We start from the raw sequence: 57,671 nt of genomic DNA on the forward strand, positions 1-57,671 counted from the left end.
CCGCGAAGACGCCGCTGGCCCTGGTCTGCCACGCACCCGGCGTGCTGCGCCACGCCAAGGCGCCGGGCGGCGAGCCGCTGGTGAAGGGCCGCAAGGTGACGGGCTTCACCAACAGCGAGGAAGAGGGAGTGCAGCTCACGCAGGTGGTGCCGTTCCTGGTGGAGGACATGCTCAAGGCGAACGGCGGACTGTACGGGAAGGGTGCGGACTGGGCGCCGTTCGTGCTGGAGGACGGGCAGTTGGTGACGGGGCAGAATCCGGCGTCATCGGAGCCGGCGGCGAAGGCGCTGCTGCAGTTGCTGGGGTGAGCCCCACCATGGGGTGAACTGGTGGCGGGATACATGGCCTCACGGTCGCGGCAGCCCTTAGTGAAGGCGGTCAGACCGGTGTAGTGCCTTGAATTCTTTTGCCGCGGGATGACCGGGGTCATGGCCGTCGGTGCGCCTGATGGCAGGCCTGCTGTTCGCGGACGCCAGCAACGCTTCGCGCCGACCTCAATACCGAGGCTGAGAGGCCCAGTAGCTGTTGCTGCCGTTGTAGACGGCCCAGCCGGTATTGGAGTTACTGGGCTTGGGGTAAGCCTCGAGAAAGTAGTTGTAGCCGAAAGCCAACAAGGACGCATCAGGCAGCGTGGTTTTCAGCTGCGCCTCTCGGTAGTCCGGTTGCATGAACAGGTTGTAGAAACCGTATACGCGACGCGATGCGAACAGCGTGGCAAGGCGGTTGTAAGCGTTGCTGGTTAGCGCGACGATGCCATCACCCGTGCCTATACCGAGATACTGCATGGGGCCGATCCCGAGCGCTGCATTGGTAAGCGCGTCCAGCAAGACGACATTAGGCGAGCCCGAAGTGCTGTCCACGAGCAATGTGAAGGCGTGAACCGACGCGAAGACTGCATTTGCGTGCGGCGAGGTGTAGTTAAGCGAGACGCCTGCAGGCACAATCGGAAGGCCCCACGCCACGCCGAGAACGCGCATCAGTTCACGATACTCGCTGCAATCTCCCACCGTCAGGCTGAGCATGGCGCGGAGTTCGTCGGAAAGTGTGAGCTGGTTGGTCAGAAGCAGACCCCCGGTTTCCACGAGCTTTTCAAAATAACGGCTCGTCCCATAGATGTAATACGCATGCGCGAGGTTTTGAAGCATCAGGCCTTTGTAAGCCGCGTCGCTAAGTCCCGGATAGGCCGAAGCCAAGGCGGGCCGGACCCCTTTGTATAAGGTGTCCAGTTGCGATGTCACAGCGGTCAGGAAAGCCTGACCGGTTAGGCCTTGAGCAGTCCAGGTTTGCGCCCAGCCTCGCAGGACACCGTTGAAGTTGTTCTGGAAAAAAGTCTGTTGTGCTTGGGTATTGAATGACACAGCATTTGCCTGCTGCGATCCTCCCAGGTCATCGAAGATGACCTTCTTGTTCGCGTCGGGATCCCACTTGATACCGGTCGCGGCAAATGCTGATGACGGCGTCCAGGGGGCGTTGTACTGATCGAGCAATGGATCAGCGTGAGCCGAAATCAGGAACATTCCAGGAATCAATGCGGCAAGGATGGTCTTTTTCATATCTTGATCAAAAGTACGACCGAATAGTTGTATTTGGATCAAATTTAGCAGAGTTATCCCGCCTGTTGTTGAGATATGGTTTGCGGACGAGTTCAAGCGGTACGCCGTGATGCTGGTAGAGCGGCGTGGAGTGCTGGTCACGCACATTGCGGGGGGCCCCGGCATTAGTCACAGCGTGCTGCTGCTGCGGCCCAGGCCCGCAGCGTGGACGACGGTCTTCGCCCCAAGCGTCTTGAACACGGCCGGCAATCGCCAAGTCAGCGAGTAATGGTAGGAGTGTTGCCTCCGCGTGGGTGTTGTCCAGGAGTCCGTGAATCCGTGCGAGACGCCTGCGCAAGAAATGTGGCTGGGAGCCGGTCCCGGTCCAGCAGGCGTTGGCCACCCTCAGTGACGCCGCCCCGGCCGCCATTCACTCACGAGCACTGCCAGCACCACCAGCATCCCGCCAAACCATGCCAATGCAGGAAGCCGCTCGCCGACGAGCCGTCCGATGGCGGCGCCCCATATCGGTTCACAGGCGTAAATGAGCGTGGCCCTGGTGGGCGAGACTTCGCGCTGCGCCCAGTTCATAACCAGTTGGATGAGCACGCTGGTAACGCCCAGGCCGCCCACGCAAGCCAGCCCAACCCACGAGAACGTCGGAATCTCCTCGTTCGCCGCGGGCATCGCCGCGAAAGCCAGCACGCTTGCGGAGATCAGCTGGACCACGGTCACCCGCCTGAGATCGACGCGCCCGGCGTACCTGCCGATGAGCACGATCTCTGCAGCGATGGCCAGCGCCCCCAGGAATGTGAGCAGCTCACCCATCCCCGGCGCCAGGGTGTCCAGCGGATCCACGCCGCTCAGCAGGAGCAAGCCGGACAGGGCCAGGGCCACGCCGATCCACGCCATGGGATGGGGGGCGTTGCGCATCAACAGCCACTGGAACAACGGGACCGCCGGCACATACAGCGCGGTGATGAACGCCGACTGGCTGATGGTGATGAACTTCAACCCGCAGGTCTGCAGGCTGTAGCCCAGGAAGATGGTCATGCCAATGGCGCATCCGCCCTTCATTTCAAGCCAGGTCAGCTGCCGCATGCATCCTCGAAAGACCAGCAGGCTGATGGCCCCCGCCACGGCGAAACGCAGCCCGACAAAGAACATCGGGCCGCTGTGCGCCAGCCCGATGTGGATGACGAGAAACGCTGCGCCCCACACCATGGTGATGAGCAGCAAGGCCACTTCCTGGCGCCGCAGGGAGCATCGATGAGACAATGTGTGCAACATACTGCACATCATCATATGAGCAATATATTGCACAGTCAAACGACTGACGGGAACGTACTCGCCTTCGTGAGCGAGAACCTGCGCCGCCTGAGAGCGGAGGCGGGCTTGAGCCAATTGGCACTCGCTGAAGCGGCGGGATTGAGCCGCCGGATGATTTCCAGCCTGGAGGCCGGGGATACGAACATCAGCCTGGCCAGCCTGGATCGTCTGGCTGCGGCACTCGGCGTCGGGTTCGTCGCGCTGGTCAGTGATCCCTCGGCCAGGAGCCAGCGGGTCGATGCCCTGGCCTGGAAGGGGAAAAGCAAGGACAGCCGCGGTGTGCTCCTGGGCTATGTCCCCGCAACCCAGGAGGCCCAGCTGTGGTCATGGGCCCTTGCGCCTGGAGAGACCTACCACGGACAGGCCGACCCCGCCGGATGGCACGAGATGGTCTTCGTGGTGGTGGGCACGCTGACACTCCGGTTCGAACACGAGGTGGTCACGGTGGCTGCCGGGGACTATTGCATCTACAGCAGCGCCCAGGACTATGTGTGCGAGAACGCCGGGGCTGAAACGCTGCGGTTCGTGAAGAACGTGGTTTGCTGACTGGCGTCGCCGGAGCTCAAGAGGCCGCATCGGGTCAGGCCACGACGCTGGCCACCGCTGCATAGTGGCTCGCCGTTCCACCCAGCACGAACAGGTGCCAGACCCCATGCGCATGGCGATAGCCGGCGCGATTGGCGTAGAAGACCGTGCCCACCGTGTAGAGGGCTGCGCCGGTGAGCAGCCACCGCAGCCCGCCGGCGTCGATCCGGGCCAGCAGCGGTAGGGCAGCGACCACCATGGCCCAGCCCATGGCAACGTAGAGCGGCAGGGGCGGTGCCGGAGACGCGACGCCCAGTTCGCGCACCATGCCCAGCAAGGCGATGCTCCACACCGCCCCCAGGACGGCCCAGTCCCAGGCACCTCGCGCCGCGACCAGGGCGAAGGGCGTGTAGCTGCCGGCAATGAGCAGGTAGATGGCGCAGTGGTCCGCCCGCCGCCACCACAGCTTCGCCTGCCCCTGCGCGCTGTGGAAGAAGGTGGATGCGGCATACAGCGCAACGCAGGACAGCGCGAAAACCAGCCCCCCTGCGATCTTGCCCGCGTCCCCGGTGGGCAGGCTGACGATGAGCATGAGGGGAACGCCTGGAACAGCCAGCGCGAACCCCAGCAGGTGGGTGCAGGTGTTGAATCGTTCGCCGGGGCGCATTCCGATGGAGCAGCGGTGAATGGGCACCAGTGGATCAGCCGGGCGTGACATGGGCGTGAAGAAAAGGGGCTAGCCCGAGCGGTATCCGCTTGGCAGGATTGGCGCGCCAGGACCGACCTACCCCGGCGGCAACGCCCGCTGTGGTACTTGGCCAAGGACGCGCAATCCATCGCGCTGATCGAGAGGACCTTCGCCGCGAAGAAGCCGCTGGCCCTGGTCTGCCACGCACCTGGCGTGCTGCGCTATGCCAAGGCCCCGGGCGGCGAGCCGCTGGTGACGGGGCAGGATCCGGCGTCGTCGGAGCCTGCGGCGAAGGCATTGCTGGGGTTGCTGAAGTAAAACTGCCGCTGAGTTGTGTTCTAAGCGAGCAACAGCGCTTCAGGGAGCGCGCTGTTGCTGTTATTGGATCGCAATGCGTAACGCTTCCGACTTTGGAGAGGCCGAACCAGCCCTCGAGGGCGTGGCGGCCGGGCCATTGAGGGCTGGTCTTAATCCTGCTGTTCATTCCTGTGGAGGTCGCGTTTGCAGCGGGTGCGGCCGGTCGATGGCCGAAGATCAGGGACAGCTTTGCGACCCATCGCCGACTCTTGACCTCCCCCTGCCGCGCGGAGCACCAGCGATTCCTTGGGCAAAATAGAGCACTTCGGGTGCTTACCTGCCCCGGTTCTCTAGCCCATGGCCATCAAGAAATCCGACCTTTATTCCTCTCTGTGGGCATCGTGTGATGCGCTGCGCGGTGGCATGGATGCCAGCCAGTACAAGGACTATGTCCTGTTCATGCTGTTCATCAAGTACGTTTCAGACAAGTACGCCGACAGCCAAGACCTCCGCCCCGCCATCGCCATCCCGCAAGGCGCCAGCTTCAAAGACATGGTGGCGCTCAAGGGCAAGAGTGACATCGGCGACCGGATCAACACCGACATCATCCAGCCGCTGGTCGACGCCAACACCCGCCTGGCCCGTACCGACTTCCCCGACTTCAACGACCCCAACAAGCTCGGCGAAGGCAAGGACATGGTGGACACGTTGTCCAACCTGATCGGCATCTTCCAGAAGCCTGAACTCGACTTCTCGAACAACCGCGCCGAGCACGACGACATCCTCGGTGATGCCTACGAGTTCCTGATGCGGCACTTCGCCACCGAGTCTGGCAAGTCGAAAGGGCAGTTCTATACCCCATCGGAGGTGAGCCGCGTCATCGCGCAGGTGATCGGCATCTCGCCCGAGAACGCGAAAGCCTCGACGACTGCGTACGACCCGACATGCGGCTCGGGATCGCTGCTTCTGAAGGTGGCCGCCCAGGCGGGCAAGCGCATCACGCTCGAAGGGCAGGAGAAGGACGTGACCACCGCGGGTCTCGCCCGCATGAACATGATCCTGCACGACTTTCCCACGGCCAACATTCTGTCGGGCAACACCCTGGCTGCGCCGAAGTTCAAAGACGGCGAACAACTGCGCACCTACGACTACGTGGTGGCCAACCCGCCGTTTTCCGACAAGGCCTGGAGCACCGGCCTGGTGACGCCGCTCAAAGAGAACGACCCCTACAAGCGCTTCAGTTGGGGCGACCCACCGGCCAAGCAGGGCGACTATGCTTATCTGCTGCACATCGTCCGGTCGATGAAGAGCACAGGCAAAGGCGCCTGCATCCTGCCCCACGGGGTGCTTTTCCGCGGCAACGCCGAAGCGGTGATTCGTGAGCAGCTGGTTCGCTCCGGCATCCTCAAAGGCATCATTGGCCTGCCGGCGAACCTGTTCTACGGCACCGGCATTCCGGCCTGCATCGTGGTGCTCGACAAGCAGAACGCCTCGGCCCGCAAGGGCGTGTTCATGATCGATGCCTCCAAGGGCTACATCAAGGACGGCAACAAGAACCGCCTGCGTGAGCAAGACATCCATCGCATCGTCGACACCTTCACTCGGCAGGTGGACACGCCCCGCTACGCCCGCATGGTGCCGCTGGCCGAGATTGCCGACCCGAAGAACGACTTCAACCTCAACCTCCCGCGCTACATTGACAGCAGCGAACCCGAAGACCTGCAAGACATCGACGGCCACCTGCGTGGGGGCATCCCCGAGCGAGACCTCGATGCCTTCGCTGCCGATTGGCATGTGCTGCCCGGTGTGCGGCAAGCCTTGTTCGAGTCTGCCGGCCGCCCTGGCTACGCCCGCCTGAAGCTGCCGCTGACCGAAGTGAAGTCTACCGTGCTCGGCCATCCGGAGTTCGCCGCGTTCACGAGGAAAGTGAACACCTTGTTGGACAAATGGCATCAGGCGATCACGCCGCGCCTGATGGGTTTTGACGAGGGCGACCACCCCAAGGCCCTGATCGACACCGTGTCCGAAACCCTGCTCGCCGCCTTTCAGGCCGCCCCGCTGCTGGACGCGTATGACGTGTACCAGCATCTGATGGACTACTGGGCCGAAACCATGCAGGACGACGCCTACCTCGTGGCCGCCGACGGCTGGGTGAAGGGCGCGCAGCCGCGCGAGATCGTCAAGGTGCCCAACAAGGACAACAAGCTCGTCTGGCCCGAAGCGCACGACTACCTGCAGGGAAAGCGGCGCTTCAAGTCCGACCTGATCCCCAAGGCCTTGCTCGTGGCGCGCTATTTCGCCAAGGAGCAGACCGCCATCGACGCCACCCGCGCCGAACTGGAAGCACTGCAAGCGCAGCTCACCGAGCTGGAAGAAGAGCACAGCGGCGAGGACGCTGTGTTCTCCGGCTTCGACAGCATCACCGCCGCGGCAGTGAAAGACCGCATCCGCGAACTGGGCGAGAGCGGCGATGGTGACGACGCCGACGAGTTGGCGGTTCTGAAGCAATGGCAGCGCCTCGCCGACACGGTGGCTGCGCTGAAGAAGCAGCTGCGCGAGGCCGAGGCAGCGCTCGACACGCTGGCCTTCCAGCAGTACCCCAAGCTGAATGAGTCCGAGGTCAAGGCCCTGGTGATCGACGACAAGTGGCTGGCCCGCCTGCACGCCGACGTGCAGGACGAGCTGGATCGCATCTCCCAAACGCTGACCGGCCGCATTCGCGAACTGGCCGAGCGCTACGCCACCCCGCTGCCGCAACTCACCGACGAGGTCGAAGCCCTGGCCCGCCGCGTTGACGAGCACCTGAAGAAGATGGGCTTCGCATGGCACTGATCACCAAACCGAGCGCCCCCCTGAACGCCAGCGACGGCTACCGCCAGCTGGTGCAGCAGATTTCCGACACCTACACCCAGGGCCGGGTGCAGGCGGTACAAGCCGTCAACGCCCAGCTCGTGCAGACCTACTGGCAGGTGGGGCGCCACATCGTCGAGTTCGAGCAGGCCGGCCAGGTGCGCGCCGAGTACGGCAAGGCCCTCATCGACACCCTGGCGGCCGACCTGGGCCTGCGCCACGGCAAGGGTTTCAGCCGCAGCAACCTCATCCGCTTCCGCCAGTTTTACCTGGCCTACCCCGGCTTGGCCGAGAAAGGTGCGACGCTGTCGCACCAATTGACCTGGTCGCACATCGTTGAGCTGCTGAAGATCGACGACCCGCTGGAACGCGGCTTCTACGAGCAGCAGGCGCTGCGTGAGCGCTGGTCGGTGCGCGAGCTGGTGCGCCAGAAAGACAGTGCGCTGTTCCTGCGCCTGGCCGCCAGCCAGGACAAGGCCGGCATCCTGCAACTCGCCGCCCAAGGCCAGGTGGTCGAGCAACCGGCCGACCTGCTGCGCGAGCCCTACGTCTTCGAGTTTTTGAAGATCCCCGAGCCCTACCAGGTGTCGGAAACCCAGCTTGAAACCCTGCTGTGCGACCACCTGCAGCCCTTCCTGCTGGAGCTGGGCAAGGGCTTTACCTTCGTCGGCCGGCAATACCGCGTCACGATCAACGGCACGCACCATCGGGTGGACCTGGTCTTCTACCACCGCATCCTGCGCTGCTTCGTGCTCATCGACCTGAAACTCGGCGAGGTGCAGCACCACGACATCGGGCAGATGAACCTGTACCTGGGCTACTTCGCCAACGAAGAGAACGTGGAAGGCGACAACCCGCCGATCGGCATCATCCTCAGCCGGCAGAAGGACGAACTGCTGGTGGAGTACGCGACCTATGGCATGAGCAGCCAGCTCTTCGTGCAGAAGTACCAGCTGTATCTGCCGGATCGGGAGGCGTTGCGTCGGGAGTTGGAAATGACGTTGCGGGAGGCGGGGCAGTGATGGGGCGGGACGCAACACTGACCGGTTGGGCCGTAGAGCAATTGGGATCAGTGACTCGAACCTCTTCAGGCACCACGCCTGCTCGTGCATTGAGCGACCGCTACTACCGGGGTGGCTCTGTCGCGTGGGTCAAGACCATGGATCTTGCTAACACGGAGATCCATGAAACATCAGAGCGGGTGACGGATCTCGCATTGAAAGAAACCAGTCTGACCGTCTATCCGGCAGGCACTGTGCTCGTCGCAATGTACGGAGGCTTTCAACAGATTGGCCGAACAGGGATTTTGCGTACGCCTGCGGCGGTCAATCAGGCCATAACGGCGATCCAGTCGAACGCAGACCGGCTCACGCCGGAGTATTTGCTCGCAACGTTGAACTACCGAGTCGACTACTGGCGATCTGTTGCCAGCAGTAGCCGGAAAGACCCGAACATCACTGGCAATGATGTGCGTGCGTTTCCCATCGCCCTCCCCACGGTAGAAGAACAGCAAAAGATTGGGCTGGCGCTGAGCGATGTAGACGCCCTACTGGCCGGGCTGGATCGGCTCATCGCCAAAAAGCGCGACCTCAAACAGGCTGCCATGCAGCAACTCCTCACCGGCCAAACCAGACTGCCGGGCTTTGAGAGTGAATGGGCAGAAGTGCGCTTGGGAAGTCTCGGCACGGTGTACGGCGGACTCACTGGAAAGACGAAGGCTGACTTTGGGTCCGGCATCGATCGGTACGTCACCTTCGTCAATGTGATGAGCAATGTGACGGTTGACCACGGCCTGTTTGAGCAGGTGCGAGTCGGGCCGATGGAATCGCAGAATCTGGTGAAGTCTGGCGACTTGCTTTTTAACGGTTCATCCGAGACGCCGGAAGACGTGGCGATGTGCTCTTTGGTGAGCGGTGAGATTCAGGGGCGGCTATTTCTCAACAGCTTCTGTTTCGGTTTTCGGCTTCACAGCGGCGCTGAAACAGACGCGTTATTCCTGACTTACTATTTGCGTAGCCGCGAAGGTCGAGAAATCATGAAGTCGCTGGCCCAGGGTTCAACGCGCTACAACCTATCCAAAGGCGCTCTGCTCGACTCCGTTCTGCACCTGCCGAGTAAGGCGGAACAGACCGCCATTGCCGTTGTTCTTGGTGAAATGGACGCGGAACTCTTGGCTCTTGGAGCTCAGCTCCGAAAGACACGGATCTTGAAGGATGCCATGATGCAAGAGTTGCTCACGGGTCGAGTTCGACTGATCTGAACGACCCAGCACTGAACAACAAGCCCAGGGAGAAGCGTGATGCCCACCGTACCGCCTCCATCGCCGCGTTCCGAACGCCGCACGCAGAACCGCGTGGTGGCGCTGTTCACCGATCCGGCACGACCTGACGGCCTCGGCTACCGCCACCTCGGCGACTGGAGCAAGCGCCCCGACGCCACCACCCGCAACCGCCCCATCGAAGCGGCGCTGCTGCGCGACAACCTCACGGCCCGCGGCTACTCGCCTGCTCACATCGCCGCCGCGCTGCAGAAGCTGGAAACCGCCGCCGACAGCACCGGCATCACGCTCTACCAGGCCAACCTGCGCACCTATCAGTTGCTGCGCTACGGCGTGCCAGTGCAGGTGGCGCCCGGCAAACCGAACGAGACGGTGCACCTGATCGATTGGGAGTACCCCGAGCGCAACGACTTCGCGCTGGCCGAAGAGGTGACGCTGAAGGGCGGCCACGAGCGCCGGCCCGACATCGTGCTCTACCTCAACGGCTTGGCCGTCGTGGTGATCGAGCTGAAGCGCAGCTCGGTGGAGGTGGCCGACGGCGTGCGCCAGCTCATCACCAACCAGGAAGAGATCTTCAACAAGGGCTTCTTCAGCACCGTGCAACTGGTGCTGGCGGGCAGCGACTCGCAAGGGCTGCGCTACGGCACCACCGGCACGCCGGAGCAGTTCTTTGTGGAGTGGAAGGACGAGGCGCCCGCCGAAGCCGGCGCCCCCGCGGAGGAAGGCGCGTTGCTCGACCGGCCCTTGGCCCAGTTGTGCAACAAGGCGCGGCTGCTCGACCTGATGCGCCACTTCGTGATCTTCGATGGCGGGCAGAAGAAGGTGCCACGCCAGCACCAGTACTTCGGCGTGAAGGCCGCCCAGTTGCGCGTTGCACAGCAGGAAGGCGGCGTGATCTGGCACACCCAGGGCAGCGGCAAGAGCATTCTGATGGTGCTGCTGGCCAAGTGGCTGCTGGAGCACGATGCGCAGGCGCGCATCCTCGTCGTCACCGACCGCGACGAGCTGGACAAGCAGATCGAAGGCGTGATGAAGAACGCCGGCGTGATCGGCACCGACGCGCCCTCGCCCCGCATCAGCTCGCGGGCCGACTTCGTGCAGAAGCTGGGCGCGGCCAACCCGCGCCTGTTGTGCGCGCTGATCCACAAGTTCGACGCGGCCGATCTGAAGGGCGAGCCCCCCGCCGTGCAGGGCCGCTTCTACGTGTTCGTGGACGAATGCCACCGCACCCAGGGCGGCGACATGAACAAGCAGATGAAGCGCTGGCTGGCCAATGCCATCTTCATCGGCTTCACCGGCACGCCGCTGCTGCGCAAAGACAAGCTGATGACGCGCGACGTGTTCGGCACCTATATCCACACCTACAAGTTCCACCAGGCAGTGGCCGACAAGGTGGTGCTCGACCTGAAGTACGAGGCCCGCGACGTGCCGCAGCGGCTGACCTCGCAGCGCGCCATCGACCAGTGGTTCGAGCAGAAGACGCGGGGGCTCAACAACTTCCAGAAATCGGTGCTGCGTCGGCGGTGGGCCACGATGGAAGAGCTGATGAGCGCCGAGGAGCGCAAGGCGCGCATCGCGGCCAGCGTCATCCACGACTTCGCCGTGAAGCCGCGGCTGAACAACGACCGCGGCACGGCCATCCTGGTGGCCGCGAGCATCTACGACGCCTGCCACTACTACCGCATCTTCCAGACCAAGCCCTTCGGCCAGTACTGCGGCATCGTCACTTCCTACGAGCCGAACCACAACGCCATCTCGCGTGAGCCGAAAGACAGCGACGAACGCTACAAGTTCGACACCTACACCAAGCACGTGCTGGGCAAGAACCAGACGACGAAGCAGTACGAAGACGAGGTAAAGCGCCGCTTCAAGGAGGAACCGGCCAACCTGAAACTGCTGATCGTGGTGAGCAAGCTGCTCACCGGCTTCGACGCACCGAGTTGCAGCTACATCTACCTCGACAACGAACTGCGCGATCACAACCTGTTCCAGGCCATCTGCCGCACCAACCGGCTGGATGGCGATGACAAGGACTACGGCCACATCGTCGACTTCAAGGAGCTGTTCGGTGACGTGCAGCAGGCCATCTCGGTCTACAGCTCCGACGAGCTGGACATCGACGAGGGCAGCGGCGGCGAGAACAACGTGCACCTGAAGGACTGGCTGGCTGAAGGGCGCCACCAGCTCGACCAGGCCCGCGAGGCGCTGCACTACCTGTGCGAGCCGGTGCCGCTGCCGCGCGAAGTGGAGCAGTTCCTGCACTATTTCTGCGGCGATGCGGCCGAGCCCGATGCCTTGCTCAAGACCGAGGCGCTACGCATCTCGTTCTACAAGGCGGTGGCGATCTTCGTGCGTGCCTTTGGCGCGCTGGCGCAGCATCTGGGCGAAGCGGGTTACTCGGAAGCCGAAGCGGCCACGCTGCAGCGCGAGCTGGACTTCTACACCTTCACGCGCGCGAGCATCAAACGCCACTCAGGCGAAGAGCTGGACATCAAGCCCTACGAGGCGGACATGCGCCACCTCATCAACACCTACATCCAGGCCGATGCGGCCGAAGACCTGGGTGAGCTGGGCGAGATGTCGCTCACCGAGCTGATCATCGAGACGGGCATCCATGATGCGATCGCGAGAAAGCTCAACGCGAAGGGCAAGCTGTCGAGGAACGCGATTGCCGAAGGCATCATCAACAACGTCCGCAAGACGATCATCCGCGACCAACTGACCGACCCGCGCTTCTACGAGCAGATGTCGAAGCTGCTGGACGATCTGATCCGGCAGAGCCGGGCCGATGCGGCCGCCTACGAAGAGTTTCTGCGCAAGGCCGAGGCCCTGGTGCGGCAGCTCGGCGCGAAGCGCGGAGAAGACGGCGTGCCGGCGGCTTTGCACGGCCGGCATGAAGCGGCGGTGATCTACAACAACCTCGGCTCGCTGCCATCGGCCACCTTCAAGTACCCGACGGCCGACGACGACAAGGCAGCATTGGCGCTCCGGATCGACCTGACCGTGCGCGAGAACGCCCCGGCGGGTTGGTATGGCGACGACGCCCGCGAGGCGCAGGTGGTGAATGCACTGTTCCCCATCCTGGAGCGCGACCGCACGGCCACCGAGGCGGTATTCGAGATCGTCAAGAACCAGCCGGGCTACCAATGACCGAGACCATCCGCCTGGGCGAGGTGTCGATCCGGGTGACCCGCAAGGACGTCAAGAACGTCCACCTGACGGTGCATCCGCCGGATGGGCAAGTGACGCTCACGGCACCCACCGCCACGCGGCTCGAAGTGGCCCGGGCCTATGCGATCTCGAAGCTGGGTTGGATACGGGCCCAGCAGTCGACGCTCAAGGCGCAGGCACGGGAGGCGCCTCGGCGTTTTGTCGGGCGCGAGAGCCACTACCTATGGGGGCGCCGCTACCTGCTGAGCGTCGACTTCCAAGACGCCAAGCCCGCCGTGACGTTGGACCACAAGCGCATTCGTTTGGCTGTTCGCCCGGGCCACGAGGAGAGTCAGCGCGTGGCGGTGATGCACGAGTGGCACAAGTCACTGCTGCACCAGTCCGTGCCACCGCTGCTGCGCAAGTGGGAAAAGCGGCTCGGCGTCAAGGTCGAGCGCTACTTCCTCCAGAAAATGAGGACCAAGTGGGGCAGTTGCAACCCTGCGGCGGGGCACATCCGGCTCAATACTGAACTGGTCAAGAAGCCAAAGGACTTGCTCGAGTACGTGATCGTCCACGAGATGGTTCACCTGCTGGAGGCAAGCCACAACGATCGCTTCGTGGCGATCCTGTCTGAGCATTGGCCGCAGTGGCGAGAAGCTCGGCAGGAACTCAACGAACTGCCGCTGGCCTCCGAGAAGTGGGGGCGATGACGCTCGCTTCTTGCAGGGCATTCGATGTCCGCCAATGCTGTCAGCAGTCATTCGAAGGAGTTCGATTAAGCTTCCCCTTTCAGCCTAAAGCCGTCTCTCCAAGGTGGTTCTTCAGAGATTGCTGCCAGCTGCGGACGAGGTTCCGATGACGGCTACGTTATCAAGTATTGCCCCAAGCTCGCGTGCAGCGTCGCGGCCAGAGCGACACCGCTGAAGGCAAAAGAAAGCCGCTCGGCTACCACCGCTCTGCCCTGCAAGCCAGTGCGTATCAGTGCGACTGCCCTGCCGGAATCGGCATGATGAGTTCCATCCGATCCCGCCCCTTGCGCTTCGACGCATACAGCGCCTCATCCGCCCGCTTGAGCCAGTGCGACAACTCGGCATCGGGCTGGTCGAACAAGGTCGCCCCGATGCTGAGGGACACGGGCTCCGGCGTTGCGAACATCGTGCCCGCCTGCTGGGCGAACGCCTCGCGCAATTCCCGGCCCAGGGCCTGCGCGGCGGAGGCCGACGCGTCGCGCAGCAGGATCACGAATTCGTCCCCGCCCAGGCGTGCGGCCAGGGCGCCGCTGGGCAGCGTGCTGCGGATCAGGTCGCTGAGCGTGATGAGCAGGCGGTCGCCGGCATCGTGGCCGTGCAGGTCGTTGACCTGCTTGAAGTTGTCGATGTCCATCAGCAGCAGGGCGCACGTGCTGGCCGGCGAGGCCTGCCGCAGCAGCGCCGGGGCGCGCAGGTAGAGCGCGCGGCGGTTGTCCAGGGCGGTGAGCGGGTCGCGGGCGGCGATCTGGGCCATGCGTTCCTCGCGGCGGTGGCGCTCGGTGCCGGTCATGGACATGGCGAGCAGCATGATCGCCATCACGCCTTCCACCAGCGATACCTGAATGACCACGCCCCGGAAGCCGGCCAGGTTGATGAAGGCGTCGAGCGCCACCGCCGAAGCAGCCTTGGCCAGGTAGAACAGGCCGTGCGCCCACAGGATGAAGCGCAGCTGCGCCGCGCCCACGCTTACAGCGGCGCCGCCCTGCGGGCGCAGCAGCAGGCCGGCGCGCAGGGTGACGGCGGCTACGAGCAGCGACTGCACGCCCAGCATCGTCTTGGACCACCACGGCCCTTCGGGCAGCCACAGCATCGCCAGCCAGATGGCGGCCAGCAGCCACCACCCGGCGCGCGGCAGCCGGGCGCGCCTGAACGCGGCAACGCCGGCCAGGAACAGCGCGTGGGCGATGATCAGCAAACCGTTGGAGAACCAGATGCCCACGAACATGAAGCCGCTGGAGCGCAGCAGGGCGAGCGCGCTGCCGACGGCGATGACGGCGAAGCCCGCGCTCCAAAGGAGCAGCGAACGCTCGCGTACGCTGCTCCACTCCGAAGCCAGGTACAGCGCAGAGGCGGCAGCCAGGGCGGCGGTGATGACGAGCAGGGTGAAGGGATCGAGAACCATGGACGATGAACGGGTGGAGGGGGTATCCGCACCGGCAGGCCGGAAGTGCCGGGACCGGTCCTGATCGGCGTGTTTCCCCAGAAAGTTGGATGCGCTCCACATTTATTATTTTTATCATTATCCAACAGAGTTCAAACCCCGTGCAGGCGATTGCCTTTTGGGCTGAGGAGGGCAGCTCCACCCGCACGCAGGCGCGTGGCACGAAGCCGTGTCCCAGGCCCGGGGCCTGGGCGGCTACCTTGATCTGCATGTTGGGTACGGTGATGCGCCGCAGGCCTGCAAGCAGGCCGGCGGTACGGTCGGCCAGTTGCCGCGCGCCGTCTCTTGCCACGATGGCGGTGTGCTCCAGCAAGTCGGCGCGGGTGAGCGGGCGCTCCAGCTGCGCCAGCGGATGGGTGGCGGCCCACCGGTTCCGGCAACGGCGCCGGAAGGGCTCTGCAAGCCGATGTCAGCCGTAGAGCAGGCGCGCAGGCCAGATGACCAGCGCAGGAAACGCCACCATCAGGAACATCATCGCGAACTCCGCCAGCATGAACGGCCACACGCCGCGGATCACGTCGTCCATGCGGATGCGCGCCACGCCGGCCACGACGTTCAGCACGGTGCCCACCGGCGGCGTGACGAGGCCGATGGAGTTGTTGATGATGAACAGCACGCCGAAATAGATCGGGTCGATGCCCGCGGCCTTTACCACGGGCATGAGCACGGGTGTCAGGATCAGGATGGTGGGCGTCATGTCCATGGCGGTGCCGACGACGATCACCAGCAGCATGATCATCACCATCAGCAGCATGGGGCTGCCGATGAAGGGCTCCAGCAGGGTGACGACCTTGCCTGGCAGGTCGGCCACGGTGATGAGCCAGGCCGAAACCAGGGCCGCGGCCACGAGGAACATCACCACGCCGGTGGTGCGCGCGGCGGTGACGAACACGCCGTAGATCTGCGAGGGCTTGAGTTCGCGGTAGATGACCACGGCGACGAAGAGCGAATACACCGCCGCGACCACGGCCGCCTCGGTGGGCGTGAAGACGCCGAAGCGCAGGCCCACCAGGATGATGAGCGGCAGCATCAGCGCCCAGCCGGCCTGGCGGAATGCGAGCCAGACTTCCTTGCGCGAGCGGCGCGGCGGCGGCACGATGTGTTCCCTGCGCACCAGCCACCACCACGTGGCCCAGAGGGACCCGGCGATGAGGATGCCGGGAAAGATGCCGGCCAGGAAGAGCTTGCTGATCGACAGGTTGGCGGCCACGCCGAAGATCACGAAGCCGATGGAGGGCGGGATGATGGGGCCGATCACGCCGGCCGCGGCGATGAGGCCGCCGGAGCGTGCCTTGTCGTGGCCGGCGGCCACCATCATGGGGATCAGCAGGGCCGAGAGCGCCGCCGCATCGGCCACCGCCGAGCCCGAGAGCGCCGAGAGCACGCAGGCCGCGACGATGGCGACATAGCCCAGCCCACCGCGCACGTGGCCGACGAGGGTGAGCGCCAGATCGACGATGCGTTTGGAGAGGCCGCCGGTGTTCATGATTTCGCCGGCCAGCATGAAGAAGGGCACGGCCAGCAGCGGGAAGCTGTCGGCACCGTTGATCAGGTTCTGCGCGAGGATCTGTGCGTCGAACATGTCCAGATGCCACATGAGCGCCACGCCGCACAGCAGCAGCGAGAACGCGATCGGGATGCCGATCGCCATGGCGCCCAGCAGCGAGAGGAGGAAGACGGCGATGGTCATGTGCGGGGCTCCTCAGCCGTTGTCTTTCTTGTTCGACGGGCCGGAGGCAGGGGATCCGGCCTGGGCGGCGGCGAGCCGGTCTTCCTCGGCCAGGCGTGCCTGCAGGGCGTCGAATTCCGCCGTCTCTTCCGAGTCCTTGACCATGACCAGCGCGTCGCCGCGCAGCTGGCCGCTCAGCACGCGCCAGAGGTCGTAGAGCAGGAAGACCGCGGCGGACACGGCGAAGACCACGCCCACGAAGTAGAAGTACCCCATGGACCAGCCGGTGGTGGGCGCGGTGACGTCCATGTTCAGTTGGGCCTGCGTCCAGCTGCCCGAGAAAACCAGCCAGCAGACGCCGAGCATCAGCACCTGGCCGGTGACCACGCAGGCCTTCTTGCCCGCGTCGGGCAGGCGGCTCACGAGCATGTCCACGCCCAGGTGGCCGTGGTCCTTCATGGCGACCACGGCGCCCAGGAAGGTGAGCCAGACGAAGAGCCAGCGAGACACCTCTTCCGACACGGTGATGCCGGTGTTGAAGGCGTAGCGCAGCACGACGTTGCCGAACACCATCACCACCATCACCGCCAGGGCGCCGGCCATGAGGAAGTCCAGCATCCGGCAATAGCGATCCATCCAACGCTTCATGGTCTTGTCTCCTGATCGACGGTCGTCGATGGCGTGTCAGAGGCTGCGGCCGTCCAGCAGGCCGCGCGCGGCCAGGTGGTTGATGAAGGCGCGCAGGCCGAACTGCCAGGGCGGCGCGGTCTCGCTGTGGGTGACGCGGTTGCACAGGGCGCCCAGCCGGGCGCTGCGGATGGTGACCTCGTCGCCCAGCTTGTGGGTGAAGCCGGCGCCGGGTTCGCCCCGGTCTTCGATGGGCGCGAAGAGCGTGCCCAGGAACAGCATGAAGCCGTCCGGGTACTGGTGCGCGGCCAGGGTCTGCGCGACGATGTCCGCCGGGTCGCGGCTGATGCTGGCCATGGTGTTGATGCCGCGCAACGCGTAACCGTCGGTGCCGCGCACCTCCAGGTGCACGGTTTCGCGGCGCACGTCGTCCATGCCGAAGCTGGCGTCGAACAGCCGGATGAACGGGCCGATGGCGCAGGAGGCGTTGTTGTCCTTGGCCTTGCCGAGCAGCAGGGCGCTGCGGCCTTCGATGTCGCGCAGGTTGACGTCGTTGCCCAGCGTGGCACCCACGATGTCGCCGCGGCCGTTCACGGCCAGCACCACCTCCGGCTCGGGGTTGTTCCAGGCCGAATCGGCGCGGATGCCGATCTCCTGGCCGGTGCCGACGGAGGCCAGCACGGGCGCCTTGGTGAAGACCTCGGCGTCGGGGCCGATGCCGACTTCCAGGTACTGGGACCACAAGCCTTGCTGCTGCAGCAGGGCTTTCAGCGCCATCGCCTTGTCGGAGCCGGGGCGGATGTCCGCGAGGTTCCCGCCGATCAGCGCCTGCACCTTGCCGCGCAGTTCCTGGGCGCGCGATGCGTCGCCGTGCGCCTGTTCCTCGATCACGCGCTCGACCATGCTGGCCGCGAAGGTCACGCCGGCGGCCTTGACCACCTGCAGGTCGCAGGGCGCGAGCAGGAAGGGAAGGACGGCGTCGCGGGTGCCGAGCCGGCTGTTGTGCAGCAGTTCATCCACCGCGCACAGGCGCTCTCCGGCAGCCTGGCGCGCGGCCTCGGCGGGCCGGTCGGCATCGAGCAGGGTGCTCATGGTGGGGAAGGCGCGGCTGATGTCGAACACGCCTTCGGGGCGCAGCGCCACCACCGCCGGGCCGCCCTGCGGGCCGGGCGTCCAGGCCCGGGCCACCAGCGTGCCGGCCAGGCCGTCTTCGGGCAGCAGGTGGTTCTTGTCTTCGTCGTTCATGCTTCTCGTCCTCGAATGGGGATGCATCGGGGCTCAGCGGCCCCGGTACTCAATGGTTGTGGCGTGGCGTCTGCTCGGCGATGCGGCGGAACTCGAGCGCGAAATCCAGCGTGGCGCCGTCGGCCAGCTGGCCGGTTTTTTCGCGGTAGAGCGCTTCCCAGGGCGAGCGGCTGGCGGGCACGGGCGGCGGCGGCAGTTCGCGGCGGCGGCGGGCGATTTCTTCGGGCGGCACCAGCGCGTCGCAGCGGCCCTGCTTCAGGTCGATCAGGATCAGGTCGCCGGTCTGCAGCCAGGCGAGGCCCCCGCCTGCGGCGCTCTCGGGCGAGGCATTGAGGATGGAGGGGCTGTCGGCGGTGCCGGACTGCCGGCCGTCGCCCAGCGTGGGCAGGGCCCGGATGCCGCGCTGGATCAGCGCATCCGGCGGCTGCATGTTGACCACCTCGGCCGAGCCGGGCCAGCCCAGCGGGCCGGCGCCGCGCATCACCAGGATGCAGTCCTCGTCGATGCCGAGCGCGGGGTCGTTGATGCGCGCGTGGTAGTCCTCGGCGCCGTCGAAGACGATGGCCCGGGCCGTGAACACGTCTTCGTGGCCCGGCCGGCAGAGGTAGCGCGCGCGGAAGGCCTCGGAGATCACCGAGGTTTTCATGATGCCGAAGTCGAACAGGTTGCCCGAGAGCACCAGGAAGCCGGCCTTGTCCATCAGCGGATCGGCGAAGGGGCGGATGACCTCGCGGTCCGTCGCTTCGCGGCCCTGCAGGTTCTCGGCGATGCTGCGGCCGGTGACGCTGGCGCAGCCGCCGTGCAGGCGGCCGGCCTGCAGCAGTTCCCACATCACCGCGGGCACGCCGCCGGCGCGGAAGAAGCGCTCGCCCAGGTACTTGCCGGCGGGCTGCATGTTGACCAGCAGCGGCAGGTCGTAGGCGTGGTCCGTCCAGTCGCGCGGCTGCAGTTCGACGCCGGCATGGCGCGCCATGGCCTGGATGTGCACCTGCGCGTTGCTGGAGCCGCCCGCGCAGCTGACCACCGCCAGCGCGTTGAGGAAGCTCTCGCGGGTGAGCACGCGCGAGGGGCGCAGGTCTTCGTGCGCCATCTCGACGATGCGGCGGCCGGTGGCATAGGCCATCTGGCCGCGCTCGCGGTAGGGCGCGGGAATGGCTGCGCAGCCGGGCAGCGAGAGGCCCAGCGCCTCGGCCACCGCGTTCATGGTGGAGGCCGTGCCCATGGTGTTGCAGTGGCCGGCCGACGGGGCGCTGTCGCAGGCGCGCTGCAGGAATTCTTCCTCGTCGATCTCGCCGGCGGCCAGCATGCGGCGGCTGCGCCAGATCACGGTGCCCGAGCCGACCAGTTCGTTGTCGTGCCAGCCGTCGAGCATGGGCCCGCCCGAGAGCACGATGGCGGGGATATCGACGGTGGAGGCGGCCATGATGCCGGCCGGCGTGGTCTTGTCGCAGCCGGTGGTCAGCACCACCGCGTCGATGGGGTAGCCGTAGAGGATCTCGACGAGGCCCAGGTAGGCGAGGTTGCGGTCCAGCGCGGCGGAGGGGCGGCGGCAGTTCTCGAAGATCGGGTGGACGGGGAATTCGATGGGTATGCCGCCCGCGTCGCGGATGCCGTCGCGCACCCGGCGGGCCAGTTCCAGGTGGATGCGGTTGCAGGGGGAAAGATCGCTGCCGGTCTGGGCGATGCCGATGATGGGCCGGCCCGAGCGCAGCTCCTCGGGCGTGAGCCCGTAGTTCATGAAGCGCTCGAGGTAGAGCGCGGTCATGTCGGAGCGCGCCGGATCGGCGAACCAGTCGCGCGAGCGGAAGCGGCGGCCTTCGGGTGGGGTCATGTCGTTCTCGGTTACTTGCGGCGGGCCTTTTCCAGCTCGGCCATCATTTCGCGGGTGGTGTCCTCGCCGAATTCCTTGCTGTACTTCGCGACCACGGGCTGCAGCTTGTCACGCAGTCTGGCCTGCTCCGCGGCGGGCAGCTCGGTGACCTGCATGCCGAGCTTCTTCAGCTCGCCGAGCGCCTTGCCCTCGAGCGCGCGGATGGCCTTGCGCTCGAACGCGGTCGCCTCGTTCGCGGCTTCCTGGACGATCTTCTGCTCCTCGGGGGAGAGGGTGTCCCAGGTCTTCTTCGACATCAGCAGCACCCAGGTGCTGTAGATGTGGCGCGACAGGACCAGGTGCTTCTGCACCTCGTAGAACTTGCTGGTCAGGATGGTCGCGGTGGGGTTCTCCTGGCCGTCCACGGCCTTCTGCTCCATGGCCGAGTACAGCTCAGTGAAGGGCATGGGCGTGGCGTTGGCGCCGAGCGCGTTGAAGCTGTCGATGAACAGCTGGTTCTGGATCACGCGGACCTTCAGGCCGGCGAAGTCTTCGGCCTTCTGGACCGGGCGGCGCGAGTTGGTGGTCTGGCGGAAGCCGTTCTCCCAGTAGCCGAGGCCGACCAGGCCCTTCTCGGGCAGCTTGGCCAGCAGCTTCTTGCCGAAGGCGCTGTCGAGCACGGCGTCGGCTTCCTCGCCGGTATTGAACGTGAGCGGCAGGTTCAGCACGCCGAAGTCCTTGACCACCGACACCAGGGTGGAGCTGTCGGGCACCGTCATCTCCAGGGTGCCGCCGCGCAGGGCGGAGATCATGGTGACATCGTTGCCCAGCGTGCCGTTGGCGAAGAGCTTGGCGCGCATCTTGCCGCCGCTCCTGGCTGCCAGCACCTCGTCGAAGTGCCGCGACGCGTGGGCCTGCGGATGGTCGTCGCTGATGCCGGTGCCGATCTTGAAGGTGCGCTCGCGCACCTGCGCCATGGCGGGCGGGGCCAGCACGGCAGCGAGTGCGGCGGCCAGCGCGAACGTCTTGAAGGCTGCGTGGAATTGCATGATGTCTTGTCTCCTGCGGATGTTCTGGGATGTCGCGGGGGTGCAGACTAGGGGGCGGTGCCCGTGGCGTCCAATCAGTGTTTTTCCACGGGGCATTCCTTCCAGTTATCGGTCACCCCAAAATGCCGGGCAAACCCTTATCCATCGCCACCGCCTGCAGCCGGCTGCGCTCCAGGCACCTGCAGTTCCTCGACATCCTGGGCCGGACGCGCAACCTGCGGCTCACGGCCGAGCAGATGCACGTCACCCAGCCGGCCGCCACCAAGATCCTGCTGGACCTGGAGGAAATCTTCGATGCGCGCCTGTTCGAGCGCCTGCCGCGCGAGATGCGGCCCACCGAGCTGGGCCTGTTCGCGCTGGGCTATGCCGCCTCCGCGCTGGCGGGCCAGGCGAAGTTCGTGGACGAGTTCAATGCGCTCAAGCAGGGCGGCCACGGCCAGCTGTCCATCGGGGCGATTTCCGGCTCGGCCGCGCGGCTGCTGACCACCGCCATCGCCGAGATGCAGCGGCGCCGGCCGATGCTGGTGCTGAAGGTGCGCGAGCAGAGCAGCGACCAGCTCATCGCCTGGCTGGGCGAGCGCAGGATCGACCTGATGATCGGCCGCTTCACCGACGAGGCGCAGCAGGCGGACTTCCAGTACGAGCGCCTGTCCGGCGAGACGCTGCAGGTGGTGGGCGGGCCGCACCATCCGCTGCGCGGCATCCAGGGGCTGGAGGTGGGCCGCCTCGCGCACTGGCCCTGGCTGCTCTACCCGGAATCGACGGCGCTGCGCAAGGTGTCCGACGACATCTTCCGGGCCATCGGGATGACGCCCACCTCGGGTGTGATGGAGACGCAGTCCTTCCTGTTCGCGCTGGAATCGCTGCGCATCACCGACATGCTCTCGCTGCAGCCGAGCGCGCTGGCCGACCGGTACATCGCCAAGGGCCTGCTCGCCCCCATCCACGTGGACGTGCCCCGGGCGATGCCCGACTACGGCATGCTGGTGCGCCAGGGCGAGACCCCGACGCCGGCGGCGCAGGCGTTCATGGAGGTGCTGCGGGATGTGGCGGGTGGGACGGTGGTGGCGGCCCGGCGGTAGGCGCCGGATGGCGCCTAGGTCAGTACGGCAAGCGCGATCACTGGTGATGACTGCACTTGCCCGGTCGGCGTCACATTAGTCTGAGGAGAGATAAACGTACTCGCCCTTTAACTTGTGCGTCAGCCGGTCTCTGAGCTCCGTCAACCCTGGCCCTGCAAGTTGGATCGCTGCGTTATGCCCAAACGGTATGGCATCCAGCGACCTCCGCCACGACTCCACCGATTCGAGTTGAAGCGCTACAGCCGTTGCAGACCCGATCTGCGCGGACTTGAACTCGCCGTCACCCAGTTCGCTCGCTATGACGGTCAACTCTACGAAGGTTGTCCCCAGGGGCGCGTCTTCGCGCGAGTCGTTGACCACGACGAATCTTCCGTCGTCCAGCGTTCTATCGACAAGCAACTTCAGCTGTGGCACATCGCTCTCCTTTGAGCCGCTACTCAACCCAACACCGGACACGCCCGGTCGTCATTCATTTGCTCAACTCCTGCGTCCGTTGTTGCTCTTCTTGGTGGCCGCCCGGAAATCGCCCGGCGTCGTCGCATCAATGCCGATGACGCGGAGGTAGCGCGTCCGGTCCTTTTCCTCAAGCTCCTGTGCCTTTGCGGACAGGATCGCCAGTACCTGGGGGAAATTGAGCTTCTTCTTTGTTTCAGGGTCGGTCCACTGGCGATCCTTGGTTTGCAAGAGCACGACCAGGAAACCCGCCGTCGCCTTGTTGTGGCGCATGTATTGGCCTACCAGTTGAGCCTCAAGGGCGATGAGGTAGTCCGAGAGATCCCACCGGGCAGACATCTTCAGTTCGATAGAGGCCCGCCAATCGCCCTTGCTGCATTGGATGTCCCGGCGTTTCGCCTCGGCAGTCTGGGGTTCGACGGTCACGGAGTACCGCGCGCGAGCATGATGGTTTAGCTCGCTGGCCAGTAGCCTTTGGAAGTGCGCTTCCAATGCCAAGCCCGCTTTTTCGCCTTCGGCTCCCTTCCTGTTGACTCGCGTGAACTCGACCCCGCTAAAGAAGCTGCGCAGGCTGTGCTCGCCGCATTCGATGTCGTACTTGACGGCGCGGAGGTCAGCATGCACGGCCATGGCGAACGAGGTCGTGCCGGTGACGTCCCCACGGAAGTCTTCCTCGAACTTCGTGTACTTCACTTGCGGCAGAGGCGCCCTGGTGAACTGACGTTCACGCAGTTCAAACTGCGTCTTCTTGATGTATTCGACCGTCAAGTCGCCCGCGGGCATGGCTTGCTTGATTCGCTCCAGCGCGCTGTAGGCCGCTTGAGACGTCGCCGCGGCGATTCCGCTGATGAGTGATCCGCGGAATCCCTCTGCGTGGTCCCGACGGCCCGGGCTATAGGGAACACCCTCCGGTCTCTCCTCGTCATCTTTTGGGTCAACTGCCCACCTAGTCCATAGGTACAGGTCCTCCAGCGCCAAGATGCCGTGGTCGCTTTCCGTGGCAATTTGCATCGCGATGTTCTCGTGGTCACGACCGAATGCAGCCGCGAGGTCAAGGATGAAAGTCTTGACGGCCAGCGGGTCCAACGGCCTCCAATCGCTGACGGCATTGCGCCACCGCAACGGACTCTTAATGAACCAGCGGATAGCCCAGATAAGTGCATGTTCGCGCTGCGCGCGCAGGGCCTCGTCCACTGGGTCAGCCAGCGGCGAGCAGTAGGCGTCCTTCATTTTCTTAAGCGCCAGACGCTCGAAATCATTTTGCGGGACCTTGCCTGGCACCAGGAGGGCGACCTTCAGCAACCGATTAACCATGTAGCCGCGTGATGGATTCACGCTCGTTAGATGCTTCCATGCAAGACCTGCGAGCGCTTCTTGGACCAGGACAGGTGCGTTGGGGATGGTCGCCAGCAGGTGTTCTGCATGTTCCCTGGACGCAGCGCCGTTCGATGCTTCGCTAGCGATTGCAGCCAACTCAGAAGTCGCGACGGCCGGATATGCCTCGACGAGGGGCCAGAACCATTTCGGATAACCGTTGATTTCGAGGAGTGCGTAACGAAGGGCCCGGCAAACCTCCTGATCCGTGAGGGCGGGAAGCGCTGTCCCATCCGCGAGTTCAAGGTTGAGGCCCTGCAGGCCGGCCATAGAGATGTGGAAAGTCGAGTTCGGTTCGCTCTCCTTGACGGTCGGGGCCTTGTCGCGCCAGAGTCGACGCAAGCCCTGTCGGGTCGCAGCAGCAATCTTCGCTCCGGCGGCCTGCTCAAACGCCTCGAAATCGACCTCGCCATATCGTGAGGTGCGATTTCTTTGCACCAGCCATCCGGCGATCCACTCAAGCGACACAGTATCCGTGCCGTCCGCCAGCGCGCCCAAACGCTCGGTAAGCTGACGCTTGGCCTTGGTTCCGATAGTGGGTTTCTCGCTCTTACGCTTGACCGGCTTGAGCGCCGATTGCTGTGCAATGGCTTTCGCGCGCTGGGCCAGCCACTCTGCGTACACGCGGGTGAGCTGCGCGTCGTTCACTTGAGCCACGTCCTCGGATGTGTAGTTGGAAGGCCGGCGAAAGCCAATGATCGCGTGAAACAGGTCGTCGTCGTTGAACTGTCTCTGAACGGTGCAATGCAGCAATGCGAGGCGCACGGCGGCATTCGCCTCTGCTGCTGACCTCAGCCTCTCGAGTGCGCTGCTCTGCAAGTAATCTCTTTCGATGACCCGATTCACGATAAGGCACAAGCGAGCGACCTTGGCCGCTTGGGAACTGTCCGCCCGTGCCACCAAGGTTTCGAGAACCTTGGCAACGAGATCCACATACGGCTGGTCTTCGCGATTTCGCCTGTGCTTCACCTCTCTTTTTGCCATGCGTACAACGAGCCCGCGCGTCAGTTGGTACAGCTGGTCATCCGTCGCGCCGGCTAGCACGCTTCCCTCCTCGAAGTAATAGGAAAGCTGAAATCCAAGCGGTCCTGCCAAGAACTGGTTGTTGACCATCACGGCGACGTCACGGGGCGAGAAATACTTCCACCCCAAATCGCGTATTAGGTTGCTGACTACGCCTTCTCGCACGGTGGTGCTCGCCACTGCTGCTTTGGCGAGTGCTGCAAGATCGTCAGGGCGACCCAATGCAATGAAGTAGCCGACGTCGCTGCTGTCTGAAAGGACGCGGGCAAATTTGAACCCGTGACGCTTGAGAAGCTTTGCCCGCAGCACCTCAATTTTGCACGCGGAGGCAATGTCTAGCAGGACGTCTCGCGCCCACTTGTTATGCTGGTACTGGTCGTAGAGGCTCGAAAGCGTCCCGGCCAATCGGTCTGGACCCGCTTGCCAGAAATTCTCAGACGTCAGATTGAACATGCCGCGGCCGATGTGATCGCCCTGTTCCACCAAGCGCTTGATGCTTTCTGTCAAAGCGTCTTGTGCCGCCTTGAGCGGAACCACCGGATTGCGGAGGTCGCCGAAGAACGCCAATGCCTGCGGGTCCTTCTCCACGATGACCTCTCGGCAATGCGCATTCAGCGTGGCGAGCCACCCAAGCATCGGCAAAAAGGCGCGCTGAACTCCTTGTTCGCCGCTGGTCGCAGTCCAGGTGAAATTCTCGAGTAGTCGTTCGGCCTGATCAGGCGAGGCTACCAAGCCGGCGAGACGTTTGGCCGCGAGGAAGGGCAAGAGTTCGTCGGGATAGACCTTGACCTGATGGTGGCCAGCATCGATGAAGAGTTGGGAGTTCAACAGCGCCTTGATGCCCGCCTCATGCAGCAGCGAAGACGCAATCAGCCGAGCTGACAACGCCGACTCAGGAATAGCCAAGGTCGCCTCGGGCATCTCGATGTTCACCAACCGGCATACCACCGACGCAGAGGCCAAGCGTTGGGCGGCAGCGGTCAGGAACTCCGGCTCGGGGTTGCCTACTTCTGCGAGCCGATGGTCAGCGCCACGCAGTGTGCCGATGGCGTTCACAACACGATCGAACACATCGGTCAATGATGTCGGCGGATTGGCCACCATGTCGATGAGAGCAAGGATGTCCAGTCCGCCCGGGCTGCGGACGAAGCCCGACAAGCCCCGCTCGCTGGCAATTTCGATCAACTGCCTGGCATTAAGCTCAGGGTACCGTCTCCCAAGATATACGGCAGCTTGGTCGTATTTAAGATGGGCCATTGAAAACAGGCGCAACGGCACCTTCTTTTCGGCATCCACTGTCAAACTGACCCTTCCGCGGCTATTGCCCTGTTCCCCTGCACGTGTGCCACCGATAAGCTTTGGAACTGGCTGGGACAGCAGGCTCGAGAGCTTGTCAAAAACTCCCCAGGTGAGTACTGCCGGCCGAGTCGAAATTACCCACCGGACATGCTCGTTCGGCCAGTTCAGCTCTTCGGCAACGTCTCTGACAAGATAGCTGATGCTTTCTTCCTTGCCAGCGGTGGCGGCCTCATCCAAAGAGTCCACGAATACCGTGATGCGTCCGACAGGCGCAGCCTTCCAAGCGCGATACGCATCACGGTTATCGCCATCCAGCGCCTTATCGAGACTTCCACGATCTGCAAGCTGGCGCAGTGCGATGAATACCGCGGTCTCTCCGCGCTCTCTCAACTGCGCCGCCTGATGGCACATTTCGGTGGTCTTGCCGAAGTTGGCCGCCGCGACGATGATGCTGCTGCGGTTCTCGAGCACCTCGGTCCATCCGACCAGCTTGCCATGTAGTTGTGCATCGATGAGCTCGTATTGGTCGTAGCGTTCCCGCTCGACAAAGCGTCGATTCAGATCGTAGTAGGCCAATTCGCCCTCCGCGTGTGGTATCTGTTTTATGCGGGAGCAGTTTAGTCAGAGGCGAATGCTCAGAATTGATCCGGCGGTCCGATGCACGGCCGCATTGGACAAGGCTGTTTCATGGCGCCCTGCCGCGTAGGCGCAGAAATACGTTCCCCCATGTTTGGCTGGCATGTCACGGTTCGACCCAGGCTTTCGCAGTGTGCAGCCAGCCCCAGCTACTCAATACGGCAGGATCCCCGGCAACAACTGCCGGTCCAGCCGCTGCCGCCACCACTTGAGCGCCTCGCCCATGTGGTCCGGCCGCCAGGCCAGGAAGAAGGGCTCGTCCGGGCGTGGCGATTCCACTTCCAGTTCCACCAGGATGCCGGTCTCCAGTTCCGTGCGCACGCAGGCGCGGGGCACGAAACCATGGCCCAGGCCGGCAGCCTGCGCGGCGATCTTGGCGTGCATGTGCGGCACGATGATGCGGCGCTGGCCCGACAGCAGGCCGATGGTGCGGTCGTTCGACGACCGCGCGCCGTCGCCCACCACCACGGCCGTGTGCTCCAGCAGGTCGCCGCGCGTGAGCGGGCGCTGGAGCCGGGCCAGCGGGTGCGTGGCCGTCACGCAGAACACGAACTGCAGCGTGCCCACCGGCACGGCCTTGTAGCCGCCGCCGGCCGGGCCCTCGCCGGCGGCCACCACGATGTCGGCGCGGCCCTCGCGCAGGGCCTCCCAGGTGCCGGTCATCACGTCGCAGCCGATGCGCAGCCGCGTGCCGCAGTTCAGGTCTTCGAAGGCGCAGATGTCCTGGTTGAAGGCATGCGTGGGGATCAGTGAATCGTGCACCAGCCGCACCTCGGATTCGAAGCCCGTGGCGATCTGCCGCATGCGCGATTCCAGCTGCCGGGCACCGGCGAGCAGCCAGCGGCCCTCCTTGATCATTTCCTGCCCCGCGGGGGTGAGCGTCACGCGCGGGCCGTTGCGGGTGAACAGGGCAAAGCCCAGCTGCTCTTCCAGCCGGGCGATGGCGTACGAGATGGTGGACGGCACCTTGTGCAGCCGTTCGGAGGCCCCGGCGAACGAGCCGTGCCGGGCGATGGCTTCCACCAGTTCGATGGCTTCCAGGGAGAGTTTCAGCATGGTCGGGATGGCTTGAGCTGGATCATCGAAATTATCGATGATGGAGGGCCAAACCTTTCAACCTGATGCGCATCAAGGCGCCGGATACTTTCTTCACCGCAGCACTGAAAGACCAGGGAAAAACCCGGGCAATGCCCTCCGGGGCGCAGTGTGAATTCCATCGAATGAAGAAAGGACCGAAACCATGATCGACATCCGCAAAGCCCAACACCGCGGCACCGCCAACCATGGCTGGCTGCAATCCCGCCACACGTTCTCGTTCGGCCACTACCGCGATATGAACCAGCAGGGGTTCTCCGACCTGCTGGTCATCAACGACGACCGGGTGACGCCCTCCAACGGCTTCGGCACGCATGGCCACCGCGACATGGAAATCTTCTCCTATGTGCTGGAAGGCGCGCTGGAGCACAAGGATTCGATGGGCACCGGCTCGGTCATCCGCCCCGGCGACGTGCAGATGATGAGCGCGGGCACCGGCGTGCAGCACAGCGAGTTCAACCACTCGGCCGAAGAGCCCGTGCACTTCCTGCAGATCTGGATCGTCCCCAACAAGGTCGGTGTCCAGCCGCGCTACCAGCAGGTGCACTTCACCGAGGCGGACAAGCGCGGCCAGCTGCGCCAGATCATCTCGCCGGAGGGCACGAACGGATCGCTGGCCGTGCACCAGGATGCCCGCGTCTATGCCGGCCTGTTCAACGGGGACGAGTCTGCCGACCTGACCGTGGGCGCCCACCGCAACGTCTATGTGCATGTGGCCCGCGGCAGCGTCGAGGTGAACGGCGAGCGGCTGGACGAAGGCGACGGCGCCCGCATCCGCAACGCCGGCGATCTGCACTTCGCCAAGGGCGAGGACGCCGAGGTGCTGGTGTTCGACCTGCGCCCCAACGAGCTGCCCACCATGCCCCACTGAACGGGCAGGGCAGGTGCTTCCGTTCTTTCGTCCAGTCCGTCATCCACACACGTTCCAGGAGATTCCCATGCAAAACGCCAACGCGTCCGCCGCCCGTCCCGTCGCCGTCGCCCGTCCCGGCGCCCGCCTGCTCAACCCGCAGGACCACACGCTGATCATGATCGACTTCCAGTCGCAGATGGCCTTCGCCACGCACTCGATCGATCCGGTGCAGCTGCGCTCCAATGCCGCGCTGGTCGCGTCGGCCGCCGCCGGCTTCGGCGCCTCGACCATCCTGACCACGGTGGCGGAGAAGAGCTTCTCCGGCCCGATGTTCGACGAGGTGACCGCGCCGTTCCCCGGCCAGGCCCTGCTGGACCGCACGTCCATGAACACCTGGGAAGACGAGGCCGTGATCCGCCGCGTGAACGAGATCGGCAAGCCGCGCATCGTGCTGGCCGGCCTGTGGACCAGCGTGTGCATCGTGGGCCCGGCGCTGTCGGCGCTGGACCAGGGCTTCGAGGTGTTCGTGATCGCCGATGCCTGCGGCGACATCTCGGTGGAGGCCCACAACCGCGCCATGGAGCGCATGGTGCAGGCCGGCGCGCAGCCCATCACCGCGCTGCAGTACCTGCTGGAGATGCAGCGCGACTGGGCGCGCGGCGAAACGTACGACATGACGACGGGCATCGCGAAGAAGTTCGGCGGCGGCTACGGCCTGGGGATCACCTACGCCAAGACCATGTTCAACGCCCACGAAGGCTGAAGAAAAGGCGCTCTGCCATCGTCAAACCCTTGGAAGGCCTGCACACCATGACCGCATCCGCCACCACCCCCGACCTGATCCTGCGCAACGGCCGCTTCACCACGCTGGACCGCGCCAATCCCGCGGCGAGCGCCGTCGCCATCGCGCAGGGGCGCTTCACCCGGGTGGGGGGCGACCGCGAGGTGATGGCGCTGGCCGGGCCGCAGACACGGGTGATCGACCTGGGCGGACGCAGCGTGCTGCCGGGGCTGATCGACAACCACCTGCACATCATCCGCGGAGGGCTGAACTTCAACATGGAGTTGCGCTGGGACGGGGTGAAGAGCCTGGCCGATGCGATGGCGATGCTCCAGCGCCAGGTGGACGTGACGCCCGCGCCGCAGTGGGTGCGGGTGGTGGGCGGCTTCACCGAGCACCAGTTCGTGGAAAAGCGCCTGCCCACGCTGGCGGAGCTGAACGCGGTGGCACCGGACACGCCGGTGTTCATCCTGCACCTGTACGACCGCGCGCTGCTCAACGGCGCCGCGCTGCGGGCCGTGGGCTACGGCCGCGACACGCCCGCGCCGCCCGGCGGCGAGATCGTGCGCGACAGCGCGGGCAACCCCACGGGCCTGCTGCTGGCCAGGCCGAATGCGGCCATCCTGTACGCCACGCTGGCCAAGGGCCCGAAGCTGCCGCACGAATACCAAGTGAACTCCACGCGCCATTTCATGCGCGAGCTCAACCGCCTGGGCGTGACCGGCGCGATCGACGCGGGCGGCGGCATGCAGAACTACCCCGACGACTACCAGGTGATCCAGGAGCTTGCCGACGCCGGCCAGCTCACGATCCGCCTGGCCTACAACCTGTTCACGCAGAAGCCCAAGGAAGAGAAGGCCGATTTCCTGCACTGGACGGCCACCTCGCAGTACAAGCAGGGCACGGATTACTTCCGCCACAACGGCGCGGGCGAGATGCTGGTGTTCTCCGCCGCGGATTTCGAGGATTTCCGGCAGCCGCGCCCCGAACTGGCACCGGAGATGGAAGGCGAGCTGGAGGAGGTGGTGCGCATCCTGGCGCAGAACCGCTGGCCCTGGCGCATGCATGCCACCTACGACGAGACCATCGACCGCGCGCTCGATGTGTTCGAGAAGGTCAACCAGGACACGCCGCTGGCCGGCCTGAACTGGTTTTTCGACCACGCCGAGACCATCTCGGAAAAGTCCATCGACCGCATCGCGGCCCTGGGCGGCGGCGTGGCCGTGCAGCACCGCATGGCCTACCAGGGCGAGTATTTCGTGGAGCGCTACGGCGCGGCCGCGGCCGAGGCCACGCCGCCGGTCAAGCGCATGCTGGAGAAGGGCGTGAAAGTCTCCGCCGGCACCGATGCCACCCGCGTCGCGAGCTACAACCCCTGGGTGTCGCTGTCGTGGCTGGTGACCGGCAAGACGGTGGGCGGCCTGCAGATCACGCCGCAGCGCAACTGCCTGACCCGCGACCAGGCGCTGCGCATGTGGACCGAGAACGTCACCTGGTTCAGCAATGAGGTCGGCAAGAAGGGCCGCATCGAGGCGGGCCAGCTGGCGGACCTGGTCGTTCCCGACCGCGACTTCTTCGCCTGCGCCGAATCCGAGATCGCCGACACCACGGCCCTGCTCACCGTGGTGGGCGGCAAGGTGGTCTATGGCGCTGGTGATTTCGCCCGCTTCGACGAAGGCGCGCCGCCGCCGGCCATGCCCGACTGGTCGCCGGTGCGCACCTTCCGCGGCTACGGCGCATGGGGCGTGCAGGAGGGCGCGCCGCTGCAGGCGGTGATGCGCAACGCGGCGGCGAGCTGCGGCTGCGCCAGCAACTGCCACCTGCACGGCCACGCGCATGCCACGGCCTGGAGCAGCAAGCTGCCCGTGTCCGACCTGAAGGGCTTCTGGGGCGCGCTGGGCTGCGCCTGCTGGGCGGTGTGACCATGGGCCGCACTGACCACGCCGCCGCCAAGGCACCGGGCAGCTTCGCGCCGCTCGCCATTCCCGTCTTCGCAGTGCTGTGGGCCGCCACGGTGCTGGGCAATATCGGCAGCTTCATGCGCGACGTGGCCAGCGCCTGGATGGTGACGGAGCTGTCCTCCAGCCCCGCGGCGGTGGCGCTGATCCAGACGGCGGCCACGCTGCCCGTCTTCCTGCTGGCGATTCCCGCGGGCGTGCTGTCGGACATCCTGGACCGCCGCCGCTTCCTGATCGGCGTGCAGGTGCTGCTGGGCGCCGTCAGCGGCACGCTGCTGGTGCTGGCCCACGCGCAGGCGCTGACGGTGGAATGGCTGGTGGCGCTCACCTTCGTGGGCGGCATCGGAGCCGCGCTGATGGGCCCGACCTGGCAGTCCATCGTGCCCGAACTGGTGCCGCGCAGCGAGCTCAAGAGCGCCGTGGCGCTGAATTCGCTGGGCATCAACATCGCCCGCGCCATCGGCCCGGCCGCCGGCGGCCTGCTGCTGGCGAGCTTCGGCGCTGCGGCGGCCTATGGCCTCGACGTGCTGAGCTATGTGTTCGTGATCGCCGCGCTGCTGTGGTGGAAGCGCCCGCAGGCCGAGGCCTCGGCGCTGAACGAGCAATTCTTCGGCGCCTTCCGGGCCGGCGTGCGCTATGCCCGCGCCAGCCGCGAGCTGCACGTGGTGCTGCTGCGCGCGGCGGTGTTCTTCCTGTTCGCCAGTTCCGTCTGGGCGCTGCTGCCGCTGGTGGCGCGGCGCATGCTGGGCGGCTCGGCCGGCTTCTACGGCGTGATGCTGGGCGCGGTGGGGGCGGGCGCCATCCTGGGCGCGGTGCTGCTGCCGCGGCTGCGCAGGCGCCTGGACACCGACGGGCTGGTGCTGCTGGCCTCGGCCGTCACGGCGGTGGTGATGGGCGTGCTGGCGCTGGCGCCGCCGCAGTGGGCCGCCGTGGCGCTGATGCTGGTGCTGGGCCTGGGCTGGATCATTGCGCTGACCACGCTCAACGGCGTGGCCCAGGCGGTGCTGCCCAACTGGGTGCGGGGCCGCGGGCTGGCCATCTACCTGATGGTGTTCAACGGCGCCATGGCGCTGGGCAGCCTGGGCTGGGGCCTGGTGGCCGGCCAGCTGGGCCTGCCGGCCACGCTGCTGGCCGGGGCGGGCGGCCTGGTGGCCGTGTCGCTGGTCTTCCACCGCGTCAAGCTGCCCACGGGCGACGCCGATCTGCAGCCGTCCAACCACTGGCCCGAGCCGCTGCTGGCCGAACCCGTGGCGCACGACCGCGGCCCGGTGATGGTGCAGGTCGAATACCGGGTGCGGCGGCACGACCTGCCCGCCTTCCTGCAGGCCATGCAGCACGTGGCCCGCGAGCGCCGCCGCGATGGAGCCTATGCCTGGGGCGTGGCCGAGCACACGGGGGAGCCGGGACGGGTGATCGAATGGTTCCTGGTCGAGTCCTGGGCGGAGCATCTGCGGCAGCACCGGCGCGTCTCGCGTGCCGATGCCGACCAGCAGGCCGAGGCACGGCGCTTCCACATCGGACCGGACGCCCCGGTGGTGCACCACTTCCTGGCCCTGGATCCGCGCGATCCCGCAGCCTCCGTGCCGAGGGACCCGGCCCCGGGCGGCCACGGTCACGGTCACGGCCACGGCCATGCCGGCAGCGGCGGGGCGGACTGACCCGTCTTGGGCAGGGGCTGGACCTTTTCTTGCTTGGGGTGGCCCGGCCGTCCGGAGGGGCTGCGGATGTGTCGCCATTTGGTAACGACATAATCCGCCCCCCGAAAACTGGGCTTGCCGGGGCGGCGCTTCACGAATGCTTCACCCGGACGCCGGTTGAAACATGCAGAATCTGCCGCCTCCGTCACATTTCTCTCATTTTTCGTGAACAGCCCCGCCGATAGATTGCTGCTCGCCCTGTCCGGGCGCCCGATGGTGCTGGGCAGGGAAGGGGCCAGGCCGCTCCAGTTCAAGTACCGCAAGAGCGCCGCCCTGCTGGGCTATCTGGTCGGGCAGGCCCGGCGCGAGGTGCGGCGGGAACTGCTGGCGCAATGGCTGTGGCCCGATCTCGACATGCAGGCCGGGCGCGCCAACCTGCGGGTGGTGCTGGCCGACCTGCAGGCCCAGTGGCGGCAGCTGGCGCTGCCCGGGACGATCCGCGTGGAGCGCGACTGGATCATGTACCAGCCCGCTGCGGGGCTGTGTGCCGACCTGGAGATCCGCACGTCGCCGCACCTGCTCGACGCCATCGAGGGAGAGCTGCCCGCGGACTGGATCTTCGCCCTGCAGTCCGAGCCCGCCGACTGGCTGGCGGGGGCCGACGAGGGCGCGTCGGAGGAGTTCCGCGAGTGGCTCGGCGTACAGCGCCAGCGGATGGAGGCGGTCCGCAGCGACCGGGAGGTGCCCGCCCCGGCGGCGGCGGCGCTGCCCGCCGTGCCGGCCGGCAGCGGGGCCGAGGGATGCGCCGATGTGGCCGCGATCACGCTGCTGCGCGTGCAACTGGCGGACGTGGATGCCAGCGACCGCCATCCCAGCACGCCCGAAATGGACGCCCTGGTCGATGCCCTGAAGGCGGAGGTGCAGCGCTTCGACGGCGTGGTGCTGGCGACCGACGATGCCGGCTGCACGCTGGGCTTCGGCGTGGACAGCCGCCACACCGGGCAGCGCTGGCAGGCGCTGCGCTGCGCGGCCGCATTGGCGGCCATGATGCCCCCCGGCCGCGCTTTGAGCGCGGGCGCCACCCATGGCTGGGTGCTGCTGGATCGCGCGCCGCAGTGGCACGCCGTGGGCTGGCGCATGCGACTGGCCGAGCGGCTGGCCCAGCGGGCCGAGCCGGGCGAAATCGTCTGCGACGAGAGCATGGCCGACATGGCGCCCAGCTTCGGGTGCCGGCCCCTGGGCACCCAGCGCTTTCGCGGCATGGGCCGTGAATTCACGCTTTTCGGCTGCCGGCTGGACCAGCGGGAAGCGCGGCTGCCACCCGGGGGTGATTTCGCCGGCAGCAGCTTTTTCGGGCGGCAGGCGCTCGTCGCCTCGCTGCTGCAGACCCTCCGGGCCCCTGCAGGCGCCGGTCCGCTGGCGGTCTGCCTGAGCGGCGAGCCGGGCGTCGGCAAGACGCGCACCGCGTGGGAGTGCGCCCGGTGCTGGCTGGAGCAGGGCGGCGTGGTGTGGATGGCGGCCCTGCCGGAAGGCGCCGGCACGCCGTGGCGCGCCCTGCACGACCTGCTGGCCGGCATGCTCGCGGGCCGTGACGATGCGGGCGGCGTGGATCTTCCGCCACCGGCACGGCAGGCGCTGATGGCCTTCCTGGAAACGCGCAACGTGGGCCGGCGGCAGCGCGCCGACCTGGCCGACGGGCTGGGCCGGCTGCTGCTGGGCCATGGCGAGGGGCCGGCGCTGGTGGTGGTGGACGACGCGCAATGGCTCGATCACGCCACGGCCGAATTTTTGCTGCCGCTGGCGCAGCAGCAGCCGCAACTGCGCTGGCTGCTGAACCGCCGTGCGGATACGCCCCAGCCGCTGCCCATCCCGGGCCTGCAGGAGATCGCGCTCGCCCCCCTGGACGACGACGCCGCGCGCGAGGTGCTGCGCAGCCTGCCGGACGGCCCGGGCCTCACGCCCGACGCCCTGCGCGGCCGCATCGCCAGCGCGCGCGGACTGCCGCTGTACCTGCTGGCAGGGTCGATCCACCCGGACGGTGCCAGCCATTTCAACGAGTTCTGCCACGCCCTGCTCAACCGGCTGGGCCCGCTGCGCGAGGGCATGGAGGTGGCGGCCGTGCTGGGCATGCTGTTCTCGCGCGACGACCTGGCGCACCTGTGCGGCGAGGCCCCGGCGGCCGACGCCTTGGAAGGCGGCATCCGCGCGGGGCTTGTCGTTGCGCGGGGGCTGGGCCATGCGGCCTTCTTCCATGCGCGGCTGCGCGAATACGTGCTGTCGGCCATGCGGCCCGAACAGTTGCAGCGCCATGCCCGCCGTGCGGCCGGCCGCGCGGCGCAGCAGGGCCAGCATGCCCGCGCGGCAGGGCTGCTGGAGCAGGCCGGCGACCCCGCGGCCGCTGCCGAAGCCTGGTACCGCGCGGCGCGGCAGGCCGTGGCCGAGGACGACATGGCCGCCGCCTGCGACAGCTGCGCCCGCCTGGCGGCACTGGGGTACTTTCCCGGGCCGGCCGGCATCGAGGCGCGCATACTGCACGGGCGCTGCCTGATCGCGCGCCACGGCTACGGCTCGGACCAGGCGCATGCGGTGGTGCAGGAGCTCGGCCGCATTCCGCTGCCCCCCTCGCTCGATCCGGAGCTGATGTTCGACATGCAGATGCTGGCCTATCTCGGGTCCAGCTCGCAGGGCTATGTCCATGGGCTGGACCATGCGCACCGGCTGCAGGCGATGGCCCGCAGCCCCGCGCAGCATTTCGCCGCCGCCTGGGCGATGGGCAACACGCTGTTCTGGCTGGGGCGCTTCGAGGAGGCGCGCGGCTGGTTCGAGGCCAACCGGCGCATGGGCCGGGCGCTGGAGCTGCGCGAGCGCATGGCGCACCTCATGTCCGACCTGGCCGTGTTCTCGGGCGCCCAGTTGGCCTGGCTGCTGTGGTTCGTCGGCGAGGACGCCCTGTCGCGCGAGACCATCGAGCAGGCCCGGGCGGAGGCGCTGCAGTCGGCCACGCGGCAGGACCTGTGCATCGTCCAGTGCTTCCATGCCCTGGTGGCCTGGTGCCGCCGGGACCCGCCGGCCATGCTGGCGACGGCCGAGGTCGCCTGGACGGTGGCCGAGCTCGAGGGCCTGCAATTCTGGTACGGGCTGGCCGGCATGCTGATCGTGCTGGCGCGGGCCCACGCCGGTCTGCCGGTGGATCTCGCGGCGGTGACCTCCGGTACGACGGCCCTGCAGGTCGGCTACCGGGCCGCAGCCACCACGGAGGCCTGGTTCGGCATCTCCGTGCTCTGCGCGACCGGCAACCCGTCCGGCGCGCTGGCCCTGGCCGAGCAGGCGCTGGCCGCCGCGCACCTGAGCGAACACCAGTATTGCTGCATGGACATCTGGCGGCTCAAGGCCCAGGCCCTGTCGGAGCTGGGCCGGCCGGAAGAGGCCGTGGCAGCGGGCCGGCAGGCGGCGGCGCTGGCCCGGCAGGCAGGAGCGCACGGGTGGCTCGCGCAATGGGGCGGCACGCTGCCCTCACCAAGCCGGCCCTGACCCGTACTTGTCGCCTGGCGATGCAAGGCCAGGCAATTGCAAGGGATTACGGCAAAACGCGGCTGTGGCCTACAAATAACACTTTGAAACCGTTCTAACGGTCTGCTAACGGTGCCCTCCTAGCATGCGACCCGTCCCGGCTTTTCGGGATGCCGATCCATCCCGACCAGAGGGTACGCATGTCTGCACACCATATTTCCCGCCGCGCCGGCCGTGCCGCCCGTGCGGGCCTTCCCCATCGCCTCCAGCAGGGTTTCACCCTGGTGGAAATGGCCATCGTCCTGGCCGTCATCGGCCTGATCATCGGCGCCATCGCCATCGGCAAGGACGTCCAGCGCAACGCCGAATACACCAAGATCAAGAACAAGTTCATCGACCAGTGGGAGCAGGCTTACAACGCCTACTACCAGCGCACGGGCGTGGTGCCGGGCGATTCGCAGACCGCGCCGCGGCTGATGGTCAATGGGGCCAATTACGCCGGTGCCGCGGGCGTGCTGTCCGGTGGCGACATGACCGGAGCCACGGAACCGGGCGCCATCTGCCACGGCGCGGCCGGTCCCAACATGGTGCGCGGCATGCAGGGCGCCGGTGCTGCCGCAGGTGCCGCGAATGCCTTCGACCTGCGCCTGCTGATGAACCAGGCCGGCGTGCGCATGCCGCCCGGCCGGGCAGAAGGGTCCGAAGACCGCTACGTGTATCTCGACACGAACGGCAACCCGCAGGAAATCCAGGTCTGCTTCCAGTGGAACAAGCCCGGCAGTCCCGAGAACTCGGGCAACGTGATGGTGATCACCGGCCTCACGCCCGACCTGGCCCGCATGCTGGACCAGATGATCGACGGCAAGCCGGACGCCCAGGAGGGGCGCTTCCGCCAGCAGGGCATCGCCAACGGCACGGCCAACACCGCCGGCGTGGAATGGGGCGCCAACAACACCTACCAGGATGGTGCGACGGGTGCGGCGGCGACCACCGCCGGCCGTACGCAGGACGAAGACCAGGTGATCCGCATGGTCGCCATCTACAAGATGAACCAGTGATGCGCGCCATCGCCCGAGGAACCGCCATGCGCCCCTACCGCTCCCCGCTCGCCCGCCGCATCCAGCGCGGCTTCACGCTGGTCGAAATGGCCATCGTGCTGGCCGTCATCGGCCTGATCATCGGTGCCATCGCCATCGCCAAGGATGTGCAGCGCAACGCCGAATACCAGAAGATCGCCAACAAGTTCGCCTACCAGTGGAAGGCGGCCTACGACCAGTACTACCAGCGCAACGGCGGGGTGATAGGCGACTGCCAGCAGGCGCCGACCTACATGGTCAACGGCTCGGAAACCTCCTTCGGCGGTGCGGCCGCCGTGTGCAACCGCGCGGGCGGCGCCGCCAAGGCCGGTATTCCCGAGAACTTCACCAATACCGGCCTGAAGGTCTGCAATGGCCAGGGCTATGCCAAGGACCAGGTGGGCGCGGGCGATGCCGGCCTCGCCACGCAGAACCTGCGCGACCTGTTCAGCCGCATCGGCGTGCGCATGCCTCCCGGCCGCGGCGAGGGGCAGGAAGACCGCTACCTGTACCAGGACAGCAACGGCAATGCGGTCGAGCTGCAGGTCTGCTTCCAATGGAATCCGCCGGGTACCACCAGCGGCGCCGGCAACGTGATGGTGCTGCGCGGGCTCACGCCCGACCTGGCCCGCTTCCTGGACCAGGTGATCGACGGCAAGCCGGATTCGCGCGAAGGCCGCTTCCGCATCCAGGGCCGCACGGCGCACGCCGCTGCGGGCGACGCCAACGCGCCGGGCACGGCCTGGGAGGCCAACAACACGATCGCCAGCAGCATCCAGGCCACCGATACCGCCACGGGCCCGGCCAACGCCGGCGCCGCCACCACGACGGGTCGCCAGTACGACGAAGACCGCGTGGTGCTGTTGACGGCCCACTGGATCATGGAAGAGTGACCGTGCCGTCGTCCAAGCGCGCGGCCCGCCTGGCCGCCCTGGCATGCGCCACGGTGCTGCTGGCCGTGGGCGTCTGGGTGGCCCGCGACGGGCTCCAGCAGCTGGCCTTCGAGCGCCGCGAGGCCGCGACGGCGGCCGCGCGCGTGGGCGCGCTGCGCAACGCCATGCCGGAGGTGCTCAAGCGCGAGGAGGATGTCCGCCTGGCCGGCCAGGCCCGGCAGGCTGCCAGCCAGCTGGGATTCGACCCGGCGGGCTGGGCGGAGCGGCGCATCAACCGCAGCGCCACGCCGGTCTCGCGGACCGAAGCCGCCGAACTGCTGCGCCAGATGGGCGCGGGCGGCGGCGAGCGCTTCTTCGCGGCCGATAGCTTCGAGCTGGCGGTGCTGTCGCGCGACGCCGGCCTTTTCACCCCGCCTGCCGCGGACGACAAGGGCTTCGTGCTCGCGGTCAACGGCACGCTGTATTTCCCACTGGCGCCCAAGCCATGAGCACCGACAACATTCTCCTGGTGACCCGCGACGGCTGGCGGCAGCTGTCCGGCGGCGCGATGTCCGACGTGGCGCCCTGGCCGGTACTCGACGCGCCCGCCATCGTGGTGACGGACTTCGAGGAAGCCCCGATGGGCAGCTACCGCTTCGACGGCGGCAAGCCGGCCTATGCCGCGGCCCTGATCGAGAAGCGCGCCCGCGCGGAGGGACTGACCGACGGCGCGGCGCACGTGGTCGTGCACCGCGTGGTGTCGGTGCGCGGCGGGCTGCAGACCTTCCATACGGTGGTGCCGCTGGAGTTCTGGCAGCGCATGCTGCAGTGGTCCGCGCAGCAGCACGACCATTGCATCGTGCTGCCGCTGGGCGCGCTGCTGGCGGCCGGCGTGGGGCCGGGCCGTGCGCTCATGCTCCGGTCCGGGCGCACGCTGCATTTCTTCGGCGAATCGAAGGCCGGGCTGCACTACCAGAGTACGAATGCGATGGGGCGGGGCGCGGACGACCTGCAGGCTGCCGTGCGCGTGCTCTCGGGCCAGACCCGGGCCGGCATCGCCAACGGGATCACGCACCCGGTGGAGTGGGGCAGCCTGTGGGCAGCCACGGCCGGTGAAGACGCGCAGACGGCGCAGCAGTGGACCGCGCTGTCGGACATCCCGGCCGAGCCGCTGCCGGCCGCCGCGACAGGCGTGGGCGCCTCGGTGCTGCCGGCGCTGGTCGGCCGCGCCGGCGCGCGCGCCGCGATCAATCCGCCGGTGGCGCGCATGGCCTGGTGGAGCGAACGGCTCGTCGCGGGCGTGGCCACGCTGACCGGCGTGCTGGCCGTGGGCCTCGCGGGCCTGGGCATGGTGGTGCAGGGCGAGGCGCAGGCCACGCGGGCGAACGCGGCCGAGACCCGCCGCGAAGCCGCCACGCTGGAGGCGCGCATCGCCGCGGTCAACAAGGCGGAGGCCCCTCAGGATTTCACGCCAATCGCGGACATGGCCCGCAAGCTGGGCGACGGCGCGCGCTACGACCCCGTGGCCATGCTGGCGCTGCTGCGCGACTCGGCGGCCCCGGGCACCCGCATCCTGCGCGTGCGCTTCGACAACGGCAGCAGCGGGAGCGCGGCACCGGGCTTCCAGGTCGATGGCGTGGCGGATTCCGGCGGCGTGGGGGCCATCGGCCGCCTGCTGACCAGCCTGCGCGCCGCCGGCTGGACCGCGCAGCCCGTGAATGCGCTGGACGCTGCACCGGGCGCGTTCTCGTACCGCCTCACCGCGGCCCCCGGGCCGCGCGGCTGAAGAAGAAACGGCAATACCCGATGAAATATGCAGCGCTCCTGCTCAACGCCCTGGCGTTGATGCTTCTGGGCTGGGGGCTTTTCGCCCTGTACGGCCTGCTGACGCCGCGCGCGCCGGTGGCCCGCGTCCCGATGGTGGAGCTCGGCTCCCCGCCGCCCCGGGCGGCGACGGACCGCAGGCAGGTGGCCGCCACGCTGGACGCCATCGCGCAGATCAACCAGCGCATGCACACGCTGGCACCGGTCTCGGACCGGCCGCTGGTGGCGGTGCCCGCGCTGGGAACCCCTGGCGCGGAAGGCCCCACGATGCCGCAACGTTCCGTCACGATGCTGATGCGGCAGGGCGACGGCTATGTGGCCATGGTCGATGACCGGCTGGTGCGCCAGGGCGACCGCCTCGACGGCGGCGGCCGGGTGCTGAAGATCGACCGCAGCCAGGTGGTGGTGCGCGAGGCCAGCGGCCGCCAGACGCTGACGATTCCCGTGGACCGGCTGCGCGTGGGCACGCTGCGCTCGGCCGCCGCACCCGACACCACGGCGGCACGCCGCCAGTTCAATGCGCCGGCCCGCGCGGGAGAGGCGCCATGAACCGCGGCGTCGTCGCCGGCCTGGCCGCGGGCGTGGCGCTGCTCGCGGTCGCCGCCGTGCTGCTGGTGCGCAACGACCCCGCTGCCGTGCAGGCACCGCAGGCCGCCGCGCCCGCGACCGCCGCGCCCCCGGCGCAGCCTGGCGCCGGAGCCGCACCGGCGGCCGTGCCGCCCGGTGCCTCCGTGCCTTCCACGGCGGCCGATGCCGCCGGCCGTGCGCCGGCCGATCCGTCCGCGGCGCCGTGGCTGGGCTCCGCCGGCGCACGGGCTTCCGCGCCCGGCGGCGCGCCGTCCGTCGCGGCCGGCCGCGCGGGGGCGCCGTCGCTGGACGACATCCAGAAGCGGCTCCAGGCGATGCTGGCCCAACCGCAGCCGGACGTGCGCGAAGTCGATGCGGTGCTGGCCGACCTGCAGCGGAACCAGGGCAGCACCGTGGTATCCGGCGTCGACCTGCAGGCGGTGCGCGACAACCTCGCGCGCAGCGAACGCATCCGGCAAATAGCGGTGGAGATGCAGGCCCTGGCGGCGAAGCCGGGGCCGGACGTGCCCGCGCAGCTGCAGTCCCGCATGGCGGAGATCCAGCGCCTGCAGGCCGGCATGACCGGCAATGTGGCGGCACCCACGGGAGCGGGCCGGTGAGCCGGTTGTCCGGCCGTGGGCGTGCGGCGCGGCAGCGCGGCTTCTCGCTGGTCGAACTGGCCATCGTCCTGCTCGCCATGGGCGTGCTGGGATGGGCCGTGGCCGGCAGCTACGGCAATGCGGCCACCGTGCGCGACCGCGACCGTGCCGTGCAGACGGCCGAGACACTGCGCGAGGCGCTGCGCGCGTTTGCGCTGCGCAACGGCCGGCTGCCATGCCCGGATTCCGCGGGCACGGGCTGGGAGGGCGACGCCTCTGGCGCCTGCGCCAGCGGCGTGGAGGCCGGCTGGCTGCCCTACCGTTCCCTCGGCCTGGACGTGCCGCAGGCCGCGCTGCGTGCGGCCTATGGCGTCTATCGCAACCAGGCCGCTACCGGGGGCGATGCGGACCTGGCCGTGGCCACCGAGCGCACGGGCGACGCGCCCGGCACGCCCGGCTACCGCAATGCCCGCGACCTGGTCGCGGGGCTGGTGATCGCCGGCCGTCAGACCGTGGCGACCTCCCATGCCCGGCTGACCGGGGACGACGCCGGCGAAGGCGCCGTCGATTGCCGCGACAACGCCCGCTCGCATCCGGCCTTCTTCATCGTCGTGCCGCTCGAAGACCGCGACAACGACGGCAACCGCTTCGATGTGCCCCATGCCGCCGGAATCCCTTGCGCCTACAGCCCCGGCACCGCGCTGCGCAGCGACCGCGACGACGTGGTCGCCGCCGAATCCCTGGCGGCGCTGGCCGGCTGGATCGGTGCGCGCGCCCCTTAGAAAAGATATGGAACCCGACATGCCCTCCCTGCCGCACCACTTCCATCCCCGATGCGCGCTGCTGGCGCTCGCCGCCGCCGCGATGCTGGCAGGCTGCGCCAGCGCGCCCGCGCCGCGCAGCCTGCAGAGCCTGCGTCCCGCCGACCTGGAAACGCCGGACAAGCTGCGCGAGCAGATGGTGGCCGAGTCGCAGAAGCTGCTGGCCCACCAGCTGGCGCTGAACCAGCAGCTGCGCCAGGCAGCGCCCGCGCCGGAGATCGCGCCCGTGGCGCCGAAGTTCGACCCGCTGGAGGGCAAGGTCATCACGGTCGCCATGTCGCGCGCCACGATCAGCCAGATCCTGGCGGCCTTCGCCGACAGCGCGCGGATCAACCTGATCGTGGACCCTGCGGTGGTGCGCGCGGGCCAGCTCTCCGACATGTACCTGCGCGAAGTCTCCCTGCGCGAGGCGTTCACCGAGGTGCTGCGCTCCTACAACGTCGCGGGCGAGATCCAGGGCAACACGCTGCGCGTGACGCTCAACGAGGAGAAGTTCTTCAACCTGGACTTCCTCAACAGCAGCACCACGCTGGACCTGTCGTCCGGCGGCAACGTGTTCGGCAATTCGACGGGCGGTGCCGGCGGGGGCGCTTCCAATGCGCTGCGCGGCAACCTGGCGATCACCGGCAGCGGCGGCGTGAAGGCCGATCCCTACCAGGAAGTCGAGAACAACCTCCGGGTCATCCTCGGGGAGGACATGCGCCGCCCCACGGCCCAGCCGTCCGCGCAGGCCCCGATTCCCGCCGCGCAGCCCGGCGCCGCACCGGCCATGGCCCCCTTCAGTGCCGACCTGGCCGAGGGAGCGGGCACGGACGCGGGCTTCAGCGTCAACCGGCTGACCGGCACGCTCTACGTGAAGGCGCGCCCCGCCAAGATGCGCGCGGTGGAGAAGATGCTGGCCAAGGTACAGGGCATGCTGCGCCAGCAGGTCTATATCGAGGCGCAGCTGATCGACGTGCAGCTCTCCGACAGCTACGAATTCGGCGTGGACTGGAGCATCCTGCGCGGCCGCCTCGCCTCGGGCTTCGGCACCTCGCCGATCTCCCTGTCGGGTGTCCAGGGATCGCTGCCCAATACCGGGCCGGCCCTGGCCCGCACGGTGACGCTGCCGGCGGCGCTGATCGGCAGCCTGACCGGCCCCGCGCTGGGCGTGGGCTACCAGGGGAGCACCTCGAGCGTGGTGCTCAACGCCCTGCGGTCCTTCGGCAACCTCAAGGTGCTCTCCAACCCCAACGTGCAGGTGCGCAACGGCACGCCCGCCATGCTGTCGGTGGGCAACAGCATCCGCTACGTGTCGCGCTCTTCCTCGACCCAGGTCGTGCCCGGCGGCGGCGCCAGCACCACGACATCGGACGTGCAGACCGACTCCGTCTTCTCGGGCGTGATGGTGGGCGTGCTGCCCTACATGCGCGAAGACGGCCGCATCGAGTTGCTGGTCAACCCGATGCAGAGCGAGGTGGACCCGGCCAGCCTGGCGCTGGTGCAGGTCAACTCCGACAACCGCGTGACGCTGCCGGTGGTGAGCTACAAGGGCCTGACGACCACCCTCAACGTGGGCGACGGCGACGTGGTGGTGGTGGGTGGCCTGATCGACCAGCGCACCACCGACCGCGACCGCGGCGCGCCCGGCCTGTCCGACGTGCCCGTGCTGGGCAAGCTGGTCGGCAACCAGTCCGACACCCATGCCAGCCGGGAACTGGTGATCGTGATGCGGGTGCGCAAGCTATGAGCCTCATCCACCAGGCACTGCGGGACATGGACCCGCCCCTCGCGGCCGACGCGGCCGCGCTGGCACCCCGTTCCGCGCCGGCCCCCGCGCGCGGACGCCGGGGCCCGCTGCTGGCGCTGGTGGGGGCCCTGGCCGTCGCGGTCGCGGGGCTGGCGGGCTGGCATGCGCTGCGCACGGGCCGGCCGCTGGCGTCTGCTGCGGCGCCCGCTGCCACGCCGCCGGCCGTCATCGCGTCCGCCGTGGCGGCCTCGATGCCGCCGGCTCCGGCCGCATCGGCCGCGCCGGTGCAGGCGCCCCTGCCAGCCGTTTCCCCGGCACCCGCCGTGTCGGATGCGAACGCCGCGCCTGTGCCCGTGCCGACGGCCGTTGCTGCGCCCGTTGCCACGACCGTCCCGGCCGCACCTGAGCCCGTGGCCCAGGCCGACGCCGCGCCGGTCCGGAGGCCCGCGCCCGCCCGTGTTTCCGTCCAGCCGCCTGCCGAAAGGCCGCGCGGCGGCAGCCGTGCCGCTGTGCCTCCGGCCCGCCCATCGCAGGGCCATCCTGCGGCCGCACGGGTCGCCGTTTCGCCCGCTGCACCCGCCTCCGCCCCGGCCGCCATGCCGGTCGAGCAGCGGTTCAATGCGTTCCTGCAGGCCATGCGGGCGGGTGATCTGCCGGGCGCGGGCCAGCACCTCGCGGCGCTGCGGCGCGAACTCTCTCCCGGCAGCGTGTCGCTGCTGCGCGCCGAGGGCTGGTACGCCCTGGCGGGTGGCGACGCGGGTGCCGCCGCGCGCATCTACCAGGACATCCTGGACCGGCTGCCCGGCGACGAGGAGGCCAGCATCAACCTCGCCAGCATCGAGGCGCGGCGCGACCGCGCGGAGTCCGCGCGCAAGATCCTGGCCGATGCCGTGCGCCTGCATCCCGAATCGGAGAGCCTGAAGGCCGCCCTGGCGCGCTTCCAGGCGAAGCCCTGATGTCGCTCGCCGCACTCCACGCGCGGCTGGGGCTGGCCCGCAATCCCTTCCCGCCCACGCCCGACGCCAGCGCGTACTTCTTCACCACGGCGCTGGAGGAGCAGTTCGCCGAGGTGATGCACTGCATCCAGGCGCGCAAGGGCTTCGTGCTGCTGACGGGCGAGGTCGGGCTGGGCAAGACCACCTTCGTGCGGCGCCTGCTCGACACCCTGCCCGAGGGCGAGGTGCGCTCGGCGCTGGTATTCAACACCTTCCTGCAGCGTGAGTCGCTGCTGTCGGCCATCCTGCGCGACTTCGGGCTGGAGCCCTCGGGCGACATGGACGAGGCGCTCACGCGGCTCAACCGCTTCCTGCTGGACGAGCACCGCGCGGGCCGGACCTGCCTGCTGGTGATCGACGACGCGCAGAACCTGCAGCCCGCCTCGCTGGAGCTGGTGCGGCTGCTGTGCAACCTGGAGACCGGCCAGGAAAAGCTGCTGCAGATCGTGCTCTCGGGCCAGCCCGAACTGGAGGCGATGCTCGACGGGCAGGACCTGCGCCAGCTCAAGAGCCGCATCGTCAAGCATGCGCGCCTGCGCGGCCTGGAGGCCGGCCAGGTGCTGCGCTATTTCGAGATGCGCGTCTCGGCCGCCGGGGCCGCCGGCCGCATCGCACTGCAGCCCCGGGCCGCGCGGCAGCTGCACCGCGCCACGGGGGGCAACCTGCGCCGCATCCACCTGGTGCTGGACCGCTGCATGTACGGCTTGGCCGCGCAGGGCGGCGGGGCCATCGACGGCCGGTTGCTGCGCGCGGCCCTGGACGACCTGGACGGCAGCGGACCGCCGGCGCACCGCCGTCCCGGCTGGCATGCGCTGCTGGCCCTCGGCGGCCTGGGGATGGCCGCCATCGGTGTCGGGGCAGCCTATGTGTGGCCGGTGGCGCCTGCGCCCACGGCACCGGCTGCGGCGGTGGCGCGCGCGTCCGCCGTGGGCGCCGTGCAGACCGCGGCAGAGCAATCGCCGGCATCGCCGGCTCCGGATGTGGGCGCACAGCCCGCGGCCGCGGCCACCATGGACGAGCCCTCCGTGCCCCCGGTGGCGGCGGCTTCGGCGTCGGCGATGGTGGCTGCTGCATCGGCCCCCGCGTCCGCGCCCCTGCCGGCCGCGTCTGCCGTGTCTTCCATGTCTTCCGCCGTGCAGGCTGCCACCGAGGCCGGCTCGGGCCAGGACGAGCAGCGCTGCCTGTCGCGCATCGCGGCGGAGTCGCAGGGCCGGCCCATGGTCCGCCGCGTGCTTCCCGCCGCGGCGGCCGCCCGCCTGCAGCCGTCCGAAGGGCTGTGCCTGTTCGACCGCGACGGGCAGCACTGGGCTTTCTGGCGCGACACGCTGGACCGGTCCGCCTACGTTCCCACGCCCCAGGCGACGCCTGCCAGCACCGCGCTGCAGAAGGCGCTGGTGCGCCAGGGCGTCTTCGACGCAGCCCGGGTGGACGGCTTCTACGGTCCGCAGACCGTGGCGGCGCTCGCCGCCTTCCAGGGACGGATGGGCCTGCCGGCCACCGCCGTTCCCGACGAATTGACCTACATGCTCCTGGAGAAGATGAATGCAGCCCCCGCTTCCGGCGCCCGCGTTGAGTGAAGGCCTGCTGTCCCCCGACAGCGGCACGGCGCTGCTGATCGGCGAGCAGCTGATCGCCGACGGCGTGGTGACGCCGGTGGTGATCGAGTACGCACTGCACAAGCAGAAGATCGAAGGCGTTCCCCTGGGCCGGCTGCTGATGGAGCTGGGCTTCGCCAGCGGCAAGGAGATCGCGCGCTACCTGTCGCGCCAGCGGGGCATCCCGTTCGTGAACATCGCCGACCTGCCCGCGCCGGACCCCGACGTGGCCGCGGCCTTCAACCGCAACGTGTGCCTGACCCACGCCTTCCTGCCGCTGCGCCGCGACGGGAATGTGGTGGAGGTGGTGCTGGGCGATGCCGTTCCCGGTGCCGTCGCCGACGTGGTGGACCGCCGCACGGGCATGGGGGTGCGCTTCCTGCAGGGCGAGTTCGACAAGGTGGCGCGCGCCACCCAGCAGCACTACTACTTCGCCGAGAACCCGGCGGACAAGCTGATCGCCAGCGAGGTGCGACGGCTCGCCGCCGACGTGGACCGCGCCTACAGCCCGGCCCGGCTGCTCGACTACGTGCTGCACCTGGGCGTGCGCGAGCGCGCCACCGACATCCACATCGCCCCCACGGCGCACAGCAGCACCGTGCTGATGCGCATCGACGGCGTGATGCGCCCGATGTTCGCGCTCTCGCGCGCGCTCGACCGGCTGGTGAGCTTCGTCAAGCTGCAGGCGGAGATGGACGCCAGCGAGCAGCGCCTGCCGCAGGACGGCAGCTTCACCGCCACCGTGCTCGAAGCCGCCTACACGGTGCGCGTGTCCACGCTCATTTCGGAGCAGGGCGAACGCATGGTCATGCGCCTGCTGCCCGAGCGCGGCGACCTCGACAAGCTCGAGGACCTGGGTTTCCTGCCCGAGGACGTGCAGCGCATGGCCCGCGTGTTCGCGCGCCCGCACGGCCTGATCCTGATCACCGGCCCGACCGGCTCGGGCAAGAGCACCACGCTGCATGCCGCGCTGCGCATGCAGCCGGTGGTGGAGCGCAACGTGGTCACCGTGGAAGACCCGGTGGAATACCGCGTGCCCGTGGCCTGCCAGACCGAGGTCAACCGGCGCGCCGGCTACGACTTCTCCACCGCGATGCGGCACTTCCTGCGGCACGATCCGGACATCATCCTGGTGGGCGAAATCCGCGACGGCGAAACCGCGCGCGCCGCGCTGGATGCCTCGTCCACCGGCCACCTGGTGCTGTCCACGCTGCACGTGGGCGGCATCTTCGGCGTGGTGCCCCGGCTGAAGCTGCTGGGCGTGGATGCCGACACCATCGCCGAGAACCTGGTGGCCGTCATCAACCAGCGGCTGGTGCGCCGCATCTGCCCGGACTGCCGCACCGAGCGCGACGCGACCGAGGAGGAACAGCGCTGGCTGGGCCAGCCCACGGCGCGGCTCTTCCACGGCGCGGGCTGCCGGCACTGCCGCGGCACGGGCTTCCTGGGCCGGCTGCCGGTGTATGAAATGCTGATCGTGCAGCGCGAGCTGGCCGATGCGATCGCTGCCGACGCGCCGCGCGGCGTGCTGCGCGAAATCGCCGAGCGCGGCGGCCTGCGGCCCATCCTGGATCTTTCGCGCCACCGCGTGCTGGCCGGCGAGACCACGGTCGAAGAGATCGAGCGCGCCGTCGGCGGCCATTGAGGTGGATGCCCCATGAGCCAGATGCGCCTCTACTACTACCGCGTGCTGCTGCCGCACGGCGCCCTCAAGCAGGGCCTGCTGCAGCTCATGGTGGAGCGGGACCACTCCGCGCGGCTGCGGATCGAGCAGGAGACCGAAGGTACCGTGCTCACGCTGCGGCGCCTGCCCGGCTGGATGCTCGATGCCGGCAGCGTGCTGCGCCGCGTGGGCGGGCGGAGCCTGCGCATGGAAGACCTGGCCGGCCTGCTGCGGGATCTGAGCCTGATGCTGGCGGCCGGCGTGCCCGCCATCGAGGCGCTGCGCACCCTGGTGGAGGAGGGCGGCCAGACCGGCCAGCACGCGGCCGGGCGCGTCGCCAGGCGGCTCGCCGACGACCTGATGAGCGGCATACCGATGGCCGCGGCGTTCGAGCGCCAGCCCGACGTGTTTCCCGAAACCGTGCGCAACCTCGTGGCCATCGGCGACCAGTCCGGCACGCTCGACCGCATGCTGGCCGAAGCCGCGGAGCACGTGGAGCGGATGGTGTCGATCCGGCGCGACATCCGCACGGCGATGATCTACCCGATCTTCGTGTTCGCGACGATCTTCGCGGTCGCCGCGTTCTGGGTCTATTACGTCGTGCCCAACATGGCGCGGCTTTTCCGCCAGCTCAACGCCAAGCTGCCCCCGATCACCGAGGGGCTGGTGCGATTTTCCGATGCGCTGGCGGAGCACGCCCTGGTGGCCGTGCTGCTGGTGGTGGTGCTGGCGGCCGCGACCGCCTATGTCTTCGTGCGCGTGCCGCGCGCGAAGGTGGTGCTGCACGAGGTGCTGCACCGGCTGCCCATCACCCGGGTGCTGATGACCGCGTCCGGCATGGCCCACCTGACCGAGCACCTGGCCATCCTCGTGCGGGCCGGGCTGGAGTTCGTGTCCTGCCTCGACATCCTGGAGCGCTCCACGCGTGACCGGTACTACCGCCACCGGCTGCGCCGCGTGCGCGAGGCCGTGGCCCGGGGGGAGCGCATTTCCCTGGCCATGCGCCGCGTGGGCGGCTTCCCGGCCATGGCCGTGCGGATGATCGCCGTGGGCGAGGAGTCCGGCAGCCTGGACCAGCAACTCACCCACCTGGCGGTGGAGTACCGCAAGCGGCTGGACACGCTGATCAAGTCGCTGTCGGAAATCATCAAGCCCGCCATCATCCTGGTGGCCGGCGGACTGTTCCTGTTCCTCATCGTGGCGCTGCTGCTGCCGGTCTATGACCTGGTCCAGCAATCGGTGCAGCAATCGCTGGGAGCCCGCTGATGGACCATGCCCGCCGACCCCATCGCCATCCCGGCGCCGCGCCGGGCCGCCGCCAGCGCGGCCTGGGCCTGCTGGAGGCCATGCTGCTGCTCCTGGTGGTGGCGGGCGCGCTCGTGGCCGGCGCCATCGCGATCAAGTCCCGGCAGGCCTCGATCGCCGCCGAGGATGAAATGGCGGCGCTGGCGCAGGCCGACCGCTTCCTGGCCAGCTTCGTGGCGGCGTACAACCGCCTGCCGTGTCCGGCGACGGGCGACACCGGCCTGGAGGACTGCGCCTCCGGCGCACAGAAGGGCAGGCTGCCCTACCGCACGCTGGGGCTGGAAGGTTCGATGGCCGCGGCCGGCATCGGCCAGCTGGGCTACGAGGTGCAGCGCAGCGCGGTCGATCTGGCCCAGGCCGCGAGCGGCAACAACGACTTCGAGCCCATCGCCTTCGGCGGTGACACCTACAACGCCCGCCGCGCGCTGGGCAACCCGGGCACGACCGCCGACTTCTGCCAGACCCTGGCCAAGGGGGCCGCGGCCTCCGTGCAGCCTGCGCAGGCCCGCGTGGGGCCGGCTTCCGGCGGCTATCCCGTGGCCTATGCGCTGGCCCACCCGGGCCGCAAGGACGCCGATGGCGACGGCCAGCTCTTCGACGGCCTCAATGCCGGCACGACCGCCGCGATGGAACTGCCCAACGCCGGCTCCGTCCTGGGCAGCTACGACGACCGGGTGGTCGCGCGCACTTACGCCGGCCTGGGCCGCATGCTCGACTGCGACCGCCTGACAGCCTCGCTGGACGTGATGTCCCTGGCCACCGAGGTCGTGGAGGAGGTGGACTCCCAGCGGTCCAACGGCCTGGCGGTGGCGGCGGTCATCACCTCCGTCAACGGTGTGAAGGCTATTGTCAGCGGCATCAAGATCGCCGTCTCCGCGGGCACCATGGCGACAGCCTCGGGCTACATGGCCACGGCCAGCAGCCTGCTGGCCACCGCGATCGCGACCTGCGTGTTCCTCGTCGGATGTGCGGAGATCCCCCACGCTGCGGCATCGGTCGCCGCGGCTGGCGTGGCGATCGCGGCATCGGCCGTGGCGATCGGGCTCAATGCCGCCGCGCTCGCCTCCTCGCTGGTGGCCTTCGGCATCGGCGTGGCCGCGACGGTCCAGGCCGGCCAGGCCCAGACCGTGACCATGGACATCTCCGCCTCGGTCACCGCCGCGAAGGGGACCTGGGACAAGGCCACGGCCACGCGCGTGAAGGCGCTGGCGGACCTGGGCACGGCGCAGTCGCAACTGGCCACCGCCGCCAGCGAGCGCGACGCGGCCAATTCGGCGCTCTACACCGAGGCCCACAACGTCATCACCGAGGCGAACAACAAGGGCTCTCCCAACAAGGGCACCACCAGCATCACCGCCTTCGACGCCGATCTGGCCGCCGTCAAGGACAAGGCCGATGCGTGGATCCTGGCACTGCAGAACTACAACAACGCAGCGGATGCCCTCAAGCAGGCGGAACAGACCTCGGCCGGCTCCAATACGACCACCACGCAGAACGACGCGGCCATCGCCGCGCTGCAGGCGCAGATCGACGCGGAGACCGACCCGGCCAAGAAGGCGGAACTGCAGAAGGCCCTGGATACCCTGCGCGCGCAGGGCAGCACCAGCAACAACGCCGCCCAGATCCAGCGCCTGCGCCAGCAGATGGACGGGCTGAGCACCGAGATCGCCAACCTGGACGCGCAGATCGCCGCCGAGACCGATCCGGACGCACGGGCCGCCCTGCAGCAGCGCCGCGCCACGCTCCAGGCGCAGAAGGACGACCTCGGCACCCAGCTCGCGAGCCTCTCGCTCACGGTGGCGTCGGCCCAGGCCAACAAGGACGCGGCGCTGGCCGCGCTCTCCGCGGCCAGGACCGCGCTCGACTCCGCGCGGGACAGTGCCGCCGACAAGTTCAAGGCACTGCCCTACGTGGTGCGGGAATGCACCACGCAGATCGTGGACAAGAAGGAAGTCCAGACCTGCAAGGACGTGAACTACACCTTCAATGGTCGCCAGCGCGTGCTCGACAAGCTCAATGCGCTCTACGACACCAGCAACGGCAAATACTTTATCTGGTGGACCCGCAACGAGAACGTCAAGTCCGCGCAGCAGGTCTATGACCGCAGCGTGAGCCAGGAGGCCAGCGCCAAATCCCAATACGAACAACTGGCCGGCATGGCCACCGGCGGCTCCAGCGGCGAGGCGATGCCCAACGCGATCTGGAAGGGCGCTGAGACCATCCTGAAGCAGGTGGATCTGCGCGGAGGTATCCGATGACACGCAATGCATGGCGCCGGAGCGCGGGTTTCTCCGTCGTGGAACTGGCCGTCGCCCTGGCGGTGGTCGGAGTGGCGGGACTGGCGGCCTGGCAATTGCTGCCGGCCAGCCGCGGCGTGGCGCAAGGCGATCCGGCGCAGCTGCGCCTGCGCCAGGCCCAGGATGCCGTGGAAGGCTTCGCCCTGCGCAGCCACCGCCTGCCCTGCCCGTCGCCCGTCGGCGGCAGCGGCAGCGAGGTCTGCGGCGCGGATGCTCTGGGCGAGTTGCCGTGGCGCACCCTGGGCCTGCCGCGCGCCGACGTGCCGCTGCGCTACGGGGTGTACCGCACGCCCGCGGCCGACCTGGCCACCGCCGTGGCGAAGTTCAGCCCGAACCTGCCGCCCCTGCCCGTGGTGGCCGGCTACAACGCGGCGCAAATCAACGGCCTGGACTTCTGCCAGGCCCTGCGTGTGGCCACGGCCGCGCCCACCGGCCTGCAGGCCGGCGGCGTGCCGGTCGCTTACGCGGTGGCCGATGCGGGGGCCGACCGGGTTTTCAACCTGCCCTATAGCGGGACCTTCCCGTTGCCGGGAGCGGCCTCCACGCCGGAATTCGACGACCGCATCGCCGTCACCGGGCTGGGCGAGCTGTCCGCGCGGCTGTCGTGCGTGACCCGCCTGGGCGAGGCCCAGGCCGCGGCCCGCTCGGCCTACGCGGCGTTCGATATCTACCGCGATGCGGACATGTTCGACCGCTTCCGCGGGTTCGCCTACCAGGTGCGCATTACCGATCGCAAGTTCGCCGAGGCCAACCTGGGGCTGGCCTCCCTGGACATGCTGATCGCCATCGGCACGACAGCCAGTGCCGTATCGCTGGCGGCGAACAGCGTCGGCATCGGCGCCGGCACCGTCATCGGTGCGGTGGGGGCCATCGGTGCCGCGTCGGCCGCGCTGGTGGTGGCCAGCGTCCAGCTCGCATCGGCCGTCACGGCGGAGGCCAAGGCCGGCAAGCAGGCTGCGGATTCGACGGTGGTGAAGGAGCGCATGCGGCTCGCGCGCGACGCCGCCGTCGCTGCCGCCGCCCAGCAGGACACCAAGGGATTGTTGCCATGAGGAAGACCCATCGTCCCGGAGGCCGCCGCCAGGCGGGCTTCTCCCTGGTGGAGCTGGGCGTGGCGCTGGTGCTGCTGGGCCTGCTGGCGCTGGCCTTCGTGGCCTACTGGCGCATGTCGGCGCAGGAAAAGACGAGCGTGGCCGACCGCGACCTGCTGGCGGTGACCGAGCGCGCCGTGGTCGGCTTCGCGCATGCCCGCTTCCGCCTCCCATGCCCGGCCAGCGACTCCGCCGGCAACGAGGACTGCACCGGCGGCCGCCAGGTCGGCTTCCTGCCCTGGCGCACCCTGGGCGTTCCCGATGCGCGCGCGGGCACGCTGATGTACGGCGCCTACCGCGCGCCCGACACCGGCCAGCCCTGGCGCGACATGGACCTGGCCCAGGCCCAGGACCGCCTGCGCCCCTCGTTCACCGTGGGCCTGCCGCCCGTGCTGCCCGCCACGCCGCTCGCGCTCAACCCGGCCAACGTGAACCTGCTGGACTTCTGCTATGCCCTGACCCTGGCCTCCAGCGCGTCCGCGAACGCATCGGCCCTGGGCGTGGTCGATGCCAATGCAGGCGCCGCGCGCCGCGCGGTCGCCTTCACGGTCGCTGCGCCCGGGCTGCTGGACGCCGACGGCGACGGCAACCCCTTCGATGGCCGCCAGGCCAGCGCGTCGAATGCCTCTCCCACCTTCGACGCCGCCAACCGCCCGGTCTCCGGCGATTACGACGACCGGGTGCTGGCCGTGCCCTTCAACGCGTTGTTCGCGCAGATGCAGTGCGGCCAGGCGCTGTCTGCGGTCAGCCATTCCCATGTCAACGCGGCGACGGCCGCCGCCTCCATGCAGCAGGCGATGGTCGATTACCAGCGCCAACTGGAGATCGCCGCGCTGCTCGCGGGTGCCGGCGTGGCCTCCGCCACGGCCGGGGTGCTCAGCGCGTCGGCGGGACTGTCCTCCGCCGTGGCGGACTCGGCCAACGCGGTGGCATTCACCATCCTTACCTATGGCTCGGCCGCAGGCGTGATGGCGCCGGCCGTCGCCTCCGTGGTCGCCAACACCGCCGCCGTCGTGGCCTCGGCCGCCACGCTGGCCAAGTCCGTGCTCGCCAAGCAGGAGGCCGACCGCCGCGTCACCGAGGTGGCGCCCCTGGTCACCGACAGCGCCGCGCAGGCCACCGCCATCGACGCGGACGCCCGCACCGCCGACAACCTGGGTTTCTGACACATGCGCCTTCTTCCCATCCACCGCCCGGCCCCCCGCCGCCGTGCTGCCGCGCAACGCGGCTTCAGCATGCTGGAGCTGTCCATCGCGCTGGTCGTCATCGGCCTGATCATCGGCGCCGTGGCCGTGGGCCGCGACCTGCAGCGCAACGCCAGCTACCAGCGCATCTCTTCCAGCTTCGTGCAGGGATGGCTGATGGCCTACGACGCCTACGTCGCGGGCACCGGCATCGTGCCCGGCGATTCGGCCACGGCCCCCACCGGCCTGGTCAACGGCAACACGAACGAGCTGTGCGGCAACGACCTGCTCAACGTGTTCCTGGCCGCCGGCATCCGCCTGCCGCAGGGCCGCGCCGAAGGGCAGGCCAGCCGCTACGCCTACCTGGACTCCAACGGCAACCCGCAGGAGGTGGAGGTGTGCTTCCAGAACGTGGCCTGGGCCGAGCCCGGGACGACGGTCGGCACCTATGTCTCGCGGCCGCGCAACGTGATGGTGCTCAAGCGCATGACCCCGGCGCTCGCCTCCCTGCTGGACGCGCAGATCGACGGCAGCGCGGACGCGCGCTTCGGCCGCATGCGGGAGAACTCCCAGGCCGCCCTGGTGGCCGTGACCACCGGCGTGCCCTGGAGCGTGGACGAGCGCATGGCCTTCGGCAGCACCACGGCCACCACGCTCGACGAAAGCCAGGTGGCGGTGGTGACGGGCTGGGTGGTGATGAACCGCTGAAGGCGGCTCAGGGGGCAGTCAAAGTCTCCACCTCCACCGCGCAGTCGTAGAACGTCGGCGCAGCCCCCAGGTCCGTCAGGGCCTGGCCGGTGACCTCGTTCACGTTCGTGCCCTGCAGGCCGAACTTGCGCCACCAGATGCCCAGGCCGTGGACCACGCCCGCTCGCGCGCGGCCGTTGAGCGCCACGCGGCAGGCGTAGCTGCCGCGGTCGTTGAACACGCGCACCGTGGCACCGTCCCCGATGCCGCGTGCGGCGGCGTCGTCGGGGTGCATCTCCAGCAACGGCTCGCCCTCGATCTGCCGCAGGCTCTTCACGTTCACGAAGGTGGAATTCAGGAAGTTGCGCGCCGGCGGCGAGATCATCGCCAGCGGGTAGCGGCCGCCGGGCTGGGCAGGCTCGTGGTTGGGCAGGTAGTCCGGCAGCGGGTCCAGCCCCTGCGCGGCCAGCCGCTCGCTGTGGAACTCGCAGCGGCCCGAGGGCGTGGGGAAGCCGCCTTCCGCGAACGGCGCATCGGGAATGGCCAGCGTGGCGAAGCCCGTGTCCAGCAGCTGCTGGAAGTCCACGTGGCCGCCATAGGCCTGCCGGCAGAGGTCCTCGTCGCTGTCGGCGAAGCAGGGCTCCGTGAAACCCATGCGCGCGGCCAGTTCGCGAAACACCTGGGTGTTGGGCCTGGACTGGCCGATCGGTGCCACGGCCGGGCGGTTCAGCAGCACGTCGGTGTGGCCATAGGCCACGTGCACGTCCCAGTGCTCCAGCTGCGTGGTGGCGGGCAGCACGTAGTCCGCGTAATCGGCCGTGTCGGTCTGGAAATGCTCCAGCACCACGGTGAACAGGTCGTCCCGCGCGAAGCCGCGCACGACCTTCGTCGAATCCGGCGCGACGGCCACGGGGTTGCTGTTGTAGACCACCAGCGCCTCGATGCGCGGGCCGAACCCGGCGGACGCATCGCGCAACAGGTCGTCGCCGATGGTGGACATGTTCACCGTGCGCGGCATCCGGCCGCCGGGCAGCAGGTCCGGCCGGTGCAGCGCCTGCCGCTGCACCGGGAACTGGCCTGAACTCGACAGCAGCAGCCCGCCCGCCCGGTGCCGCCACGCGCCCACGAGCGCGGGCAGGCAGGCCACGGCGCGCGTGGCATTGCCGCCGCCGCGTGCGCGCTGCATGCCGTAGTTGAGGCGGATGGCCGCCGGCCGCGCGGTGCCGTAGTCGCGCGCCAGTTGCCGGATCTGTTCCACCGGCAGCCCGCACACCGCCGCCGCGCGCTCGGGCGGCCAGGCCAGCGCACGCTCGCGCAGGCCCTCCCAGCCCACCGTGTGGCGCGCGATGTAGTCATGGTCCAGCCAGTCGTTCGCGATCAGCTCGTGCATCAGCGCGAGCGCCAGCGCGGCGTCGGTGCCGGGCAGCAGCTGCAGGTGCTCGTGGCACTTGTCGGCCGTCTCGGTCCTGCGCGGGTCGATGCACACCAGCCGGGCGCCCGCGCGCTTGGCCTGCTGCGCATAGCGCCAGAAGTGCAGGTTGCTGCCGATGGAGTTGCTGCCCCAGATGAGGATCAGCTGCGACTCGGCGAAATGCTCCACCTTCATGCCCACCTTGCCGCCCAGCGTCTGGTTCAGGCCTTCGCCGCCGGCCGCGGCGCAGATGGTGCGCCCCAGCAGCGAGGCGCCCAGGCGGTGGAAGAACCGCCGGTCCATGCTCTCGCCCTGCACCAGCCCCATCGTGCCGGCATAGCTGTAGGGCAGGATGGCCTGCGGGTCGCGCGCGGCGATGGCGGACAGGCGCGCGGCGATATCCGCCAGTGCCTCGTCCCAGCCCACGGGCTCGAACTGCCCGCTGCCCTTGGGGCCGACGCGGCGCAGCGGCGTCAGGATGCGGTCGGGGTGGTTCGTGCGATCGGCGTAGCGCGACACCTTGGCGCAGAGCACGCCGTCGGTGTGGCCATGGGCCGGATTGCCCTGCACCCGCACTGCCACGCCGTTCTCCACGGTGGTGACCAGGGCGCAGGTATCGGGGCAGTCGTGGGGGCAGGCGCCGCGCACCTGCAGGGGCGCGCCGGACGGCGCGGGAATGTGCGAAATGGTTTCCATCGTGGGCAACGTGCGGGGCGGGGCGATACACTGCGCGCGCAGGCGGACTGGGCAGGCGCTGCGCGGTCTTTCCAGGGTTTCAACAACATCGGGGCCGGATCTGCCGCAAGCCGGCTGTCGCGCCCCGAGGGGGGATTTCACCATGAAGCAGGCAGTTCTGGGGCGCAGGCGGTTTTCCATCGGCCTGGGCATGGCCGCGGTCGCCGGGTTCGGCCCGGCGCGCGCGCAGTCCGAGGGGCCCATCGTGCTCGGCCAGTCGGCGCCGTTCTCCGGGCCGTCCGCCCAGCTGGGCGTGCAGTTCCACGCGGGCGCGAAG

Annotated in this window: 43 protein-coding genes and 2 pseudogenes (2 of these 45 running past the window's edge); 31 read left to right on the forward strand and 14 right to left on the reverse strand. The window is 68.2% G+C overall.

Annotated elements, in window-relative coordinates:
* A protein-coding gene (locus tag ACGHC0_RS03375; protein WP_415267425.1) for a type 1 glutamine amidotransferase domain-containing protein crosses the window boundary here: on the forward strand, positions 1–308 show its 3' end. Its footprint begins 373 nt before the window's first position; 308 of the gene's 681 nt are visible here — the last part of the coding sequence; its start codon lies beyond the left edge, outside the window; its stop codon occupies positions 306–308.
* 186 nt (positions 309–494) lie between these two features.
* Here ACGHC0_RS03375 and ACGHC0_RS03380 read toward each other — a convergent pair whose 3' ends face one another.
* Complete coding sequence (locus ACGHC0_RS03380) at positions 495–1,553, reverse strand: hypothetical protein (RefSeq protein WP_415267426.1); 1,059 nt, start codon at positions 1,551–1,553, stop codon at positions 495–497.
* A gap of 384 nt (positions 1,554–1,937) precedes the next feature.
* Positions 1,938–2,822, reverse strand: a complete 885-nt coding sequence (locus ACGHC0_RS03385; protein WP_415267427.1) for a DMT family transporter — start codon at positions 2,820–2,822, stop codon at positions 1,938–1,940.
* 15 nt (positions 2,823–2,837) lie between these two features.
* Between ACGHC0_RS03385 and ACGHC0_RS03390 the strand changes: the two genes are divergently transcribed.
* Positions 2,838–3,407: a helix-turn-helix domain-containing protein gene (locus ACGHC0_RS03390; RefSeq protein ID WP_415267428.1), complete on the forward strand. Its 570-nt coding sequence runs from the start codon at positions 2,838–2,840 to the stop codon at positions 3,405–3,407.
* A 34-nt stretch (positions 3,408–3,441) separates the two neighbouring features.
* Here ACGHC0_RS03390 and trhA read toward each other — a convergent pair whose 3' ends face one another.
* Positions 3,442–4,053 (reverse strand): PAQR family membrane homeostasis protein TrhA, encoded by a 612-nt coding sequence (gene trhA / locus ACGHC0_RS03395; RefSeq protein WP_415926608.1) that lies wholly within the window; start codon positions 4,051–4,053, stop codon positions 3,442–3,444.
* 118 nt (positions 4,054–4,171) lie between these two features.
* On the opposite strand from trhA, the pseudogene ACGHC0_RS03400 reads away from it, so the two are divergent.
* The 6 genes and pseudogenes from ACGHC0_RS03400 to ACGHC0_RS03425 all read left to right on the forward strand — a co-directional run.
* Positions 4,172–4,392 (forward strand): annotated as a pseudogene (locus ACGHC0_RS03400) (type 1 glutamine amidotransferase domain-containing protein); the annotation flags it as partial.
* Positions 4,393–4,728: 336 nt separating this feature from the next.
* Entirely contained in the window at positions 4,729–7,203 is a 2,475-nt protein-coding gene (locus ACGHC0_RS03405; RefSeq protein ID WP_415267430.1) for a type I restriction-modification system subunit M, read from the forward strand.
* Entirely contained in the window at positions 7,194–8,243 is a 1,050-nt protein-coding gene (locus ACGHC0_RS03410; protein WP_415267431.1) for a PDDEXK nuclease domain-containing protein, read from the forward strand. The genes ACGHC0_RS03405 and ACGHC0_RS03410 overlap by 10 nt, the downstream gene beginning before the upstream one ends.
* A complete protein-coding gene (locus tag ACGHC0_RS03415) occupies positions 8,243–9,481 on the forward strand; it encodes a restriction endonuclease subunit S (protein ID WP_415267432.1) in 1,239 nt (412 codons plus the stop codon). The genes ACGHC0_RS03410 and ACGHC0_RS03415 overlap by 1 nt, the downstream gene beginning before the upstream one ends.
* A 39-nt stretch (positions 9,482–9,520) precedes the next feature.
* Positions 9,521–12,649: a type I restriction endonuclease subunit R gene (locus ACGHC0_RS03420; RefSeq protein ID WP_415267433.1), complete on the forward strand. Its 3,129-nt coding sequence runs from the start codon at positions 9,521–9,523 to the stop codon at positions 12,647–12,649.
* Entirely contained in the window at positions 12,646–13,362 is a 717-nt protein-coding gene (locus tag ACGHC0_RS03425) for a M48 family metallopeptidase (protein WP_415267434.1), read from the forward strand. Before ACGHC0_RS03420 ends, ACGHC0_RS03425 begins: the two co-directional genes overlap by 4 nt.
* 268 nt (positions 13,363–13,630) lie before the next feature.
* On the opposite strand, the gene ACGHC0_RS03430 is transcribed toward ACGHC0_RS03425, so the two are convergent.
* The 7 genes and pseudogenes from ACGHC0_RS03430 to ACGHC0_RS03460 all read right to left on the reverse strand — a co-directional run bounded on the left by ACGHC0_RS03430 (position 13,631) and on the right by ACGHC0_RS03460 (position 21,242).
* Positions 13,631–14,803 (reverse strand): diguanylate cyclase domain-containing protein, encoded by a 1,173-nt coding sequence (locus tag ACGHC0_RS03430; protein WP_415267435.1) that lies wholly within the window; start codon positions 14,801–14,803, stop codon positions 13,631–13,633.
* Positions 14,804–14,975: 172 nt separating this feature from the next.
* Positions 14,976–15,203 (reverse strand): annotated as a pseudogene (locus ACGHC0_RS03435) (LysR substrate-binding domain-containing protein); the annotation flags it as partial.
* Between the two features lie 48 nt (positions 15,204–15,251).
* Entirely contained in the window at positions 15,252–16,532 is a 1,281-nt protein-coding gene (locus tag ACGHC0_RS03440) for a TRAP transporter large permease subunit (protein ID WP_415267436.1), read from the reverse strand.
* A 12-nt stretch (positions 16,533–16,544) separates the two neighbouring features.
* Positions 16,545–17,159, reverse strand: a complete 615-nt coding sequence (locus ACGHC0_RS03445) for a TRAP transporter small permease (protein ID WP_368353989.1) — start codon at positions 17,157–17,159, stop codon at positions 16,545–16,547.
* A 36-nt stretch (positions 17,160–17,195) separates the two neighbouring features.
* Positions 17,196–18,383 (reverse strand): fumarylacetoacetate hydrolase family protein, encoded by a 1,188-nt coding sequence (locus ACGHC0_RS03450; RefSeq protein ID WP_415267437.1) that lies wholly within the window; start codon positions 18,381–18,383, stop codon positions 17,196–17,198.
* A gap of 49 nt (positions 18,384–18,432) precedes the next feature.
* Complete coding sequence (locus tag ACGHC0_RS03455; protein WP_415267438.1) at positions 18,433–20,214, reverse strand: IlvD/Edd family dehydratase; 1,782 nt, start codon at positions 20,212–20,214, stop codon at positions 18,433–18,435.
* A gap of 11 nt (positions 20,215–20,225) precedes the next feature.
* Positions 20,226–21,242, reverse strand: coding sequence for a TRAP transporter substrate-binding protein (locus ACGHC0_RS03460; protein WP_415267439.1), 1,017 nt, complete (start codon positions 21,240–21,242; stop codon positions 20,226–20,228).
* 122 nt (positions 21,243–21,364) lie between these two features.
* Here ACGHC0_RS03460 and ACGHC0_RS03465 point away from each other — a divergent pair, with 122 nt between their 5' ends.
* Positions 21,365–22,324, forward strand: a complete 960-nt coding sequence (locus tag ACGHC0_RS03465) for a LysR substrate-binding domain-containing protein (protein WP_415267440.1) — start codon at positions 21,365–21,367, stop codon at positions 22,322–22,324.
* A 75-nt stretch (positions 22,325–22,399) separates the two neighbouring features.
* Here ACGHC0_RS03465 and ACGHC0_RS03470 read toward each other — a convergent pair whose 3' ends face one another.
* The 3 genes from ACGHC0_RS03470 to ACGHC0_RS03480 all read right to left on the reverse strand — a co-directional run bounded on the left by ACGHC0_RS03470 (position 22,400) and on the right by ACGHC0_RS03480 (position 28,165).
* On the reverse strand, positions 22,400–22,738 hold the full coding sequence (locus tag ACGHC0_RS03470) for a hypothetical protein (RefSeq protein ID WP_415267441.1): 339 nt from the start codon (positions 22,736–22,738) through the stop codon (positions 22,400–22,402).
* A gap of 63 nt (positions 22,739–22,801) precedes the next feature.
* Positions 22,802–27,049 (reverse strand): hypothetical protein, encoded by a 4,248-nt coding sequence (locus ACGHC0_RS03475; protein WP_415267442.1) that lies wholly within the window; start codon positions 27,047–27,049, stop codon positions 22,802–22,804.
* A 213-nt stretch (positions 27,050–27,262) separates the two neighbouring features.
* Positions 27,263–28,165 (reverse strand): LysR family transcriptional regulator, encoded by a 903-nt coding sequence (locus tag ACGHC0_RS03480; protein ID WP_415267443.1) that lies wholly within the window; start codon positions 28,163–28,165, stop codon positions 27,263–27,265.
* 184 nt (positions 28,166–28,349) lie between these two features.
* Here ACGHC0_RS03480 and ACGHC0_RS03485 point away from each other — a divergent pair, with 184 nt between their 5' ends.
* The 21 genes from ACGHC0_RS03485 (at position 28,350) to ACGHC0_RS03585 (ending at position 55,269) form a co-directional block, all read left to right on the forward strand.
* Complete coding sequence (locus ACGHC0_RS03485; RefSeq protein WP_415267444.1) at positions 28,350–29,075, forward strand: pirin family protein; 726 nt, start codon at positions 28,350–28,352, stop codon at positions 29,073–29,075.
* 67 nt (positions 29,076–29,142) lie between these two features.
* Complete coding sequence (locus ACGHC0_RS03490; RefSeq protein ID WP_415267445.1) at positions 29,143–29,820, forward strand: isochorismatase family protein; 678 nt, start codon at positions 29,143–29,145, stop codon at positions 29,818–29,820.
* A gap of 47 nt (positions 29,821–29,867) precedes the next feature.
* Positions 29,868–31,760 (forward strand): amidohydrolase, encoded by a 1,893-nt coding sequence (locus tag ACGHC0_RS03495; protein ID WP_368353997.1) that lies wholly within the window; start codon positions 29,868–29,870, stop codon positions 31,758–31,760.
* 2 nt (positions 31,761–31,762) lie between these two features.
* A complete protein-coding gene (locus tag ACGHC0_RS03500) occupies positions 31,763–33,454 on the forward strand; it encodes an MFS transporter (RefSeq protein WP_368353998.1) in 1,692 nt (563 codons plus the stop codon).
* A 204-nt stretch (positions 33,455–33,658) separates the two neighbouring features.
* The gene (locus ACGHC0_RS03505; RefSeq protein ID WP_368353999.1) at positions 33,659–36,964 is read left to right on the forward strand and encodes an AAA family ATPase; all 3,306 of its coding nucleotides are present in this window, start codon (positions 33,659–33,661) and stop codon (positions 36,962–36,964) included.
* A 269-nt stretch (positions 36,965–37,233) separates the two neighbouring features.
* Positions 37,234–38,001, forward strand: coding sequence for a prepilin-type cleavage/methylation domain-containing protein (locus tag ACGHC0_RS03510; RefSeq protein ID WP_368355575.1), 768 nt, complete (start codon positions 37,234–37,236; stop codon positions 37,999–38,001).
* A gap of 26 nt (positions 38,002–38,027) precedes the next feature.
* Positions 38,028–38,912, forward strand: a complete 885-nt coding sequence (locus ACGHC0_RS03515; protein WP_368354000.1) for a prepilin-type N-terminal cleavage/methylation domain-containing protein — start codon at positions 38,028–38,030, stop codon at positions 38,910–38,912.
* Between the two features lie 2 nt (positions 38,913–38,914).
* The gene (locus ACGHC0_RS03520; protein WP_368354001.1) at positions 38,915–39,400 is read left to right on the forward strand and encodes a hypothetical protein; all 486 of its coding nucleotides are present in this window, start codon (positions 38,915–38,917) and stop codon (positions 39,398–39,400) included.
* Positions 39,397–40,677 carry a hypothetical protein gene (locus ACGHC0_RS03525; RefSeq protein WP_415267446.1) on the forward strand — a complete coding sequence of 427 codons (1,281 nt, stop codon included), beginning with the start codon at positions 39,397–39,399 and terminating at the stop codon, positions 40,675–40,677. The genes ACGHC0_RS03520 and ACGHC0_RS03525 overlap by 4 nt, the downstream gene beginning before the upstream one ends.
* Before the next feature lie 20 nt (positions 40,678–40,697).
* Positions 40,698–41,264 carry a hypothetical protein gene (locus ACGHC0_RS03530; RefSeq protein WP_368354003.1) on the forward strand — a complete coding sequence of 189 codons (567 nt, stop codon included), beginning with the start codon at positions 40,698–40,700 and terminating at the stop codon, positions 41,262–41,264.
* A complete protein-coding gene (locus tag ACGHC0_RS03535) occupies positions 41,261–41,902 on the forward strand; it encodes a hypothetical protein (RefSeq protein ID WP_368354004.1) in 642 nt (213 codons plus the stop codon). Before ACGHC0_RS03530 ends, ACGHC0_RS03535 begins: the two co-directional genes overlap by 4 nt.
* Positions 41,899–42,663 (forward strand): type II secretion system protein, encoded by a 765-nt coding sequence (locus ACGHC0_RS03540; protein WP_368354005.1) that lies wholly within the window; start codon positions 41,899–41,901, stop codon positions 42,661–42,663. Before ACGHC0_RS03535 ends, ACGHC0_RS03540 begins: the two co-directional genes overlap by 4 nt.
* Positions 42,664–42,682: 19 nt before the next feature.
* Entirely contained in the window at positions 42,683–44,431 is a 1,749-nt protein-coding gene (mshL, locus tag ACGHC0_RS03545) for a pilus (MSHA type) biogenesis protein MshL (protein WP_368354006.1), read from the forward strand.
* The gene (locus ACGHC0_RS03550) at positions 44,428–45,387 is read left to right on the forward strand and encodes a tetratricopeptide repeat protein (protein WP_368354007.1); all 960 of its coding nucleotides are present in this window, start codon (positions 44,428–44,430) and stop codon (positions 45,385–45,387) included. The genes mshL and ACGHC0_RS03550 overlap by 4 nt, the downstream gene beginning before the upstream one ends.
* Complete coding sequence (locus ACGHC0_RS03555; protein WP_368354008.1) at positions 45,387–47,003, forward strand: AAA family ATPase; 1,617 nt, start codon at positions 45,387–45,389, stop codon at positions 47,001–47,003. The genes ACGHC0_RS03550 and ACGHC0_RS03555 overlap by 1 nt, the downstream gene beginning before the upstream one ends.
* On the forward strand, positions 46,969–48,666 hold the full coding sequence (locus tag ACGHC0_RS03560; RefSeq protein ID WP_368354009.1) for a GspE/PulE family protein: 1,698 nt from the start codon (positions 46,969–46,971) through the stop codon (positions 48,664–48,666). The genes ACGHC0_RS03555 and ACGHC0_RS03560 overlap by 35 nt, the downstream gene beginning before the upstream one ends.
* A 12-nt stretch (positions 48,667–48,678) precedes the next feature.
* The gene (locus ACGHC0_RS03565; RefSeq protein WP_368354010.1) at positions 48,679–49,950 is read left to right on the forward strand and encodes a type II secretion system F family protein; all 1,272 of its coding nucleotides are present in this window, start codon (positions 48,679–48,681) and stop codon (positions 49,948–49,950) included.
* The gene (locus ACGHC0_RS03570) at positions 49,950–52,247 is read left to right on the forward strand and encodes a hypothetical protein (RefSeq protein WP_368354011.1); all 2,298 of its coding nucleotides are present in this window, start codon (positions 49,950–49,952) and stop codon (positions 52,245–52,247) included. The genes ACGHC0_RS03565 and ACGHC0_RS03570 overlap by 1 nt, the downstream gene beginning before the upstream one ends.
* Positions 52,244–53,338, forward strand: coding sequence for a hypothetical protein (locus ACGHC0_RS03575; protein WP_368354012.1), 1,095 nt, complete (start codon positions 52,244–52,246; stop codon positions 53,336–53,338). The genes ACGHC0_RS03570 and ACGHC0_RS03575 overlap by 4 nt, the downstream gene beginning before the upstream one ends.
* Positions 53,335–54,543: a prepilin-type N-terminal cleavage/methylation domain-containing protein gene (locus ACGHC0_RS03580; protein WP_368354013.1), complete on the forward strand. Its 1,209-nt coding sequence runs from the start codon at positions 53,335–53,337 to the stop codon at positions 54,541–54,543. The genes ACGHC0_RS03575 and ACGHC0_RS03580 overlap by 4 nt, the downstream gene beginning before the upstream one ends.
* A gap of 3 nt (positions 54,544–54,546) precedes the next feature.
* Positions 54,547–55,269, forward strand: a complete 723-nt coding sequence (locus ACGHC0_RS03585; protein ID WP_368354014.1) for a type II secretion system protein — start codon at positions 54,547–54,549, stop codon at positions 55,267–55,269.
* A 7-nt stretch (positions 55,270–55,276) separates the two neighbouring features.
* On the opposite strand, the gene ACGHC0_RS03590 is transcribed toward ACGHC0_RS03585, so the two are convergent.
* Entirely contained in the window at positions 55,277–57,355 is a 2,079-nt protein-coding gene (locus tag ACGHC0_RS03590; protein WP_368354015.1) for a molybdopterin-containing oxidoreductase family protein, read from the reverse strand.
* A 142-nt stretch (positions 57,356–57,497) separates the two neighbouring features.
* Here ACGHC0_RS03590 and ACGHC0_RS03595 point away from each other — a divergent pair, with 142 nt between their 5' ends.
* Positions 57,498–57,671: the beginning of an ABC transporter substrate-binding protein gene (locus ACGHC0_RS03595; RefSeq protein WP_415267447.1), read on the forward strand. Its footprint extends 969 nt past the window's final position; the window shows 174 of its 1,143 coding nt (coding positions 1–174); its start codon is at positions 57,498–57,500; its stop codon lies beyond the right edge, outside the window.

Source organism: Acidovorax sacchari, assembly GCF_042847045.1.
Classification (GTDB): Bacteria; Pseudomonadota; Gammaproteobacteria; order Burkholderiales; family Burkholderiaceae_C; genus Paracidovorax; species Paracidovorax sacchari.

What these genes read in the sequence shown, in the direction of transcription:
- ACGHC0_RS03425 (WP_415267434.1), top strand. Translation starts at nt 12,646, where the DNA reads ATGACCGAGACCATCCGCCTGGGCGAGGTGTCGATCCGGGTGACCCGC.
- ACGHC0_RS03465 (WP_415267440.1), top strand. Translation starts at nt 21,365, where the DNA reads ATGCCGGGCAAACCCTTATCCATCGCCACCGCCTGCAGCCGGCTGCGC.
- ACGHC0_RS03485 (WP_415267444.1), top strand. Translation starts at nt 28,350, where the DNA reads ATGATCGACATCCGCAAAGCCCAACACCGCGGCACCGCCAACCATGGC.
- ACGHC0_RS03575 (WP_368354012.1), top strand. Translation starts at nt 52,244, where the DNA reads ATGACACGCAATGCATGGCGCCGGAGCGCGGGTTTCTCCGTCGTGGAA.
- ACGHC0_RS03415 (WP_415267432.1), top strand. Translation starts at nt 8,243, where the DNA reads ATGGGGCGGGACGCAACACTGACCGGTTGGGCCGTAGAGCAATTGGGA.
- ACGHC0_RS03490 (WP_415267445.1), top strand. Translation starts at nt 29,143, where the DNA reads ATGCAAAACGCCAACGCGTCCGCCGCCCGTCCCGTCGCCGTCGCCCGT.
- ACGHC0_RS03460 (WP_415267439.1), bottom strand. Translation starts at nt 21,242, where the DNA reads ATGCAATTCCACGCAGCCTTCAAGACGTTCGCGCTGGCCGCCGCACTC.
- ACGHC0_RS03535 (WP_368354004.1), top strand. Translation starts at nt 41,261, where the DNA reads ATGAACCGCGGCGTCGTCGCCGGCCTGGCCGCGGGCGTGGCGCTGCTC.
- ACGHC0_RS03565 (WP_368354010.1), top strand. Translation starts at nt 48,679, where the DNA reads ATGAGCCAGATGCGCCTCTACTACTACCGCGTGCTGCTGCCGCACGGC.
- ACGHC0_RS03420 (WP_415267433.1), top strand. Translation starts at nt 9,521, where the DNA reads ATGCCCACCGTACCGCCTCCATCGCCGCGTTCCGAACGCCGCACGCAG.
- ACGHC0_RS03590 (WP_368354015.1), bottom strand. Translation starts at nt 57,355, where the DNA reads ATGGAAACCATTTCGCACATTCCCGCGCCGTCCGGCGCGCCCCTGCAG.
- ACGHC0_RS03405 (WP_415267430.1), top strand. Translation starts at nt 4,729, where the DNA reads ATGGCCATCAAGAAATCCGACCTTTATTCCTCTCTGTGGGCATCGTGT.
- ACGHC0_RS03390 (WP_415267428.1), top strand. Translation starts at nt 2,838, where the DNA reads ATGAGCAATATATTGCACAGTCAAACGACTGACGGGAACGTACTCGCC.
- ACGHC0_RS03455 (WP_415267438.1), bottom strand. Translation starts at nt 20,214, where the DNA reads ATGACCCCACCCGAAGGCCGCCGCTTCCGCTCGCGCGACTGGTTCGCC.
- mshL (WP_368354006.1), top strand. Translation starts at nt 42,683, where the DNA reads ATGCCCTCCCTGCCGCACCACTTCCATCCCCGATGCGCGCTGCTGGCG.
- ACGHC0_RS03530 (WP_368354003.1), top strand. Translation starts at nt 40,698, where the DNA reads ATGAAATATGCAGCGCTCCTGCTCAACGCCCTGGCGTTGATGCTTCTG.
- ACGHC0_RS03560 (WP_368354009.1), top strand. Translation starts at nt 46,969, where the DNA reads ATGCAGCCCCCGCTTCCGGCGCCCGCGTTGAGTGAAGGCCTGCTGTCC.
- ACGHC0_RS03570 (WP_368354011.1), top strand. Translation starts at nt 49,950, where the DNA reads ATGGACCATGCCCGCCGACCCCATCGCCATCCCGGCGCCGCGCCGGGC.
- ACGHC0_RS03555 (WP_368354008.1), top strand. Translation starts at nt 45,387, where the DNA reads ATGTCGCTCGCCGCACTCCACGCGCGGCTGGGGCTGGCCCGCAATCCC.
- ACGHC0_RS03445 (WP_368353989.1), bottom strand. Translation starts at nt 17,159, where the DNA reads ATGAAGCGTTGGATGGATCGCTATTGCCGGATGCTGGACTTCCTCATG.
- ACGHC0_RS03450 (WP_415267437.1), bottom strand. Translation starts at nt 18,383, where the DNA reads ATGAACGACGAAGACAAGAACCACCTGCTGCCCGAAGACGGCCTGGCC.
- ACGHC0_RS03430 (WP_415267435.1), bottom strand. Translation starts at nt 14,803, where the DNA reads ATGGTTCTCGATCCCTTCACCCTGCTCGTCATCACCGCCGCCCTGGCT.
- ACGHC0_RS03380 (WP_415267426.1), bottom strand. Translation starts at nt 1,553, where the DNA reads ATGAAAAAGACCATCCTTGCCGCATTGATTCCTGGAATGTTCCTGATT.
- ACGHC0_RS03440 (WP_415267436.1), bottom strand. Translation starts at nt 16,532, where the DNA reads ATGACCATCGCCGTCTTCCTCCTCTCGCTGCTGGGCGCCATGGCGATC.
- ACGHC0_RS03385 (WP_415267427.1), bottom strand. Translation starts at nt 2,822, where the DNA reads ATGTTGCACACATTGTCTCATCGATGCTCCCTGCGGCGCCAGGAAGTG.
- ACGHC0_RS03500 (WP_368353998.1), top strand. Translation starts at nt 31,763, where the DNA reads ATGGGCCGCACTGACCACGCCGCCGCCAAGGCACCGGGCAGCTTCGCG.
- ACGHC0_RS03410 (WP_415267431.1), top strand. Translation starts at nt 7,194, where the DNA reads ATGGCACTGATCACCAAACCGAGCGCCCCCCTGAACGCCAGCGACGGC.
- trhA (WP_415926608.1), bottom strand. Translation starts at nt 4,053, where the DNA reads ATGCGCCCCGGCGAACGATTCAACACCTGCACCCACCTGCTGGGGTTC.
- ACGHC0_RS03525 (WP_415267446.1), top strand. Translation starts at nt 39,397, where the DNA reads ATGAGCACCGACAACATTCTCCTGGTGACCCGCGACGGCTGGCGGCAG.
- ACGHC0_RS03515 (WP_368354000.1), top strand. Translation starts at nt 38,028, where the DNA reads ATGCGCCCCTACCGCTCCCCGCTCGCCCGCCGCATCCAGCGCGGCTTC.
- ACGHC0_RS03495 (WP_368353997.1), top strand. Translation starts at nt 29,868, where the DNA reads ATGACCGCATCCGCCACCACCCCCGACCTGATCCTGCGCAACGGCCGC.
- ACGHC0_RS03580 (WP_368354013.1), top strand. Translation starts at nt 53,335, where the DNA reads ATGAGGAAGACCCATCGTCCCGGAGGCCGCCGCCAGGCGGGCTTCTCC.
- ACGHC0_RS03585 (WP_368354014.1), top strand. Translation starts at nt 54,547, where the DNA reads ATGCGCCTTCTTCCCATCCACCGCCCGGCCCCCCGCCGCCGTGCTGCC.
- ACGHC0_RS03550 (WP_368354007.1), top strand. Translation starts at nt 44,428, where the DNA reads ATGAGCCTCATCCACCAGGCACTGCGGGACATGGACCCGCCCCTCGCG.
- ACGHC0_RS03510 (WP_368355575.1), top strand. Translation starts at nt 37,234, where the DNA reads ATGGCCATCGTCCTGGCCGTCATCGGCCTGATCATCGGCGCCATCGCC.
- ACGHC0_RS03480 (WP_415267443.1), bottom strand. Translation starts at nt 28,165, where the DNA reads ATGCTGAAACTCTCCCTGGAAGCCATCGAACTGGTGGAAGCCATCGCC.